Below are 41,093 nucleotides of genomic sequence, written 5' to 3'. Positions count from 1 at the left end.
CCCGCAAGGCGGCTGAGGGTTCGATCGGGGCAGGTGGGCCGGTTGCACGTGGTGCCGTTCCCCCGCGCGCAGTTCCTCGCGCCCCTGCGGGGCGCTTCCCATCCTGCGAAGCGTCCCGCAAGGCGGCTGAGGGTTCGATCGGGGCAGGTGGGCCGGTTGCACGTGGTGCCGTTCCCCCGCGCGCAGTTCCTCGCGCCCCTGCGGGGCGCCTCCCGCGAGCGCATCCTGCGAAGCGTCCCGCAAGGCCCGGAAACACGGTTTGCCCCACAGGCAAAAAGGTTGCCCGGAGGGCACGGAAGCGGTGGACTGGGTCCATGAACGCGGACCAGATCGAGGTCGACGGCCTCGGCGCCCGGCTGCGGGAGCACCGTTCGGCCGCCCGCCTCACCTTGGAGGCCGCCGCCGCCCGGGTCGGGCTCTCGCCAGCGTACCTGTCGAGGTTGGAGACCGGACAGCGGCAGCCCTCCCTCCCGGCCCTGCTCGGGCTGGCGCGGGAGTACGGGACGACCGTCTCCGGTCTGCTCGGCGAGCAGCAGGACGAGCCCGAGCCGGTGATCCGGGGCGGGGTGATCGAGCCCGGGCGGGCCGGTGGCTGGGGCTACCGGCGGGCCGGGGCGACCGGGCGGGCGATGCAGGCGCTGCACGTTCAGGTGCCGCCGGACATCCAGGACGCCGTGGTCCGGGTCCACCCGGGCGAGGAGTGGCTCTACGTGGTGAAGGGGCGGCTGCGGCTGACCCTGGCCGACCAGGACCACGTGCTGGAGCCGGGCGACTCCGCGCACTTCGACTCGCTCACCCCGCACTGCATCGCCGCCGACTCCCCGGCCGGCGTCGAACTCCTCTTCCTGCACACCCTGTTGCAGAGCCCGGGCAGCAGTCTCTGCCTGCCCGCTCCCCACTGAAAGGGACACCACCATGGCCAAGTCGACCACCGTCCCCGGCCGTCGTTTCGACCGCCGCGTCCTGTGGCGGGTGTTCATCTACATGGTCGCCACCCACGCGTTCCTGGGCTTCCTCGCCCTGCTCTTCGAGATCGGCTCCCGCAAGGGCTGACCGGACGGCCGACGGTCCGTCAGAGCCGCGCCAGCGTGCAGAGCGCGTCCAGCGCCCCGGCGAAGGCGTGCTCCGGCGGGGTCGCGTAGCCGATCACCAGGCCGGACGGCGTCCCCTCGGGCGCCGGTCCGGCGGAGAGCGTCCGGCAGCCGGTCAGGGTGTTCAGCGAGAGACCCAACCACCCTGCCTGGCGCAGCAGTTCGGCGTCGCTGAGGGAGCCGGCCGGCAGCCGCAGCACCGCGTGCAGCCCGGCCGCGATGCCGGTCACCGTCACCTCGGGGGCCCGTTCGGCCAGGGTCCGGACCACCTGGTCACGCCGCCGCCGGTAGTGCAGCCGGCAGCGCCGGACGTGCCGGTCGAAGCCGCCGGAGGTGATCAGCTCGGCCAGCGTGAGCTGGTCCATCGCGCCGGACTGCCCGTCGGCCAGCTCCTTCTGCCGGGCGACCGGTTCGACCAGTTCGGCGGGCAGCACCAGCCAGCCCAGCCGCAGGCCCGGGGCCAGGCTCTTGCTGGCGGTGCCCGCGTAGACCACCCGCTCCGGGTCCAACGCCTGCATGGCGCCGACCGGTTGGCGGTCGTAGCGGAACTCGCCGTCGTAGTCGTCCTCGATCACGAAGCCGCCGCTGCGCCGGGCCCAGGCCACCGCCGCCGCCCGCCGGGCCGGGCGCAGCGGCACGCCGGTCGGGTACTGGTGGGCGGAGGTGAGCACCACCGCGCCGGTCGCCGTGCCACCGGTCAGCCCGTCGAGCAGGTCGGTGCGGGCGCCGCCTTCGTCCAGCGGGACGGCGACGGTGCCGAGACCGTTGGCGGTGATCACCTCCTGCTGCGGCGGCAGGCCGTACTCCTCCACCGCCACCGAGCGGGCGCCGCGCTCGGCCAGCACCCGGCAGAGCAGGCCGAGGCCCTGCTGGTAGCCCGCGCAGACCAGGATGCGTCCGGGGTCGGTGCGCACGCCCCGGGCCCGGGCCAGGTAGTCGGCCAGCGCCCGGCGCAGTTCGATCCGGCCGCGTGGGTCGGTGTAGCCGAAGGCCTCGTGCGGGGCGGTGGCGAGCGCCCGGCGGCCGGCCGCCAGCCAGGCGGTGCGGGGGAAGAGGGCGAGGTCGGGGCGGCCGGGCATCAGGTCGTAGCGGGCCGCCGGTGGCCTCGGCGGGGTGGCGGGAGGGGCGGCCGGCGGGGCGGTGCCCCGGTCGGCGACCACCGTGCCGGAGCCCTGACGGGCGGTCAGCCAGCCCTCGGCGGTGAGCTGGGCGTACGCCTCGGCCACCGTGTTCCGGGCGATGCCGAGGTCGGCGGCCAGCGTCCGGGAGGAGGGCAGCCGGGTGCCGGCCGGCAGCCGGCCGCCGCGGGCGGCCTCGCGCAGCGCCTCCTCCAGGGCGGCCCGCAGGCCGAGTCCGCCGGCCCGGCCGGCGGTCAGGTCCAGGTGCAGGTCGCCGCCGAAAGTGGCCCAGGAATCCATGGCCCCAATGAACCACGGGAGCGGGCCGCCGCGCACCTACGGTCGAGGCATGAGCAACGAACCGAGCGAGTACGTGACCGCCCCCGAGCAGCGCTTCTCGATGCCGGAGCTGGCCCCCGAGTGGTACCGCGCGATGATCGGCATGGACCGGGAGTCGCGCACCCTGGTCGACCCGGTGCTGGCCGAGCTGGTCCGCACCCGGGCCTCGCAGCTGAACGGCTGCGCCTACTGCGTGGACATGCACGCCATTGACGCCCGCCGGGGCGGCGAGCAGGAGCACCGGCTGTACGCCCTGCCGGTCTGGCGGGAGACGCCCTACTTCACCGCCGCCGAGCGGGCCGCCCTGGCGCTGACCGAGGCCGTCACCCTGATCGCCGACGGACCGGTGCCGGACGAGGTGTACCAGGAGGCGGAGAAGCACTTCGCCCCGGCCGAACTGGCCCAGCTGGTCACCGTGATCATCGCGATCAACGCCTGGAACCGGATCGGCGTCACGGCCCGGATGAGCCCGGCGCCGAAGCGGAGTTGATCCCTCCGGAAAAGATTCCTCCGAAGGGCTGTCACATCCGTCCGGCGGGCCGTGTCGGTGGGGTGAGAGCAGCCGGAGCGGCGAGGACCGCACCGGCTCCCACCCCGCCACGAGGAGCCCGAGATGAACGTCACCACCACCGTCGTCACCGTGATCGCCGCCCTGATGTCGGGCTTCTCGGCCTACGCGCTGCTGTCGCGCCAGGTCTGGGTGGTCCAGCCGCTGGAGCAGTACGGCGTGCCGAAGGGCTGGTGGAACCTGCTGGGCGCGGCCAAGGCGGCCGGTGCGCTCGGCCTGCTGGCCGGGCTGGCGTTCGAGCCGCTGCACCTGGCCGCCGGGATCGGCCTGGTGGCCTACTACGGCGGGGCGGTGCTCACCGTGCTGCGGGCCAAGGCCTGGGGGCACGTGCCGTTCCCGATGGTCTACGCCGCCCCGGTGGTCGCCGCGCTGGTGCTGGCCGCCTGACCGGGTGCCCGCCCGGCCCGGCACCCGTCAGTCCGGCACCCGTCGGCCCGGCACCCGACAGTCCGGGACTCGTCAGCCCGGCTCCCGTCGGTCGGGGTGCCCGTCGCCGGGGGTCGAGTACGGGAATCCGCCGGTCGGCCCGGTACCGAGCTGAGAGGGTGGTGGGCATGACGATCGATCAGAACGCCCAGCGGGCCAAGGCCGAACTCCTGCACCGCCTGCACGTCCCGGGCACGCCCCTGGTGCTGGCCAACGTGTGGGACGCCGCGACCGCCCGCCTGGTGGAGGCGGCCGGGGCACCCGCCGTGGCCACCGCGAGCGCCAGCGTCTCCTGGACCCGGGGCGTACCGGACGGCGGCGGCCTCGACCTGGCCGGGGCGCTGGCCCAGACCGCCCTGGTGGTGCGGGCGGTGGAGGTCCCGGTGACCGCCGACCTGGAGGACGGGCTGGCAGCGGACCCGGCCGGGGTCGGCCGGGCCGTCACCGAGCTGCTGGCGGTCGGGGCGGTGGGGGTGAACCTGGAGGACGGCCTGCGACCGGTCGCCGAGGCGGCCGAGCGGATCGCGGCGGCCCGGGCGGCGGCCGAGGAGGCCGGCGTCCGGCTCTACCTGAACGCCCGCACCGACGTGTTCCTTCAGGGCGACCAGGACGTCACCGAAACGGTGGAGCGGGCCCGGGCCTACCTGGCGGCCGGGGCCAGCGGGATCTTCGTCCCCGGCGCCGGGGACCCGAAGGTGATCGCCGAGCTGGTGGCCGCGCTCCCCGGGGTGCCGCTGAACGTGATGGCGGGCCCCGGCGCCCCGACGGTCGCCGAGCTGGCGGCGCTCGGCGTGGCCCGGATCAGCCTGGGCCCCGGGCTGGCCAAGGTGGCCTACGCCGCCGCCCGCCGGGCCGCGGAGGAGCTCTACGCGCACGGCAGCTACGCGGCGCTCGAAGGCGGCCTGGAGTACGGCGAGTTGAACGCCCTGTTCACCGACTAGCCGCCCCGAGCCACACCCGGAGCCGCCCCGAGCCACACCCGGAGCTGCCCGGAGCCACCCCGAGCCGAGCGGCCCGGAGCCGAGCCGGCTACTTCGGGACGGCGGTGCCCGCGCTGCACAGCGGGGCGGCGGCCGAGGCGTTCTTCCCCAGCAGCGGAATGCCCCCGATCTGCTGGACGCAGGTCTCGGCGGCCGAGTTGGAGGCCGCGGCGGACTTGCCGGAGTCGAGCTTGCCGCCCATGTTGCTGCCCGCGTGGGCGGCCGGGGCGGCGAGGGAGAGACCGGCCATGGTGAGGGCGGCGAGCGCCGTGATCTTACGCATGGCCGGTCCAACGAGCGGGCCGCCCGGGCGGTTACCGGGCGGCGGCCCGATCAGCCCTGACGGACCAACCCCGGTCAGCCCTGACGGACCATCAGGGTCTTCACGCTGTTGCTGACGAACGAGGCGATCGGCTCCGGCGCCGGCCCGTCCGCCAGTCGCAGCCCGGGGAAGCGGTCGAACAGCAGCCGCAGCGCGGTCTCCGCCTCCAGCCGGGCCAGCCCGGCGCCCAGGCAGAAGTGCGGGCCGTGCCCGAGCGAGAGGTGCTTGGCCGGGGCCCGGCCCAGGTCGAAGCGGTCGGCGTCCGGGAAGTGCCCGGAGTCCCGGCCGGCCGCCGCGTAGGAGGCCAGGATCGCGTCACCCTGACGGATGGTCACCTCGCCGAGCTCGATGTCCTCGACCGCGTAGCGGAGCGGGAACTGTCCGACCGGGGAGTCGTAGCGCAGGGTCTCCTCGACCACCGCCGCCCAGGAGTGGGTGCCGTCCAGCACCGAGGCCAGCTGGTCCGGGGCGGCCAGCAGGGCCCGCACCGCGTTGGTGATCAGGTTGAGGGTGGTCTCGTGCCCGGCCACCAGCATCAGCAGCAGGGTGCCGACCACCTCCATCTCGGTCAGCCGGTCGTCGGCCTCCCGGGCGGCGATCAGGTCGGTGGTCAGGTCGTCGCCCGGCTCGGCCCGCTTGGCCGCCGCCAGCCCGCCCAGCAGGGCGAACAGGCCCTGCTGGGCGGCCACCGCCGCGCCCGGCTCGGCGGAGCTGCTGACCAGGGTGTTGGAGAGCTCGTGCAGCTCGTCCTGCTGCTTGGGCGGCAGGCCCAGCAGCTCGCCGATCACCTGCATCGGCAGCGGGTAGGCGAAGTGCTGCCGCAGGTCGAAGTCGCCCTCCAGCAGCGCGACCTCGTCCAGCAGCGCGGTGGCGCGGGCCTCGATCGCCGGGGCCAGCTCGGCGATCCGGCGCGGGGTGAAGGCCTGGGTGACCAGGCCGCGCAGCCGCCGGTGGTCCTCGCCGTCGGCGGTCACCATGCCGGGCACGGTGACGAAGTTCATCAGCGGCCAGCCCTCCGGCAGCCGGCCCTCCCGGAGGGTGGTCCACAGCTGCGGGTTCTTGCCCACCCTGGGGTCGTTGAGCAGACCCTGCAGGGTGTCGTGGTGCGTCACCGCCCAGACCACCACCCCGCCAGGGAGCTCCACCAGGACCGCAGGCCCGGCCGCCCGGAGCCCGGCGTTCTCGGTGTGCTGGTCGGCGCCGAAGGGGTCGAGTCGGACGGGCTGGGGGGAGAGGGCGGAGTCCATGCGGGCCTTTCCACGGCAGGGGTACGAGGGGGAGTGAAGGCGCTGTAGAGCACCGGCAGGGCGACCAGGGCGCGGGACCAGGGGGACGGGCGCCAGGCCAGCTCGTGCCCGGGGACGGCGAGTTGGAGGTCGGGCAGCCGGTGGAGCAGGGTCTCCACGGCGGTCTCCACGATCAGCCGGGCCGGGTGCTGGGCCGGGCAGACGTGCCGGCCGGCTCCCCAGGCCAGGTGGGCCCGGTTGCCGCCGAGGCCCTCGCCGGCCGGCTGCTGCACCGCCGGGTCGGCGTTGGCGGCGGCCAGGCCGAGCACCAGCATGTCGCCGGCCGAGATGTACTGGCCGCCCAGCACGGTGTCCGAAGTCGCCCACCGGCCGGGGAAGTTCTGGGTCGGCGGGTCCCGCCAGAGCACCTCCTCCAGGGCGTCCGCGACGGTCAGGCGGCCACCGGTGAGGGTGGCCCGGAAGCGGCGGTCGGTGAGCAGCAGGCGCAGCGTGTTGCCGGTCCAGTTGATGGTGGTCTCGTTGCCCGCCACCATCAGCACCACCAGGTGGTGCACCGCCTCCTCGTCGGACAGCGCGGCGGAGTGCGCCAGCAGCCAGGAGGTCAGGTCGGCGGCCGGCTCCTCCCGGCGGCGCCGCACCAGGTCCAGCAGGATCGCCTGGAACTCGGCGTTGGCCTTCACCGACTTCTCGCTGCTGTCCACGAAGTGGCTGATCAGCTCGACGATGTGCGGCCCGGCCTCGGCCGGCAGGCCGATCAGCTGGGTGAAGACCATCAGCGGCAGCCGCCGGGCGTACTGGGCGATCAGGTCGGCGGTGCCGTCCGGGCCCCAGCCGTCGATCAGCGTGTCGGCGGCCTGCTCGGTGGCCTGCCGCAGCTGCCGGTGGTCGACCTTGGCGAGCGTGTCGGCCACCGCCGCGCGCAGCCGGGCGTGCTCGGCGCCGTCCAGGTTGAGCAGGGTCGGTCGCCACGAGGTCATCGGCAGCAGCCGGGAGTCGGCCCGCAGCCGGCCCTCGGCCGGCACCCGCCAGCGGCGCGAGTCCTTGGAGAACAGCTGCTCGTTCCGGGTGAGTTCGAGCAGCTCCGGGTAGCCGAGCACCAGCCAGGCCTCCACCCCCGGCTCCAGCTCGATCGGGGCCACCGGGCCGTGCTGGGCGCGCAGCCGGGCGTACAGGCCGTGCGGGTCGTCGGCCACGGCGGCGCCGTAGAGGCCGGTTACCGGAGCGGCCGGCCGGGCCGGCCCTCCGGCGGGCTGGTGGGCGGGACAGCCGGGCGGCGGGCCGGCCGCCGCCTCCGGGGTGGGGCTGGTCATGGCTGGAGCTCCAGTACGGAGGTGGAGTGGAGGTGGTCCACGAAGTCGATCAGGACGTCGTAGGAGGCCCGGCGGTCCCGGGCGTCGCAGTGCAGGATCGGCACCTCGGGCAGCAGGTCGAGCGCGGCCCGGAGCTCGTCCTCGGGGTAACTCGGGGAGTCCGGGAAGGTGTTGACCGCGACCGCGAACGGGATGCGCTGCTCCTCCAGCTGCCCCAGCACGTCGAAGCTCTCCTCGATCCGCCGCGCGTCGACCAGGGCGATGGCGCCCAGCGCCCCGCGCGAGAGGTCCTCCCAGAGCGGCCAGAACCGCTGCTGGCCCGGGGTGCCGAACAGGTAGAGCGCCAGCCGGGAGTTGAGGGTGATCCGGCCGAAGTCCAGGGCGACCGTGGTGGTGGTCTTCTCCGGACGGCCCGTCAGGTCGTCGACGCCCACCCCGGCCGCGGTCAGGGTCTCCTCGGTGCGGAGCGGGTCGATCTCGCTCAGCGAGCCGACCAGGGTGGTCTTGCCGACCCCGAACGGGCCGGTGACCAGGATCTTCACCGCACCCTGGACGGAGTCCGGCAGGTACGACGGGTGGGTGTCGGAGCCGTGCGGCTCAACGGAGTTGGCGGAGGCCAACGAGTACCTCCTCGAGGAGGGCGGTGGGCAGGACGTCGGCCTGCGGCACGGGTGGGCGGACGTGGACGGCTCCGGCGTCCCAGAGGTCGCCGATCAGCACCCGGACCACGCCGAGCGGCAGCCGCAGGTGGGCGGCGATCTCGGCCACCGAGAGCAGCTCCCGGCAGAGCGTCATGATCCGCAGCTGCTCCCGGTTCAGGCCCGGGGCGGGCTCGGCGCCGGTGACCGCGACGAGGCTCTCCAGGGCCAGCGTGTTCCGGCTGGGCCGGCTCCGGCCGCCGGTGATCACGTACGGCCGGACCGGCCCGCCCGGGGCGCTCACCGACTGCTCCCGGCCGCCTGCTCCACCCGGGGCGGGCTGGTCAGGTGGGCTCCGATCCGCTCCACCAGCACCTGCATCTGGTACGCCACCAGCCCGGCGTCCACCGCCTCCCCGGTCACCACCGCGAGGTGCGCCCCGGCCCCGGCCGCCACCACGAACAGGTAGCCGCCGCCGTACTCCACCACGATCTGCCGGGTGGCGCTCTGCGGGCCGCCGAAGCCCTGTGCCACGCCCCGGGCCAGCGACTGCAGCCCGGAGCAGGCGGCGGCCAGCCGCTCGGCGTCGTCGCGGTGGATCCGCTCGCTGCGGCCGATCTCCAGGCCGTCGTTGGACACCACGATGGCGTGCTGCACCTCGGGCACGTTCACGATGTCGGCGAGCAGCCAGCCGAGGTCAGGATTGGGGGTCATGGAAGTCTCCGGGGCGCTTGGGGAGTTCGGGGGAGAGAGCTTGGGAGAAGCTGTCCTGCTGGCGTCCGGCGGCCGACCGGCCGCTGGTGGTGCCCGCCTGGAAGAGCGACATGAAGGCGCGCGCCTCCCGGGCGGAGCGAGGCGGCACGGGGGCGCCGCCGGTGGTGCTGGAGCGGGTGCCGCCGGAGGGGCCGAGGGGGTCGCCCCCGGGTGCGCCGGCTCCGGTGCCCTGGTCGCGGCCGGCGTCGCGGCCGGCCCGGGCCGCGGGCTCACCGCGGCGGTTGGCGCGGCGCGGGAGGCTGCTGCCGGAGACCGGCGGCGGTTCCACCGGCTCCGGCGGCGCGGTCCTGGCCGGCTGCGCCGCCGGGATCGTCAGCGGCTCGGTGAGCAGCGCGGACGGCAGCAGCACCACCACCCGCACTCCGCCGTACGGCGAGGGGGCCGAGCTGAGGGTGACCCGGAAGCCGTACTGCTCGGCGAGCCGGCCGACCGCGGCGAGGCCCAACTGCGGTACCTCGCCCAGCCGGGAGAGCTCCAGCGCGGAGCCCCCGGCCAGTGCCCCGGCCGCCTTCTCGACGGCGTGCTCGGCCATCCCGACCCCGCCGTCGTCGATCTCGATCACCGCGCCGTTGTGCACCGGCATCAGGGTGACGAAGACCTGGGTGCTGGGCGGCGAGTAGCGGGTCGCGTTGTCCAGCAGCTCGGCCACCGCGTGGATCAGGGCCTCGGCCGCCGCGCCGATCACGGCGGTCTCGATCCGGCTGCTCACCACCACCCGCTGGAACGGCAGGATGCGTGACTGCGCACCGCGCACCACGTCCTCCAGGGCCACCGGCTCGGGCCAGTGCCGCCCGGCCCGGGCGCCGCAGAGCACCGCCAGGGTCTGGGCCAGCCGGGCCTGTTGGGCCGCCGCGTGGTCGGCCCGCAGCAGGCCCTCCAGCAACTCCGGGTCGTCGTGGTTGCGTTCCATCTCGTCCAGCCCGGCCTGCTGGTCGTGCGCCATCACCAGGATGCGGCGGGCGACGCTCAGGAAGGCTCGCTGGGTGTTGGCGTTGAGCTCCTGCTCGCGCTGGACGGCGGCCGACTCGGTGGTCCGCCGGACGGCCTCCGCCCGGGACCGGGCGTGGAGTTCGGCGTTCTCGCGCTCCCGCTCGGCCAGTGCGGCCCGCAGGGTCCGGCCCACCGCGCGGTACCGGGCGGCGGTCAGGAAGGCGAGGACGGCGACGGCTCCGAGGGCCGCCGCGATCCACTGAGTCATCGTCACGCGGCGAATTCTAGGGTGGTCATCCTACGGATGTATGAACGGATCTGACGTTCAGTGACCTCATCGGACCGGATGCCGGGGCGTCGCCGACCGGCTCTGACGCATCGGTGCAGGTCGGCGGCGGTACACCGTCAATTTTCGGTACCCGCAGGTAATTTCAGTCGAGCACCGGTACCCGGTGCAGGAGCAGCAGCGCGACGTCGTCCGGCCGCGAGCTCCGCTCGGTCACGTTCAGCGTCAGCAGGTCCGCCAACCGCTCCAGCCCGGCCTGCGGGGTGGCCCTGGTCGGCCCGCCGGTCCGGCGGCTCCACAGCTCCAGCCCGTCCAGCATCCGCCGGACCGAGTGGTCGTAGTCCTCCGCCCGGTCCTCGACCAGACCGTCGGTGTACACCAGCAGCGTCTCGCCCACCCCGAGCCGACCCGTCGTCAGCGGGTACTCCCCGCCCGGCTGCACGCCCAGCGGCGGTCCGCCCGGCAGCTCCAGCTGGCTCGCCCGGTGGCCCGCCACCCGGGCCGGCTGCGGGTGCCCGGCCCGCGCCCCGGTCAGCTGCCCGGTGGCCGGGTCCAGCACCAGGTAGAGGCAGGTGGCGAACAGCTCGGTGTCCAGCTCCGCCAGCAGCCGGCTGGTCCGGGCCAGGGTGGCCGCCGGATCGTGCCCGTCGGTGGCGTACGCCCGCAGCCCGCTGCGCAGTTGGCCCATCACCGCGGTCGCCTCGGCGTTGTGCCCCTGCACGTCGCCTATCACCACGCCGACCTTGCCGTCCGCCAGCCGCAGCAGGTCGTACCAGTCCCCGCCGATCTGCATCCCCTCGGTGCTCGGCAGGTACCGGGCCGCCGCCACCACCCCGCGCACCGTCGGCAGGCTGCGCGGCAGCATCGCCCGCTGCAGCTCGGTCGCCCGGTGGTGGTGGGTGTCGTACAGCCGGGCCCGCTCCAGCGACTGCGCCAGGATCCCGGCGAAGGCCGAGTACATCGTCCGGTCCTCCCGGCTGAACACCCGCTCGGTGGCGAAGGTGATCAGGCAGGACCCGACCTGCCGCCCGGAGGCCACCAGCGGCAGCACCGCCCAGGCGGGCGGCGTCAGCGGCCCCTCCCGGCGCTGCCCGCCCGGCTCGCTGAACAGCGGCACCGACCTGGTCAGCGAGGACTGCATCACCCCCGCCGACAGGTCGTGCAGCCGGCTCAGCTCGCTCCGGTACGGCCCGCCGAACACCTCCTGCGAGATCGGCAGCAGCCGGCCCTCGTCCACCAGGTCCAGCACCAGCCCCGAGGCACCCAGCGCGGGGCGGGCGATGTCCGTCATCGCGGTGGTCACGTCCCGCACCGTCACCGCCCGGGACAGCGTCCCCGTCAGCGCCAGCAGCAGCGCCGACCGCGCCCCGGCCCCCGCCGGATCGGCCCCCGGGGCCCGCGGCGGTGCGGGCGCCCCGGCCCGCTGACGGTCCGTCATCAGCCCCGCCACCCGGACCGGGCGGCCGTGGCTGTCGAGCATCACCTCGCCGTCCTCCCGGACGTGCGTCACCCCGCCGTCCGGCCGGGCCACCCGGTACGCGAAGCGGTACGGGCCGCCCGCCGAGAGCGCCTCGGCCATCGCCGCCTGGAGGTCCGGCAGGTCCTCCGGGTGCACCAGCTCGGAGATCTGCGGGGCCGGCGCGGTCTCCGCCTCCGGCGGCGGCTCCAGGCCGAACAGCCGGTACGCCCGGGGGTCCCAGCTGGTCTCGCCGGTCACCAGGTCCCGCTCGAACGCGCCCGCCCCCGCCGCCCGGGCCGCCATCGCCAGCAGCGGTGGGCCGGCCGTCCCGGAGCCCGCCCGGACGCCCGGCGGTATCGGCCCGGCGGCGGCCCGGACGTGGCCGATCAGGTGCGAGATGCGGTGCGCGACCGCCTCCGCGAGGGTCTCCAGCACGTCCAGGTCGCGGCGCGGGACGGTGCCCCGGTGCGCCAGCGACAGCGCGAGCGAGCCGATCGCCGCCCCGTCCACCACCAGCGGCAGCACGGCCAGCGCGACCAGGCCGGTGCCCCGGCCGGCGTGCGTCTGCGGGTAGTCCGCGCTGGTCTGCTCCGGGCTCAGCAGCACCGTCTCGCGGCGCCTCAGCGCCAGCGCGGCGGGCAGGTCCGAGGCCGGGTCCACCACGTCGTACCGCTCGCGGGCCCAGTCCGGCAGTCCGTGCGAGGCGGCCAGCCGCAGGAGTCCGTCGTTGTCCGTCAGGTACAGCGCCGAACCCTCGCCGGTGATCCAGCCCGGGCCCTCCGACAGCACCGTGGCGAGCAGGTCGGCCGCGCCGTGCGAGCGCAGCAGCAGCCGCACGCAGCGCATCACCGTCCGGGGGCCCTGGGTGCGCGCGGCCCCCTCCTCGGCGGCCAGCCACGGCTCGGTCAGGTCCATCGGAAACGCCGGCCCTTCCGCGCGCGGGGTGGTGCGCCCATCCTATTTGCGGCCCCGCCCGTCCGGCGCCTCCACCGCACGTGCCGACCCCGCCCGGGCACCTCGCAAAAGGGACGTTCCAGCCCCGCCCCCGGTTCCCCGTCCGGCCCGGCTTCCCCCACCCGGACGGCACCGCCCGCCCGCTCGGGGGAAGCCCCGCAGCTGAGGGAGCGTCAGGAGCGGTCGCCGGGCGGCGGCGTGGTGGTCAGGCCAGGCGGCGGTGGACGACGACCACGGTGCGGTCGTCGGCGACGTCCGGGGCGACGGTGGCGAGCAGGTCGGCGGCGGGGTCCCCGGTGGCGGTGCGCAGCAGCGGGGCGGCGGCGGCCAGCAGGCGGCTGATGCCGTCGTCGATGTCCTCGCCGGGCACCTCGACCAGCCCGTCGCTGTAGAGCAGGAGCGAGTCGCCGTGGGTCAGCTCGCCGTGCACGGGCGGGTAGCGGGAGCCGGGCAGGATGCCCAGCGCCGGGCCGCCGCCGTCGGCGGCGAGCAGCCAACTGCCGCCGTCCGCCCGGTGGTAGTGGGCGGCGGGCGGATGCCCGGCGTTGAAGAGGCGGTAGCCGCCGTGCGAGGGGTGCAGGGCCAGGTGGACGGCGGTGGCGAACTCCTCCTCCCAGCCCAGCCGGCACAGGTAGTCGTTGGCGGTCGGCAGGAAGGCCTCCGGCGGCACCGACCCGAGCAGCGTCGCGAACGCCCCGGAGAGGTGCATCGACCGGGCGGCGGCCCGGCTGCCCTTGCCGGACACGTCCACCAGCACCACCTCCAGCAGGTCCTGCTCCGGCCGGTGCGCGGCGAGCAGGAAGTCCCCGGAGAAGAAGGTGCCGGAGACGGGGGACAGGGCCCGGTGGAAGCGCCAGTCCAGCAGGTGCTCCGGGAGGCGCCCGAGCGCGCCGGTCCGTTCGGCGAGCTCCAGCAGCATCGAGTCGCCCCGGGTGCCGCGCAGGCCGAGCCGGCTGCGGTGCCGGGAGGTCAGCAGCACCGTCGCGGAGGCCGCGATCACCACCCAGGCGGAGCCGGGCGTGAGGCCGAGCGGCTCGCGCCAGAGGAAGCAGGCGACCAGCCCGAGCAGGACCGGCACCATCAGGACGAGCTGACGGCGGGTGTGCAGCAGGAAGCCGCCGAGGATCACCGGCAGCACCAGCGCGGAGGGCGGGCAGCCGTCCGGGACGACGACGGCCAGCAGGGTGAACAGCAGGGTGAGCACCGAGAGCAGACCGAGCGCGGCCTTCTCGGCGGCGGCGTCGCCGTCCAGGAGCTGGCTGAACCAGCGCCCGCCGGGGCCGCGGCGCAGCCGGTCGGAGAGCTGCCGGGCCATCGTGGTGACTGCGGGCACCTGACCTCCGCCGTGGCTGACCTTCCGTCAGCCCACTGTAAGCAGCGGCCCGGCGCGGGGCCTCCCGGCTTGCGCCGACGGGCCTACGCCCGGGGCGGGTGCGGTGGGCTACTGCCCGTCGGACTCGCCGTAGGGCTCCTGCGGGCGGGCCGGGACGCTGCGCAGCGAGCGGATGCCGAGCGCGATCGCCAGCAGGCGGCGCGCGGGGGAGACCTGGGCGGTGGCCGGGGCGCGGCCGGGGCCGGTCTGCTGGGTGCGCTGCGCGGGCACCAGACCGGTGGCGGTCCGGGCGGCGGGCGTGGTCTGCGTCATGCGCACGTCCTTCGGGCTGGTGCGTCGGTCCGGGTACGTACCGGAAGGCTGCCAGTCTCACCCGGCCACGGCGACGGTTCGGTATCGAAAACCACCCGAACGGATACCGTTCCGGTGAACGCCCGTTCCGCCACGCGCTAACCCCCCGTCGGCCACCCTCGCAGCCCCCCGACCACTACCCCGATCAGACGTTCCCGAGTCACCGTCAGTTCCGCGCTCAGCCGGAACGCCCCGGCCGCGCTCAGCGAGGCGAAGCCGTGCGCGGTCGAACGGACCGCCCGGGCGGCGTGCACCGCCTCCTCGCCGGTGAGCCCGTAGCCGTCCAGCACGGTCAGGATCACCCCGACCAGCCGGCCGGCGGCGGCGGTCAGCTCGGGGTCCTCCTGCGGGGCCTGCGGCAGCGCGGCGTACCGGCGCGGGTACTGCTCGGCGTAGTCCAGGTAGGCCCCGAGCAGCGCGCCGGCGGCGGCGTCCCGGTGCAGCCCGTCGACCGCGAGGGCCAGCCGTTCGGCCAGCTCCTCGGTGACCCGGACGGCGACCAGCCGGCGCAGCTCGGCCAGGCCGCCGGGGACGTGCTTGTAGAGCGAGGGGGTGGCGACGCCCGCGCGGGCGGCGACCGAGGCGAGGGTGAGGGCCTCGGGCCCCTGACCGTCTATCAGCTCCACGGCGTGGGCCACCACGCCGGCGGGGGTGAGTCCGACCCTGGGCATCAGCCCACCTCGCGCAGGAAGGGCAGCAGGGCGTCGGCGGTGGCCTGCGGGTGGTCCGCCATCGGGTAGTGGCCGGCGCCGTCGATCATCACCTTGCGGGCCGTCAGGGCCGCCGCCTGGCGGTCGGCCACCGCCTCCGGGTCCGGGAAGTCCGGGTCCTGGTGGCCCATCAGGACCAGTGCGGGGCAGCGCACCCCGGCCGTCCAGCCGACCGGCGAGGAGTCGCCGGTGACGTAGGCCCGGGTGGCCCCCTTCCGGCCGGGCGTGCGCAGGGCGGCCACCGAGGCGGCCCGGTAGGCGGCGTAGTCGGCCGGCCGGGCGGCGGCCGGGTACGCCTTGTCCAGGTAGAGGCCCCAGGCGGCGGGGACGTGCACCAGGGCGAGGCCGAGCACCTTGAGCAGGGCGCGCTGGGCGGCGGTCGGGGGGAGGTTCTCCACGAAGGCGTCGATCAGGGCGATGCCGGCGATCCGCTCCGGGGCGTCGGCGGCGGCCTTCACCACGGTGGCCCCGGTGTAGGAGTTCCCGGCCAGCGCGGCGCGCTCGATGCCGAGGTGGTCGAGCAGCGCGAGCACGTCACCGGCCAGGGCGGCGGGGGAGTGGTCGGGCCAGCCGATCGAGGACTCGCCGAAGCCGCGCAGGTCCAGGGTGATCACCCGGTGGCCGGCCGCGGCCAGTAGCGGGCGCAGGTGGCGGTAGACGGTGCGGGAGTCGAGCATGCCGGGAAGCAGCACGACCGGCAGGCCGGTGCCCGGGGTGTCGTCGTAGGCCAGCCGGCCGCCGGGGAGGTCGAGGTAGCGGGTCGCGGGGTGCGTCGTGGTCGCCATGCTTCAAAAGCTAAGGCTAATAGCCTTAGCCGTCAAGCGGTGCGGCGGTGCTAGCGTGCGGACCGAAGCAGTCCGTGATCGTGGAAGGGGCGTCATGCCGTTCATCAACGTGAAGCAGCTGTCCGGCCGGAGCGAGGAGCAGCGGGCCGAGATCGCCCGCGAGCTCACCGCCACCTACGCGCGGATCACCGGGGTGAGCCCGGAGAACATCTGGGTGGCCATCGAGGAGATCCCGGCCGAGAACTGGTCCTCGGCCGGCGAGACCTTCGCCGCCAAGCGCGCCAAGGGCTGACGGCTCCTCAGGCCGGCGGGGCCGGGGGAGGTCGCGGGCTCGGGGGAGGTCAGGGGGTGTCCACCCGGAACGGGTCGTGCTCGGCGAGGAGCTTCTCCAGCCGGGCCTGGTCGACCCGGGTGGTGATCTCCCCCTCCTCCTGGCGGTCCCGGATCACCTTGGCCAGGGTGAACGCGGAACTGATCTCCCAGAGCAGTCCGACGGCCAGGAACCCCCGCATCCAGGCGTTCACCGGCAGGTAGATCACCCCGATGGCGAGGGAGGTGGAGGCCAGCGCGAAGGAGAGCACGGCCTGGGCGTAGTAGGCGTTGGTGGTCCGGGGCTGGGTCGCTGCGGTCATGTCCCCAGGATGGCCAACTCCCCTTCGCCGCACCTGAGTACGGATGCTCAACCGTGGCCCGTGCGGCACGCTGAGTACCGGCCCGACGGCCCCGGGTCACGGTCCGTCAGAAAGAGATGGACTGCACCACTCAAGCCGCTTGGAATCATGGGCTCCTAGGATTAACGTTTGATAACGCAGCGCGGTCGGCAACGCCGTACCCGAACGGCACCGTGCGCCGTCGCCTAATCCCACCGTTCGCCCCCACCGGGCGGACACGGGAGCCGGGGAACCACGTTCCTTGGGGTGAATCGACCGGGCCCCACCCGGTCGTAGGAGACCTTCCTGCTCCGAACCCGTCAGCTAACCCGGTAGGCGCGAAGGAAGGAAAGGAGCGCGCCTCCGTGGCGTCGACGCACACCCCGGCACACCCCCGGCACGACGGCAGTGGCAGCACCCAGCTGCTCGACCACCCGCTGCCGCCGGAGGCCGCCCGGCACCGGATGCCCCGTCAGTCCCGCGGCACCGGCCCGCTGATCGGCGTCACCGCGATGGCCGCCTCGCTCGGTGCCACCGGCTTCGCCGCCGCCGCCCCGGCCGCCGCCGCTCCCGCCGCCCCGCCGGCGGTGGCCGCCGCCGACCAGCCGGCCGAGGACGGCACCCCGGAGGACCGCGCCGCCGCCGAGCGCCCGCTCTCCGCCGACCCGGGCCTGGCACTCGCCGCCCGGATCCAGCAGCAGGCCGACGGCCAGCGGACCTCCGCCGAGGAGACCGCCCGCCTGGCCGCCGCCCAGGAGGCCGAGGACAGGCGCACCGCCCAGGCCCGGGAGCTGGCTGCCGCCGAGGCCGCTGCCGAAGCCGCCGCGCAGGCCGAAGCCGCCGCCGAGGCGGAGGCCGAGAAGGCCGAGCGGGCCGGCGCGTTCACCCTGCCGACCAGCGGCTACCACCTGACCGCGCACTACGGTCAGTCCGGCTCGTACTGGTCCCACCTGCACACCGGCCTGGACTTCGCCGCCGCCACCGGCACCCCGGTGACCGCCGTCAGCGGAGGCACCGTCAGCTCGGCCGGCTGGTCCGGCGCCTACGGCTACCGGGTGATCCAGACCCTGCCCGACGGCACCGAGGTCTGGTACTGCCACCTCTCCTCGATCACCGTCGCCTCCGGCCCGGTCGCCCCCGGCACCGTGCTCGGCAAGGTCGGCGCCACCGGCAACGTCACCGGTGCCCACCTCCACCTGGAGGTCCGCCCCGGCGGCGCCACCCCGGTCGACCCGCTGACCTGGCTCCGGGGTCACGGCCTCAACCCCTGACGCACCGTCGGACCCGTCGCCGCTCCGGGCGGCGGGTCCGCGTCCTACTCCTCGTCGGCCTGGTACCCCTGGGCCGTCAGGTACTCGTCGATCTCCTGGTGCCCCGGCTCCGGCGCCAGGTCCGGGTACTCGTGCACCAGCAGCGCCGCCAGCCCCGGCACCGTCCACTCGCCGCACAGCCGCAGCGCCTCCTCGGCCACCGCCGCCTCGAAGGCGTCGAAGTCCCCGGACAGCTCCTCCGGCATCGGCAGCCCGAGCGCGTTCAGCCCCGCCAGGTTCCGGTAGGAGCGCTGCATCAGCCGGTTCTCCAGCAGCATCCGGGCCCCGTCGGTGGCCATCCCGACCGAGATGGTCCGGGTCGGTCCCCAGCCGCCGTCCGAGTCCACCTCGTCCAGCCCGTCCAGACCCGCGAACGCCTCGGCCCGCTGCTGCTCCGTCAACTCCCGGAAGCCGTCCAGCCAGGCCCGCACCGCCGTCCCGTCCGCCGTGTCCACCCCGTCCGCCCGCAGCAGCAGCGCGTACAGCCGGGGCCAGGTCACCAGGTGCGGCTGGCGCAGCAGCCCGCAGAGCAGCTCGCCCTGCCACTCCGCCTCGGCGTGCAGCTTCTCCTGCCGCTTGGCGTTCAGCCGCTTGGTGGCCCGCTGGTGGTCGATCAGCAGCTCCACCGCCCTGCCGTACGCCTCCGGCTCGGACTCCGGCTGCACGTAGAGGTAGAGCCGCTCGTAGAGCAGCTGCTCCAGCACCGCCGAGGTCAACTCCGGGAAACCGTCGTGCATCCGGCCGTCGCCCAGCTCCAGCAGGGCGAGCACGGTGCGCACGGCCGGCTCGGGCACCGGCGGCCGGCCCTCGGCGGCGGCCCAGTCGAGCAGGTCGTCGGCGCGGGTGCGGGGGCTGAGCAGCAGGTCCTCGTGGTTCACCCTCGTACGGTATCCGGTGACGGACCGTCGGGAGGCTGCGGCACCGCCCGCGTAGGGTCGGGCCCATGATGCCCGTCCGGCTGACCGGCCCCCGGCTCGCCCTGCGCGAACACCACGGCACCCCCGAGGAGGCCGCCGCGCTGCACGCCGTCCACGGCGACCCGGCCGCCGCCCGGTACCTGGACTTCGGCCCGGCCGACCTCGACACCTGCGCCGACCAGTTGGCCCTCGCCCTCGACCTCGCCGAGGAGAGCCCCCGCACCGAGTACCGCCTCGCCGTCACCCTCCTCGCCGACGGCCCGCCCGAGCACGCCCCGCCGATCGGCACCGCCGCACTCACCGTCGAGCCCGGCCGGGCCGCCGCCATCGGCTACGCCCTGCGCCGCGACACCTGGGGCCGTGGCCACGGCACCGAGGTGGTCGCCCTGCTGCGGGCCCTCGCCTTCGAGGTCCTGGGCCTGACCCGCCTGACCGCCCGGGTCGACCCGGCCAACACCGCCTCCACCCGGCTGCTCCTCCGGGCCGGCTTCCACCTGGACCGCGCCACGGAGCGGTACGTGCTCTTGGCGCGGTAGGGCGCGCGTCCCGCGCCCTTGCCGTTGGTGCGGCGGGTCGTGTGCAGGTGGGGGTCCGTACCCGGCGGTCGGGTGGTGGTCTTCCGTTTCGCGCAGTTCCCCGCGCCCCTGTCTGCCCTGCGGGCAGCCGAGGGCAGCCGGGGGGTGGGGACAGCCCTACCTTCGGTCCACCGGGGGACCTCATTCCGGGGGACCGGCTCCGCTGGGATCGTAGGAGGGCGAGCCAGGAGGGCAGGCAGTGGACGAGGAGCCGGTGATGACCAGTCAGACCCACCACCACTACGCGGCGGTGCGCCACGGCGACCGGTCGGGGGACGCGGCCCGGCCGGGCTTGTGGCGGGCACCGATCAGCGCGGAGCCGTACCGGGAGCTGGGCTTCCTGCTCACCGCGCTGCCACTGGCGGTGGTCGGCTTCGCCGTGACGGTGGCGCTGTTCGCGGCCGGGGCCGGTCTGCTGGTCACCGTCCTGGGCCTGCCGGTGCTGGCGGCCCTGACCTCCTTCGGCCGGGGCTTCGCCGCGCTGGAGCGGCACCGCGCCCGCACCCTGCTGCACACCGAGGTCGGCGACCCGCAGCCGGTGCGGCGGAGCCGGCCCGGCGTCTGGGGCGGCGTCACCGCCCGGCTGGCGGACGGCCTGGGCTGGCGGGCGGCGCTGTACCAGGTGCTGATGCTGCCCTGGTCGATCGTCGCGTTCGTGCTCCCGGTGGTCACCCTGACGGTGGGTTGGGTGCTGGCGGCGTTCCCGGCCTACCAGTGGGTGTTCGCCCGCTACACCGACTGGCCGGGGTACCGGCTGTACGACTTCACCACCGACGCCGGTGTGCACCACGAGTACTACCTGACCTCCAACTGGCAGATCATCGGCGTCTGCCTGGTCGGCCTGGTCTTCCTGCTGCTCTCGCCGCCGCTGATCCGCGGCCTGACCAACGTCAACCGCCTCGCCATCCGGGCACTCTGCCGCTGACGCGGCCCCGGCCCCCGGCCCCCGGTTCCCGCCGAGCGCCACCCCGGGAGCCGTGCTCCGATGAGCGGGTGAGCACCACCTTGGTCACCTCCCGCCCGCTCGACGAGTACTGCGGCCTCTTCGACCTGACCCGAGCCGGCCTGGCCGCGCTCCCCGGCCCGGTCCTCGACTGCCCCGGCGGCGGTGCCGGTCTGGTGGCCGAGGCCCGGACGCTGGGCGTCACGGTGGTGGCCGCCGATCCGGTGTACGGCGCCGATCCGGCCGCCCTGGCCGCGCTGACGGCCGAGGCCCGGACCCGGATGGCCGTCCGGATGGCCGAGGCCCCGCACCTCTATCCCTCGGCCCGGGCCCGGCCGCCGGAGCGCTACCTGCGCAGCTGGGACCGGGCCCGGGCGCTGTTCGCCGCCGACCGGGCGGCCCACCCCGAGCGGTACGTGGCCGCCGCGCTGCCCCGGCTGCCGTTCGCGGACGGCACCTTCGCCCTCACCCTGAGCGGCTACCTGCTCTTCGCCTACCCCGAACTCTTCCCGCCGGAGCGGCAGTTGGCGGGCCTGCTGGAGCTGGTCCGGGTCACCGCGCCGGACGGCGAGGTCCGGGTCCACCCGCTGCACGACGGCTCGGCGGTGCCCTGCCCGCACCTGCCCGCGCTCCGGGCCCGGCTCGGTGACCACCAGGTGGCCAGCGAGGTGCGTCGGTTCGCCCGGCCGGAGGACGGCCGGACCCGCCGGGTGCTGGTGCTCCGCCGGGCCGACCACCGCCGACGCTCGGCCGTCAGCGCACGGGAGCGGTGACCTCGGGGCCGCCCCTGCTCTGCTCCGGCACCACCGCGAGGAGCTTGAGGATCTGACCGGCCACCACCCGGCGGCGCGAATCCGGTGGCACCGCCCGGTCGTTGCGCAGCTTGTTCTCCACCACGAAGCGCAGCTCCCGCCGCTGCTCCTCGCCGAGCCCGCCGTGCTCCACGGCCGCCCGGGCCGCCAGCAGTGCCTGGAGCAGCACGAACGGCGGCAGCTCGCTGCTCACCGCCCGCAGGATCAGGTGGTAGTTCTCCGGATCGGGGTCGCCCTGGAGCAGGGCCAGTGCCTGCACCTGGAGGCCCTCGGTCTGGGTGGCGAAGAGCTTCTCCACCTCGGCGGTGGAGAAGTTCAGCTCCCGGGCCCGGGCCACGGTCTGCCGGACGGAGTCGTCCAGGGTCTGCCGGTCGGCGGTGGACAGCGCCTTGGCCAGCCGGAGCCGGGTGAGCAGCCAGCCGCCGAGGAAGCCGATCACGGTGAAGTAGACCGTCAGCGCGGCGGCGAAGGCGGAGGCGCCGGGGCCGTTGCCCACCACGGGGGCCAGCGACCTGCCGAGGTCGCGGAGCAGGCCGGGCAGCGAGCCGATCTGGGTCAGTCCGGCGCCCAGCAGGATCTTGGTCAGCCAGTCGGAGACCTGTTCGAGGTTGGTGTTGGGCGAGTAGCTGCCCGTCGAGGTGGCGCTCAGGTCGTCCGGCCGGGCCGCCGCGCCGCTGGTCAGCAGCCGGGGGATGCCGAACAGGAAGCCCACTCCGGCCCCCGCCGCCGCGAAGGTCGCGGCCACCACCAGTCCGCCGCCGAGCGCGCCCGCCCAGTCGGCGCTGGTCGAGGCGTACAGCCCCAGTCCGAGCAGTCCGGCCCCGACCACCGAGCCCAGACCGACCTTCGCCGCACCGTCCTGCCGTAGGTCCACCGCGCCCACCCCTCCCCGAAGTCGCTGCGACTGTAGCCGACCGCTCACCGTCCGGGCAGGGCGTACACGCCGTTCGGCAGGACGGACGGGCCGGTCCGGGCACGCAGACGGCCCGTGGGCTGCTCCTCGGGCGGACCGTCCCCGGGTGGGGGCGGACCGTCGAGGCACCGGGGATGTACCGGTGAGCACCACGGGCCGGGTGACTGCTTGGGATTCGCCTGCCGCCGGAGGTCGTACGCCCTCGGGTCCTGCGCAGGCAGGGGCGGCTCTAGCGAGCAGCCACCTCACGCATCCTGAAAGAACTCAACTCAGGATCACCTCCTTTCAGTGTGCGCCCACTGTAGGCAGCGGCCGTCGGTGCGCACAACGGGTTTTTCCCGGGAGCTGTCTGACGGCCCGTCAGGCTGCTCCCGGGGGCTTCTCCGACGGTCGCCCCGCCGGCCGGTGCCGGGCAGGGGGCGGTCGTGCGGAGCCGGTGCGGAACGCGCTGGTGGATGCCCCGTCGGGGGAGGTGGGAGGCGGGCGGTCCGGGCACGACGAAGGGCCCGACGGATGATCCGTCAGGCCCTTCGGTGCTACTGAGTAGCGGGGACAGGATTTGAACCTGCGACCTCTGGGTTATGAGCCCAGCGAGCTACCGAGCTGCTCCACCCCGCGTCGGTGAACCCAACAGTACGGGAGAGCTGCCCGGAAGCAAAATCGGTCAGCCGGCACCGGCCGGCGGCTCCCGGTGCCGCAGCGACCTGGCCCGGCTGCGGGCCCAGAGCGCGAAGCAGACCAGCGCGGCGAAGCAGGGCACCATCAGCAGCCCGTAGACCAGCAGGAAGCCCCGGGTGCCCTCGCCGGCCGCCGCGTTCCAGGCGCCGTGCAGGGCCATCGAGAGCAGCAGGCCGGTCGGCGCCGCCAGCCGGGCCGCCCAGCGGCGGCCGGTGGTCAGCGCGATGGCGATGCCCAGGCCGGTCAGCGCGGTGAACAGCGGGTGGGCGAAGGGCGAGAGCAGCCCGCGGAGCACGAAGGTGTGCACGGTGGAGTCGAAGTCCCGCAGGCTCGGCCGGTCGCCCAGGCCGATGCTGTCCAGCCGGTCCTGCTGGTCGTCGGTGAAGGCCCGCCCCAGGTAGAGCGCGTTCTCGGTGAAGGCGAAGCCGCAGGCCGTCACCCCGCCCAGCACCACCCCGGCGGCCAGCGTGCGCGGGCTGGAGCGGGCCCGCCGGTGCGCCGGGGTCCGGGCCGGCCGGCGGAAGTACGCGGGCCGGACCCGGGGCCGGAAGTCCGGCCGCCGGTACGGGCGCAGCACCCGGGTGATCCGCCGGGCCGGCAGGTGGGCCCGCCGGGCCAGCACCGCGCAGGTGCGTTCCACGTGGCAGCGCAGCCGACGGCGGACCGGCAGCAGCAGCATCGCCAGCGCCGCGCCCTTGGCCGCCTCCTCGATCAGCGGGGTGGCCACGTCGGCCAGCAGGGTCTCGCCCCGGACGCTGCCCTGACGGGCGATCAGGAAGTCCCCGGCCCAGCCGTTCGCCAGGATCGCCACCGTGGTGGCCGCGCAGGCGCCCCAGGCCAGGCAGAACAGCGTGTGCCGCAGCGGCACCCGGGCCGTCTGGTTCAGCCAGGCCAGTGCCCCCAGCACGAACGGCAGCGGCAGCAGGGCCAGCCCCAGCCCGACCAGCAGCCCGGTGGTGCCGGTCTGCCGGTGCACCAGTTTCAGGATCAGCACCCCGCACCCGGCGAGCGCGAAGGCGGCCAGTGCCGAGGAGAGCGCCGGGTAGCGCAGTGACCGGGCCCGTCGCAGCAGGTGCTCCACCCGGACGTACGGGTGCCAGGGCAGTGACCGGCCCGCCCGCCGCACCCGGGGCCCCGGGATCGTCGGGGCTCCGGCCGTGGGCGGGAGCGGATCGGCGGTGGCGTCGCGACCCCCGGCCGCGGCCGTGGGGAGGGGCGGGCCGCCACGGGGCGGGCTGCTCACCCGGCACAGGGTAGGGGAACCACCCGTTGCTGCGGGAGGGCTCCGGACAAACCCGGCACCTGACCGGAAGCGCTGTGATACGGCGTCGGATCCGGTGGGCGGGGCGGGCGGCCGGACGGCGGCCGGGAGGGTCAGCGGCGGCGGAACAGCAGGTCGTGCACGACGTGCCCCTTGGCGATCCCGGCCCGCTCGAACTTGGTGACCGGCCGCCAGTCCGGGCGCGGGGCGTAGCCCGGCACCGAACCCTCGGGGTGCTCGGACGGCTCCAGCCAGCCGGTGCCGTCACCCTCCGGGTGGAGGTTCTCCAGCTCGGCGGAGGCCGACAGCACGGTGAGCATCTGCTCGGCGTAGGGCTCCCAGTCGGTGGCGCAGTGCACCAGCGCGCCGGGCGCCAGCCGGGGCAGCACCAGGTCGAGGAAGGACTGCTGCACCAGACGGCGCTTGTGGTGCTTCGGCTTCGGCCACGGGTCGGCGAAGTAGACCCGCAGACCGGCCAGCGAGGCGTCCGGCAGCATGTCGCGGAGCAGGATCACCGCGTCGCCGGCCGCCAGGCGGACGTTCTCCGAGCCGTTGCGCTCCAGCAGTTGGAGCAGGTTGCCGTGGCCCGGGGTGTGCACGTCGGCCGCCAGGATGCCGGTGGCCGGGTCGGCGGCGGCCATCGCGGCGGTGGTCTCGCCCATCCCGAAGCCGATCTCCAGGGTCACCGGCAGTCCGCCGAACAGCGCCGGCAGGTCCAGCGGGGTCCCGTCGATCGCCAACCCGTACCGCTCCCAGCCCCGGTCCAGCGCCCCGGCCTGCGCCGGGGTCATCCGGCCCCGGCGGGGCTGGAAGCTGCGGATGCGGTGCTCGCGGTGCTGCTCCTCGGTGGCCCGGTGCGGGTACATCGGCGCGGGGTAGCCGGCCGGGGCGGCCGACAGGCGCGCGGACGGGGAGCTCTGGGGTGCGGGGGCGGTGGCAGTCACAATCACCCGAGTCTAGGACACCGGCCGCCGGACCGGTCCGGTCGTGCCGGTGGGCGTGGGGCCCGGCCACCCGGCTGCCCCGTCCGCGCCGCCCGCCGTCCGTGCCGTCCGCCGTGCGGCCGTGCATCCGTGCCGCCGCTCGCCTCAGCCGAGGGCCGAGAGCGCGCGGGAGGCGATCTCGCGGCCGATCGGGAGCGAGGCGGTCGCGGCGGGGGAGGGGGCGTTCAGGACGTGCACGGTGCGGCCGGTGCCGGCGAAGGCGAAGTCGTCGAGCAGGGTGCCGTCCGGGGCGACGGCCTGGGCGCGGACGCCGGCCGTGGCGGGGGTCAGGTCGGCGGCGGTCACGGCGGGCAGCAGGCGCTGGACGGCGGTGGTGAAGGCCCGCTTGGAGAGCGAGCGGTGCAGCTCGCCGAGCTCGTAGCGCCAGTGCCGGCGGGCGATCTTCCAGGTGCCGGGGAAGCGGGCGGTCTCGGCCAGGTCGGGGAGACTGACGGTGCGCCAGTCGTAGCCCTCGCGGGCCAGCGCGGGCACCGCGTTCGGGCCGACGTGCACGTCGCCGTGGATGCCCCGGGTGAGGTGGACGCCGAGGAACGGGAAGGCCGGGTCCGGTACGGGGTAGACCAGGCCCCGGACCAACGACCGGCGCTGCTCGACCAGTTCGTAGTACTCGCCGCGGAACGGGACGATCCGCACGCCCGGGTCGTCCCCGGCCAGCCGGGCGATCCGGTCGCTGTGCAGGCCGGCGCAGTTGACCAGCACCTCGCAGTGCAGCTCGCGGGAGCCCGCGTGCAGGGTCAGCCCGTCGGCCCGGCGGTGCACCAGGGTGAGCGGGGTCGAGGTGAGCAGCTCGACGCCGCCCTTCGCGGCCAGCTCGGCGTAGCGGCGGGCCACCGCCGGGAAGTCGCAGATGCCGGTGGTGCCGAGGTGCAGCCCGGCCACGCCGGTGACCTCGGGCTCGTGCTCGGTGATACCGGCCGGGCCGAGCTCGGTGACCGGGATGCCGTTGGCCCGGCCGCGCTCGGTCAGCGCGGCCAGCCGGGGGAGTTCGTCGGCCCGGGTGGCCACGATCAGCTTGCCGGTGACCTCGTGCGCGATGCCCTGCTCGCGGCAGAACTCCACCATCGCGCTCGCGCCCTCGGTGGCGTACTTCGCCTTCAGCGAGCCGGGCTTGTAGTAGACGCCGCTGTGGATCACGCCGCTGTTGCGCCCGGTCTGGTGGGCGGCGAACTCCGGCTCCTTCTCCAGCAGCGCGACCCGCACCCCCGGCCGGGCCAGGGTCAGCGCGTACGCGGTGGAGAGCCCGACGATGCCTCCGCCCACCACCACGACGTCGTACTTCTCGCTCATGAACCCGCCCCTCGGTCCCGGCCCGTTGCCGACGAGCAGTCAACCTACTCCCAGGGCCAGCCGCTGTCCCGGCCTTGCTCCAGGAGCGGGATCAGCCGGAAGGCGGCGTCGCTGAGACCGCCGAAGACGTGCCGGGCGGCGCCGCCGGACGGGCCGTGGCCGGTGGCGTGGCCGGCCAGGTTCCAGGTGTAGACCGGCACTTCGGCCGGGACGGCGGCGAGGGCGTCGCCCGGGGCGGCCTGCTCGTCGGTGACGATCACCACCCGGTCGTGGCCGCGGTAGGTGGCCCGGACGGCCGCCGCCGTCTCGGTGCCGCCGAGGTCGGTGAAGCGCTCCAGGACCTGCAGCACGCCCTCGCCCCGGGCGTACTCGACCCGGTGGTGGGAGGCGCCGAACTGCACCAGGTCGGCTTGCTCGGCGCGGAGCGCCAGCGCGGTGCCGAACAGCGCGGCCGAGTCCGCCCAGCTCAGGTCGGTCCCGCTGCTGAGGCTCCAGAACATCGAGCCCGAGCGGTCGACCAGTACCAGGGTGCGGCCCGGCAGTTCGGGCACGTTGGCCAGCGAGTGGCCGAGCGCGGTCTCCAGCGTGGCGCCCCAGCGGAGCTTCGAGGCGTTGCGGTACGCCGCCAGGTAGCGGAACGGGAACTGCTTCGAGCGCCGCACCTCCACCGGATCGGAGATCCGCCGGGCCACCTCGGCGGCGGCCCGCTCGCCGATGCCGGCCCGGTCGAAGTTGCGCAGGTTGCGGACCAGCGCCATCGGGCCCATCGACGGGATGACCGCCTCCCAGACCGCCGCGTCCAGCGGCCCCTGCAGCCAGCCGGCCAGTGCCTCCCAGGTCATCCCGGCGGCGGCCAGCCGCTCGGCGCCGCCGGGGTCGGTCACCAGGGCGCGCCGCTGCTCGACCGGGACGCGGGTCAACTCGTCATGTGCGCACAGGAGTTCGATGTCGGCCGGTGGCTCGGCGGTCTCCGGGTGGTGCCGGCGGTCCAGCGCGAAGCGGAACAGCGCGGACTGCTCCGGCCGGGCCGGATCGGGGGCGGGGTGGGTCAGCTCCAGTACGTCGCCGAAGCGGAAGCCCTTGCCGGCGGTGTCGTACTTGAGCAGCGCCGGGGCCGTGTAGAGCCGGCGGACGGCGTCGGCCACGCCGCGCTTCAGCGGCTTGGGCAGGGCCCGGCCGTAGCGGGCGGTCCAGTAGGCCAGCAGCTCGCCCGGCTCGTCGGCCCGGCGCAGCACGGTCTCCACCACCTGCCGGGAGAAGCCGGGCGCCCCGGCGTCGAGGCGGGCCCGGGTGAACTCGGCCGCGCCGACCAGGGCGGCGGTGCGCAGCCCGGCGCCGTAGCGGAGCCAGCGCAGCAGGGCCAGGGTCCACTCCGGGTCGCCGACCGCCAGCTGACGGACCAGCAGGGAGTAGCGGTCGTCCCGGTCGGCGGCCTCCTCGTAGAAGGAGCGCTGCCCGACCAGGTTGGCCACCGCCAGCAGGAAGAGCTCGGAGCGGGCGTCGCGGAGGTGGCCGGTGCCGCCGTTGTGATTGGCCGTCAGCAGCCCGGTGGTGGTCACCGGCGAGGCCGGACCACGGGTCGGCGGTGCGGACCGCCGCTGGTTGAACCGGGACATGCCGGACTTCCTTCGCTCGGGTGGTGACGGAAACGCCTCGGGGTGCCCGGTGAGGGCACCCCGAGGTGACGAGAACGTCCAGAGAACCGGAGCGGCGGAGGTTTTGCTGTTGCTCTGCCAATTGAGCTACACCCGCCCGAAGCGGGGACGGGACTCGAACCCGCAACCCACAGATTAAGAAGTAGCCCCCACCTGCGCACCTGGACGAGAGACAGGCTAGCCGGACGGCCGAGGCGGGGGCACGCGGTTTTCTAGGCGGGGGCCACCAGCATCAGCCGGGCCCGCTCGGTGAGTTCGCGGACCCTCCGTTCCTCCTGGTGTGGCTCCAGCCGGCGGAGCAGTTCGAGGACGTACTCCCGGCTGCGCTGCGAGGAGATCCGGCCGGCCACCTCCACCGCCCGCTCGCCGGCCGCCACCGCCGCGTCCAGGTCCCCGGCCTCGGCCTCGGCCATCGCCGAGACGATCAGGCGTAAGCCGTGCGAGCGGACGAACCCCTCGGTCGGCCGGGCCAGTGCCTCTCGGGTGAACTGACGGACCTTCGACAGCTCGCCGAGGTCGCGGAAGCACTCGGCGGCGTCGGCGGCCAGCCGGTCGTAGGCGTAGAAGTCGATCCAGGCCGGATCGGAGTCGCCCGCCCGCGCGCGCTCCAGGGCGCTCTCGGCGGCGGAGAGCGCCCCGGCGCAGGCGGCGGCGTTCCCGTTCCGGGCGTGCGCGCGGGCCTCCACCAAGTGGAAGAAGCTCATGGTGCGGGTGGTGGCCAGGCCCCGGTTGCGCTCCAGCGCGGCCTGCGCGAGGTCGACCGCCTCCTCGGCGAAGCCCCGGTAGCAGGCCTGGAGGCTCATCGAGGCCAGCACGTAGCCGCCGAGCGGGACGTCGGCGGCGGCCCGGGCCAGCCGGAGCGCCTGGATGTAGTAGCGCTGGGCCGCCTCGTGCTGGCCGGTGTCGAAGGCCATCCACCCGGCCAGCCGGGTCAGTTCGGCCGTCGCGCCGAACAGGGCCCGGCCCACCGCGTCGCTGTACGAGCCGAGCAGCAGGGGTGCCGCCTCCACCCGCAGGCACTCCGGGACCATCGAGGAACGCCAGTCCCCGCCGCCGTACTTGGAATCCCAGCGCCGAGCCTCCTGGGCCGCCTCGCGCAGCTTGGCCGCGTCCGAGTGGCCGACCCGGTAGCCGGAGGGATCGGCCACCCCGGCCTCCCGGGCCACCGAACCGTCGGCCGGCGTGATCAGCCAGCGGGAGACCGGCGTCGCGTACGCCGAGACCGAGAAGGTCCCGGCCAGGCTGTCGCTCCACCGCCCGCCGCCGGGCCCCCGGCGCAGCTCCAGGTCCACCCGCCACAGGTCGGTGGCCGAGCGCACCGCCTCCGGCACGTCGCGCGGGAACGCCAGGCCGAGCTCCGGGGCCGGGTCGGTGTCGCCCAGGCCGATCTCGTCCAGCGGCACCGGGCGGCCCAGCTTGGAGCCGATCGCGGTGGCGATCAGGTGCGGCACCGGCCCCTGCGGGATCATGCCCTTGCTGACCCAGCGGGCCACCGAGGTCTTGTCGTAACGGAGCGTCAGGCCCCGCTGCGCGCCCAGGTCGTTGACCCTGCGGGCCAGGCCGGCGTTGCTGATCTGGGCCACGGTGAGGAGCGTCCCGAGTCGCTCGTTCGGCCCTCGTGAAGTGGCGGTCATGGTGGCTGCGGCACCCCCTGGCGCGGTGCTGCGGGTCTGCGGAAACTGCGCGCGCCCGGGCACGGTGGCTTGATCGTGAACGGCGCGGTGGCCGTGGGTGGGTGGCGGATGGGGTGGCGTGCCCGCCGACGGCGTCCGGCGCGAGCCACTGCTTGCACCACCTAGCGTAGTCGTACGGGTTCCGAGGGTTAAGAGTCCGGATTCCGGATGGCGGGATCGCGTGCCGCTCCAGGGGTCGTGCCCGGGGGTGGCGCGCGGGTGCCGTGGCCCCTCCGGGGTCGTGCCGGACGGGCGTGCTCCGGTCGGGTGCAGACGTGCGCCCGGCCGTGCCCCCTGGCCCGATGGGCTGGTCGGCGATTCGCTGGAGGCTGTGGGTCGGCCCGCCGACGAGGACCCGGCGGGCCGGGGGACACCTCCGCCGACATCCCCGCGGGCGGGGGTGGGGTCCGGGAGGGCATGCGGATGCCCTCCCGGGCCGGGTGACGCATTTCAGCCATTATGCGATGCCCATGCCAATGCACCTCCGGGCGGACGGGCCGGGCCCCGGAGGGGAGGGCCCGGCCCGCTCCGCGTCGGCCGCGCAGCGCGCCCGGGCGCGGGGGTCCGTGCGAACCGCGAGGTGGCCCGGGTCTGTCCGTCGGCGGGGCGGATGAGGGTGGCGTCGCTGTCCTGCCCGTCCGTCCCGGTGCCGCTCTCGGCAGAGTTCCGGGCCCTGGTGGCCGCCTCCTCGGCGATCCGCTCTGCAGGGCCGTCTTCCTGACGGACCGTCTACTGCGGTAAGTCCCGTGAGCCCCGGGGGAGATGGTGGCACGATGGCCTCCGGAGGGCTCGGGCGGAGCGGGAGGCGCGATGCGGTGGCTCACGGGTTGGTGCGGGAGCTCGCCCGGGGCCGGGCCGGGCGAGGTGCGTCCGATCGCCGCCACCGTGCTCTGGCACGGCGTCAGCCCGCTCTGGGCGGTGGGTGACTGGCGCCCCGACGAGATCCGCCTGGTGACGCTGCGCCCCGGGGCGCCCGCCGTGGTCACCACCGGTCCGCCGTCCGCCGACACCGACCCCGCCTCGGCCCCTGCCGCCGCCGAGCCGCCCGGGACCGTCCGGCTCGCCGTACTGGGCCGCTGCGGCGCCTCCGACGCCGAGCTCGCGGCCGGCCTGGCCACCGCCCGGGGCGGCGCCGTCCGCCACCTCACCACCTGGCCCGGCAGTTACACGGCGGTGCTCCGCACCGGCCCCCGGTCCACCGTGCTGCTCACCGACCTGGCCGGTGTGCTGCCGGTCTTCCACACCCCGTACGAGGGCGGCACCGCCTACGCCACCGCCGCCCTCCCGCTCGCCGACCTGGTGGGTGCACCGCTGGACACCGGGCACCTGGCGGCCCGGCTGGCCTGCCCCGAATCGCCCGAGGCGCTCGGCGAGTCCACGCCCTACCTGGGGGTTCGCCGGGTGCCGCCCGGCCACCTGCTCGGCATCCGCAACGGGAGGGCGCACGTCACCGGCTACGAGCCGGAGCAGAGCGGCGCGCCGACCCCGCGTGAGGAGGCGCCCGCCGTCCGGGAGTTGACCCGGGCGCTGCTGGAGTCGGTCCGCTGCCGGGTCCGGGCCTCCCGCCCCGGTGCCGGCCGGCCCCGGCTCGGGGCGGACCTCTCGTACGGGACCGGGTCGGCGACGGTGGCCCTGCTGGCCGCCGCCGTGCCGATCGCCCCGGCGCCGGCGGCCCCGGTACCCCCGGTGGCCCCGGCGGAGAGCCCGCAGCCCGCTCCGAGGAGCGGCGCGGTGAAGGGCTCCTGGGCCCGCCCGGCCGACCGGGCGGACTCCGCCCCATCCGCCCCGGCCACCCCCGAGCGGCTCACCGCCGTCACCCTCCCGGAGGAGGGGCCGCCCGGTACGGAGCTCGAACTCCCGCCGCTGCGGCAGCTGTTGGTGCCCTCGCCACTGCCGTACGCCGAACTGGCCGGGCTGGCGGGCCCCGAGGGCCCCGGCGCGGTGCCGCCCGGACCGCTGACCGACGAGCCCGGCACCGCCCTGGTCGCGGCAGCCCGGCTCGGCCACCGCTTCGAGGCGGGCGGGGCCGACCACCTCACCGGCTACGGTGCGCGCCAGGTGCTGGACGGCCATCCGGCCCGGCTGGCGGACCTGGTCCGAGCGGGCCGGGCCCGGCGGCTGGCCGGCCCGGTCACGGCGTTGGCCGGCGCCGAGCGGGCGGCGGCCACCAGCGCGTTCGGTACCGTGCGCACGCCCCTCACGGTCTGGCGCGCCGCCCATCGGCTGGCCCGCGCCCGGTACGCGGAGGCACTGGACGACGCGGCGGTCCGGCTGACGGTCCGCCACCGGACCGGCGGGGGAAGCCCCGGAGACCGTTCGGTGGCCGAACTGGCCTGGTGCGTCCCCGGCCCCGCCGCCCGCTGGCTCTCCGACGACGCCCTCTCCGCCGTCGCCCTCCGCCTCCGGCTGGCCGCCCGGGCCCCCGCCCCCGCCGAACCGCCCGGCGCCCGCCGGGCCCGGCAGGCGCTGCACCGGCACGCCGCCGAGTACCGCACCCTGCTGCACGCCGCCGAACAGCAGGGCCAGCGCCTGCACGCCCCCTTCCTGGACAACCAGGTGGTCCGGGCCGCCCGGCTGCTCCCCGACGAGACCCGGCTCCAGCCCGGTGCCCGGCACGCCCTGCTCCGCGCCGTGCTGGCCGGCGCCACCCGGACCGACCTGCCGCCCGGCTGGGGTCCCCGCCCCGGCCGCGACGCCGCCGACCGGGCCGGCCTGCACCGGGCGGCGGACGGGCTCGCCGAGCTGTTCCGCGCCCCGCTGCTCGCCGAAGCCGGCCTGATCGACCTCCCCGCCGTCCGCACCGCCCTGGCCACCCTCCGCTCCACCGACCCCTCACCCGACACCGTGGCCGGCCTCGCCGAACTGGTCTCCACCGAACTCTGGCTCCGCCGCATCCACGCCCGCCGCCACGGCACCTCCTGGACCGGCCTCCCCACCCCACCCCGCCAAGCCCTCGCCCGCCCGGCCTGAGGCCGCTCGGCCCGAGGCCGGTAGTCGGTGGCTTCGGGGGCGCGGGGAACTGCGCGGGTGCGGAAGGCGATCGAGCGTGGGGTCGGGGCAGTCGGGTCACTTGCACGTGGTTCCGGTCCTTGGCGTCCCCGGACCACTGGCCGGTGGCTTGGGGGGCGCGGGGAACTGCGCGGGTGCGGAAGGCGATCGAGCGTGGGGTCGGGGCAGTCGGGTCACTTGCACGTGGTTCCGGTCCTTGGCGTACCCGGACCACTGGCCAGAGGCCCCGGGGTACGGCGGAAGCAACCACGCGCGAGGTCGGCGCAGTCGCGGCACCTGCACGTGCTCCCGTTCCCCCGCGCGCAGACCCCTCGCGTCGCGCCCCGGTTCCGGTAGCTGACGGTCCATCATGGGGGAGTGTCGAGCACGGAGAAGATCGCGGCCCCCGAGAGCCTGCCGGTGTCCGGGGAGGTGCCCGTGGGCGGCCCGCCCGGGGTGCTGGCGGCGTGCGACGGTTCGGACGGCTCGCTCTGGGCCCTCGACCGGGCGATGAGCGAGGCGGAGCTGTTCGGCCTGCCGCTCTACGTGCTGGCCGTGGTGAACCCGTCCCCGACCGGCTACCCGCCGGGGATGATCGAGCTCGTGCAGGAGAGCATCGAGCGCCTGTCGGCCAGCATGGCCGACGGCCTCCGCCGCGCCGTGGCCACCGTCCAGACCACCCGGGGCCGCCCCTTCCAGGGCGCGATCGCCCTGCACGTGGTGCTCGGCAACGTCATCGAGGTGCTGCTCCGCTGCACCCGGGGCCAGCACACCCTGGTCGTCGGCACCCGGGGCAACGGCGGTTTCAGCCGCCTGCTGCTCGGTTCGGTCAGCACCGCCGCCGTCCACCACGCCGCCTGCCCGGTCCTGGTCGTCCCGGCCCCGCCCGCCGTCTAGAACAGCCGACCCGCCCGCCGTCCGAGCCGTCGGCCCTGCCCGCCCCGGTGACCGCCGTCACAGCCCGCCCGTCCGGGAATCAGGACAGCTTGGTTGATAGTTCACCTTTCCGTCCCCCGAACGCCCGGAGCAGCAGGAGAGTCATGAAGGTCGAGATCTGGTCGGACATCGCGTGCCCCTGGTGCTTCGTCGGCAAGCGCCGGTTCGAGCAGGCGCTGGACCGCTTCGAGGGCAAGGACGGCGTGGAGGTCGTCTTCCGGCCGTACCAGCTGGTGCCGGACGCCCCCGAGACCGCCTCGCCGCACCGCGCGTGGCTGGCCGAGCGGTACGGCCCGCAGTCGGTGGCGATGGACGCCCGGGTGACGGAGCTCGGCCGTACCGAGGGGATCACCTTCGACTTCGACACCGCCCTGCACGCCAACACCCTGCTCGGGCACCGGCTCCTGCACCTGGCCGAGGCCGAGTACGGCCCGCAGGTGCAGGCCGTGCTCAAGGAGAAGCTGCTGACCGCGCACTTCAGCGAGGGCGTGGACGTCGGTGACCGGGCCGCGCTGACCGACCTCGCGGTGGCCGCCGGGCTGGACCGCGACCGGGTCGCGGGCTACCTGGCCGGCGACGAGGGGCTGGCCGAGGTCCGGGCGCAGATCGCGGAGGGCCGGGAGCTCGGCATCACCGCCGTGCCGACCTTCGTCTTCGAGGGCAAGTGGGCCGTCCAGGGCGGGCAGGAGGCCGACACCTTCCTGCGTGTGCTGGAGCAGGTGGCCGCCGAGACCGCCGGCACGGACACCCCGGCCGGCGGCACCGACGCGGCCGGCGCCTGCGACGACGGCAGCTGCGCGGTCTGACGACCCCTCAGCGGATCGGTCCACCCGCCGCCCCGAACGCTCGCCCCCCGAACGCCCGGATCAGGTACAGCTGATCCGGGCGTTCGCCCAGTCGGCCAGGTCGAGCAGGCCGAGGCCGCCCGCGTCCTGCCGGGCGACCAGGCGGAACGAGCGCTGACCGGTGAGGTCGACGGTCACCGGCACGGCCGGGTCGCCCGGCCCGAGCGGGCCGGAGCGCCAGAGCACGGTGCCGTCCCCGCCCTCGACCGAGAGCCGGACGGTGCCGAACCGCAGACCGCCGTCCTCCAGCCCGGCCACCGCGCGGAAGGACGTGCAACTGGTCCGGTTGAGGTCCACGGTGATCTGCGCGGGCACCCGGGTGCTCAGCCCGCGCTGGTAGCGGGTGCCGTCGATCCACAGGCCGGTGCGCTGCCAGAGCCAGCCGCCGCCGCGCCGGATGGTCGGGGTCGGCGGGGTGTCCCGGTGGCCGCCGGGCGGACCGAACGGCAGGTCGTCGGCCCAGAAGTCGAAGACCTGCGGCCGGGTCGGCGTCGGGGACGGGACCGGCGGGGTCGGTGTGGGCGGGACGGGCACCGACGGGCTGGGGGCCGGTGGCGGGGTGACCACCGGAGGCGCCGGCGGGCTCGGGCTGGGTGCGGGCGGCGGAGCGGGCTGCTCCGGCGTCGGCGTGGGAGCCGGGGTCGGCGTCGGGCTCGGCGCGGCCGGTGCCGGCGTGGAGGCAGCCGGGGTCGGCGTCGGGCTGGGCGCGGGCGGCGGGACGACCGGGCGGACCGGCGTGGGGGTGGGGCTGGGCGCAGCCGGCGTCGGCGTCGGCCGGGCCGGGACCGGCTTGGGAACGGCCGGTGCGGGCGCGGCCGGTGACGGTGCGACGGGTACGGCCGGTGCGGAGACGGCCGGTGCGGCCGTCGGCCGGGCCGGTTCGGAGGAGCCGGTGAAGGCGTACGCGGCCACGGCCGCCGCGACCACGGCGATCCCGGCCGCGATCCCGGCCTTGGCGGCCGTGCCGAGGCCCTCCCCGGCCAGGGCGGCCCCACCGCCGGAGCCACCGGCGCCGGCCGACCCGGCCGCGCCACCCGCTGCGGCGCCGCCTGCGGCCGCACCGCCCGCCGTCGTGCCGCCCGCCGCGGTGCCGGTCGCCGTGGCGCCGACCACCGCCCCGGCCCCGACCGCGCCGAGACCGACCGCAGCGGCGGCGGCCGTGAAGTACCCGGCCCCGACCCAGACCAGCACCCCGCCGGGCAGGACCGCCCGCAGGCCGGTGTTGATCTCGGTCAGCTCCAGGTAGGCCGCCGTGCAGCGGTCGCACTCCTGGACGTGCCGGCCGACCTCGGCCGAGGCCCGCTTGCGCAGCGAGCCGCGCGCGTAGGCGCCGAGCCGGTTGGCGTACGCCTCGCAGTCCCGGGCCTGACTGCCCGACACGTGGGCCTGGAGGAAGGCGGCGGCCAGCCGGTCCCGGGCCCGGTGGGCCTGGACGGCGGTGGCGTTGGCGGTCTTGCCGAGCATCACCGCGACGGTCTTCGGCGACTCCCGCTCGACCTCGGTGTGCCAGAGCACCACCCGGTCGTCCTCGGGGAGTTCGGCGTACGCCTGCATCACCATCCGCTGGTCGGCCATCGCCATCGCCCAGGCGTCGGCCCCGGGGTCGGCGAGGTCCAGGTCGATGGTGGCGGCCGAGGTCTGGGCGAAGGTGCTGAAGTCGTCGACCAGTTGCTCGCGGCGCTCGCTGCGGGCCCAGGCGGCGGCGACGTTGCGCACCGCCGTCAGCAGGTAGGCGCGGACCGCGAACTCCGGCCCCTTGCCCGCCCGCAGGGCCTGCAGGGTACGGGCGAACACCTCACCGGCCAGGTCCTCGGCGGTGAAGCTGTCCCGGCAGCAGGTCCGGGCGTAGCGGCGCACCGAGTCGGCGTGCCGCCGGTAGATCTCCTCGTAGGCGGTGTCGTCACCGGCCCGCACCATCGCGGTCAACTCGGCGTCGGAGGGCGGGCGTTCACCGTCCACCGGATCGGCGGGAGCGGGCACCACCGGGCGGGCGGCAGGCTCACCCGGCGGGCTGACGAACGCCTCCGGGCTCACCCCGCCCTGGCCGGCCGCCGCCTGTCCGGGCACCCGGCCCGGCGGCACCGGTGCGGTCCGGCCGCCGGGCAGCGACTCGCGGATCGGGGCGCTCGCCTGGTCCGGGACCTGGCCGGGCGCGTCCAGCCCGTGGCCGGGGTCGTTCTGCTCCTCGGCGCTCACGATGCCTCCCGGCGGGTGCGGTCGGGCCGGTGCCCCGCCCCGGCCCGGAGCCCGGCTCCGGCACGGGGCGCGGCCTCGGCCGGGCGAACGGCACGCAACGGGACAATGGCTCCAAGCACGGCCAAAGAATGGCATAGCGGAGCGGGCACGGGAAGCCGCACCGGTCCGGACCCACCCGTACGGGCACCGTCGGCGGGCCAGGTCCGAGAGGTGCACCGGGCCCGGCACCGCCGACGGAACGCCTGCTCAGCGCAGGTGGAAGCGGCTCAGCGGGCCCGCAGTCCGTGCAGCAGGAGCTGCAACAGCCGCTCGGCCGGGGCGTCCTGGAGTTGACCCTCCTCCTCGTCCTCGCGCGGGGGCCGGGCGTGCACCGGCACGGCGGCGGTCAGCACCAGCACCACGTCCGCGACGGTCACCCCCGGCCGCAGCTCCCCGGCCGCACCGGCCCGCGCCACCAAGGCGGCCAGCAGGTGCAGCAGCTGACGCGGATCCGCGTCCCCGGCCGGTTCCACCGCGCGCTGCCCGGACGGCTGCCCGGGCCCGGACTGCGGTACGGCCCCGACGGGCTCGGCGTCCTCGGTGCGGCGCAACTGCTCCGGCACCTGCGGCCCGTCCGCGTCCCGGAAGGTGGCCAGCTCCTCGGCGTAGCGGAAGGCGGAGGGCGGCAGCAGCCGCCCGGCCCCCGAGCCGACCGCCCGGGACAGGTACCCGGCCAGCGCCTCCCAGGGGCCGGAGCTGCCGTACAGCGACTCCTTGGCCTGCGCGGTCAGCCAGGCCACCTCCTCGGCGGCGATCCGCTGGACCAGCACCTCCTTGCTCGGGAAGCGCCGGTAGACGGTGCCGACGCCGACCCCGGCCCGCCGGGCGACCTCCTCCATCGGTGCGCCGTAGCCGAGCTCGCCGAAGACCTGGCGGGCCGCGCGCAGCACGCTCTCCAGGTTCCGACGGGCATCCACCCTCAGCCGCGCGGCGCCTGACGGTTCGTCAGTCACGGTGTAGCTCTCCCTGGCACCCGGTCCGCGCTGCTCCGGCACCACTCCGGCCGGGCCGCGGCCGGCCGACGGTGGCACGGGCAGCCCCAGCAGTTGTTCCTGATCAGTCATAACCAACCTCCCCCGAAGGCGCCCGGGCGGGCGCCACACAGTCCGGCCGCTCGGCACCCCCCAGGTGCCCGGCGGTGCCCGCTCAGGACGGTGCCACCCCGGATCGGGCGGACGTCCGCGCCCACCTTCCCCGGTCGGGCCCACTGCAGTCGGACAGCTTCGCGGGCCGGACACCGTCCGGCCCAGCGCACAATCCGACCATAGTTCAAGGAAGTTCGCGGCAGAAGTGGACCTAAAGGCCCGGACAGTGGCGAATCCGAGCCACCCTGCGGGCCATCCCGAGGTCACCCTCCGGCCGGATTCCACCACCCGATCCGGTACGGCCTGTGGACAAGACCCCACCCGACAGGGCGTCATGGAGGACGCGGCCGGGCGGGCCCCGGCCGTCCACCACGCGCTCACCCCGGAAAGAGGTGGCCCCATCAGGATCCTGATCGTCGGCGGCGGTTGCGCCGGTACCGCCACCGCCCTCCGTCTGCAACAGCTGCTCAAGGCCGAACTCCGGGACGGCCGCACCGAGATCACCCTGGTCGAGCCCCGGCCCTACCTCACCTACCAGCCGCTGCTGGCCGAGGTCGCGGCCGGTTCGGTCGACCCGCGCCACGTGGTGGTGCCGCTGCGCCGGCTGCTCCCCGAGTGCCGGGTGCTGACCGCCCGGGTGGTCCGGATCGAGCACGCCGAGCGCCGGGTCACGCTCACCCCGGTGGACCGGGACGGCGCCGTCGAGCTGACCGAACTGCCGTACGACGTCCTGGTGGTGGCTCCCGGTTCGGTCTCCCGCACCGCGCCGGTGCCCGGCTTGGCCGAGCACGGCCTCGGCTTCGCCACCGTCGGGGAGGCGGTCGCCCTGCGCAACCACGTGCTGGAGCAGCTCGACCTGGCCTCCACCACCCGGGACCCGGAGCTGCGGCAGGCCGCCCTGACCTTCGTCTTCGTCGGCGCCGGCTACGCCGGGGTCGGCGCGCTGGCCGAACTGGAGGACATGGCCCGGTACGCGGCCAAGGGCTACCACAACCTCCAGCCCGAGGACCTGCGCTGGGTGCTGGTCGAGGCCCGGGACCGCATCCTCCCCGAGGAGCCGCCCGAGCTGGCCGACCACACCCTGGCCGAGCTCCGCGAGCGCTCCATCGACGTCCGGCTCTCCACCACCCTGGAATCCGCCGCCGACCGCCGGATGGCCCTCTCCGACGGCTCCTGCTTCGCCGCCCGCACCCTGGTCTGGACGGCCGGTGTCCGCCCCGCCCCGCTGCTGCGCGACTCCGACCTGCCGCTCGACCGGCACGGCCGGGTGCGCTGCCTGCCCACCCTCCAGGCGGCCGGACCTGACGGAGTCGCGGTGACCGGCCTCTGGTCCGCCGGCGACTGCGCCGCCGTCCCCGACCCGACCGCCCCCGAGCGGCTCGGCCACCCCGCCGACTGCGCCCCCAACGCCCAGCACGCGGTGGCCCAGGCCACCCTGCTGGCCGAGAACCTGGCCGCCGCCCTGACGGACCGTCCCCTGACGCCCTACCAGCCGGGCCGACTCAGCTGCTCCACCTCACTGGGCCTGCGCCGGGCGGTCGCCCACACCAGCCGGGGCGGCCGGCTCACCGGCCGCCGGGCCTGGTGGCTGCACCGGGCCCGGCACCTGCGCGGGCTGCCCAGCAGGGAGCGCCGGATCAGGGTGCTCACCGGCTGGCTGCTCGGGGGTCTGTTCCACCGCGAGGTGGTCTCGCTCGGTGCGGTCGAACACCCGCGTTCGGAGTTCCAGGCGGGCTTCAAACCGTGACCGGGGCCGGGGCGACCGAGGTGCCGGTGGGTACGGCGTGTCCCACAGGATGGGACGAAACGCCCCGCAACGGTCGTACGACTTCCGGAATACCGCCCCGGCCTGACAGGATCAGCCCATTCGGACCGTCACGCCGAGTGGCTTGTCAAGCACACGATGTGATGATCCGTCAGAAACTCGCTCGGGTACCCCCGGACCCGTCGAGCTGGTCCCCCGACGGAACGGCCCTCGCTTGAACCTCATGCGCTGGAGCGCCAGGCTCACCGGAGCACCCTGGCGCCCCGCTCCGCCCCCCGCGCCCGGCGAGCCGGTCAACCTGCCCGCCCCGCGCGAACCCGGCGTGCCCGGCGCCCTGCTCGACCTGCGCGAGATCCACGAGCTCTACGACCTGCGGAACGTCCTCGGCCGCCTCCCCGCCCCGGTCGCCGTCACCTACGGCCCGCTGCACCAGCTCGGCTACGCCAACCGCGCCTACCGGGCCCTGTTCGGCGACCGTCCGCCCGGACTGCCGGCCATCGAGGCCCTCCCCGAGCTGGCCGGCCTCGGCGTGCTCCCCCTGATGGACCAGGCGCTGCGCAGCGGCCGGGCCCGCAGCGTCAAGGCCCGCCGGATCATCGGCCTGGACGGCAGCCGCTACTACAACGTCTCCTGCGTGCCGCTGGGCAGCGAGGGCGGCACCGACCCGGCCGCGGCAGCCGCCGCCGCGTCGGCCGCCCTGCTGGTCGGCTCGGGGCCCGCCACCGTCGGCGAGGGCTTCGGCACCGCCGACGACACCGTCCGCCACCCCGTCGGCGTCCTGGTCTACGCGGCCGAGGTGACCGACCAGGTGCACGCCGCCACCCGCCTGCGCGAAGCCGAGAGCCGCCAGCGCGAAGCCGCCGTCACCCTCCAGCGCAGCCTGCTCCCGCAGAAGCTCGACCAGCCCGACGGCCTCACCGTGGCCGCCACCTACCAACCGGGCGGAGCCGAGGCCGCCGTCGGCGGAGACTGGTACGACGTCATCGGACTCGGCGGCGGCCGGACCGCCCTGGTGATCGGCGACGTGATGGGCCGGGGCCTGCGCGCCGCCGCCGTGATGGGCCAGCTCCGCACCGCCGTCCGCGCCTACGCCCGGCTCGACCTCCCCCCGCACGAGGTGATGACCCTCCTCGACGGCCTCGCCATGGAGATCGACGCCAACCAGATCGCCACCTGCACCTACGCCGTCTGGGATCCGGCGCCCGCCACCCTGGTCTACGCCTCGGCCGGCCACCTCCCCCTCCTGCTCCGTGCCCCCGACGGCACCGTCCTGAGGGGAGAGGAGCAGAACGGCCCCCCGCTCGGCACCGGCAGCGGCACCCACATCTCCCACACCCTCCGCCTCCTCCCCGGCACCAGCGGCGTCCTCTATACGGACGGCCTGGTCGAACGCCGCGACGAGGACATCGACCACGGCATCGACCAGCTCGCCCACACCCTGGCCGGCGCCATCGGCACCCCCGAGGTGGTCTGCGCCCGGCTGCTCCGCACGATGGGCGTCACCACCGATCACGACGACGACGTCGCGGTACTGGCCTTCCAGGTGCGGGTGGATGCCCGCCCGGCCTCGGGTTGACGCGGCTCCCGAAGAGGTCTAGTGTTCTTCGAGCTGCCTGACAGGGAGAACCGGACGCGCGCTCTGCACGGACGGTCCCGGGGTAGCCGATCTCTTGAAACACCACTTCTCATTCGAGCTGGGTCGCGCCTTGTCGCGTTCCAGTGCGAATTGCTGTGCGCAAATTCAGGAGATCGGGCCGGATTCGCTTTTCGGAGCGGGGATCGGCTAAGGTTTGAAACGTCGGACAGGCCGTCAGGTCGCAGAAGACGCAAGCGAGTTGGATGAAGGAAGCGCCGGAAACGGAGCGGAAAACATCTGGTAAGCTAAGAACACGAAAGAACGAAGCGCCCGGAGGGCCTGCCGGAAGGCAGACCGAAGGAAG

Annotated in this window: 37 protein-coding genes, 1 tRNA gene, 1 pseudogene and 1 riboswitch; of the genes and pseudogenes, 15 read left to right on the top strand and 24 right to left on the bottom strand. The window is 75.4% G+C overall.

Annotation, left to right across the window (positions count from 1 at the left end; all coding sequences use genetic code 11):
* Window positions 1-314: 314 nt before the first annotated feature.
* Window positions 315-902 (top strand): helix-turn-helix domain-containing protein, encoded by a 588-nt coding sequence (locus tag ACIRBX_RS05675; RefSeq protein WP_402293935.1) that lies wholly within the window; start codon window positions 315-317, stop codon window positions 900-902.
* Between the two features lie 13 nt (window positions 903-915).
* Window positions 916-1,053, top strand: a complete 138-nt coding sequence (locus tag ACIRBX_RS05670; protein WP_402293934.1) for a DUF6126 family protein — start codon at window positions 916-918, stop codon at window positions 1,051-1,053.
* 19 nt (window positions 1,054-1,072) lie between these two features.
* On the opposite strand, the gene ACIRBX_RS05665 is transcribed toward ACIRBX_RS05670, so the two are convergent.
* A complete protein-coding gene (locus tag ACIRBX_RS05665; RefSeq protein WP_402293933.1) occupies window positions 1,073-2,509 on the bottom strand; it encodes a PLP-dependent aminotransferase family protein in 1,437 nt (478 codons plus the stop codon).
* Window positions 2,510-2,558: 49 nt separating this feature from the next.
* Between ACIRBX_RS05665 and ACIRBX_RS05660 the strand changes: the two genes are divergently transcribed.
* From ACIRBX_RS05660 to ACIRBX_RS05650, 3 genes are all read left to right on the top strand, one after another.
* Window positions 2,559-3,038 (top strand): carboxymuconolactone decarboxylase family protein, encoded by a 480-nt coding sequence (locus tag ACIRBX_RS05660; RefSeq protein WP_402293932.1) that lies wholly within the window; start codon window positions 2,559-2,561, stop codon window positions 3,036-3,038.
* 123 nt (window positions 3,039-3,161) lie between these two features.
* Window positions 3,162-3,503 carry a DoxX family protein gene (locus tag ACIRBX_RS05655; RefSeq protein ID WP_402293931.1) on the top strand — a complete coding sequence of 114 codons (342 nt, stop codon included), beginning with the start codon at window positions 3,162-3,164 and terminating at the stop codon, window positions 3,501-3,503.
* 167 nt (window positions 3,504-3,670) lie between these two features.
* Window positions 3,671-4,483, top strand: coding sequence for an isocitrate lyase/phosphoenolpyruvate mutase family protein (locus ACIRBX_RS05650; protein ID WP_402293930.1), 813 nt, complete (start codon window positions 3,671-3,673; stop codon window positions 4,481-4,483).
* 88 nt (window positions 4,484-4,571) lie between these two features.
* Here the strand turns inward: ACIRBX_RS05650 and ACIRBX_RS05645 are convergent, their stop codons facing one another.
* The 12 genes from ACIRBX_RS05645 to ACIRBX_RS05590 form a co-directional block, all read right to left on the bottom strand.
* The gene (locus ACIRBX_RS05645; RefSeq protein ID WP_402293929.1) at window positions 4,572-4,805 is read right to left on the bottom strand and encodes a hypothetical protein; all 234 of its coding nucleotides are present in this window, start codon (window positions 4,803-4,805) and stop codon (window positions 4,572-4,574) included.
* Between the two features lie 74 nt (window positions 4,806-4,879).
* On the bottom strand, window positions 4,880-5,956 hold the full coding sequence (locus tag ACIRBX_RS05640; protein ID WP_402293928.1) for a cytochrome P450: 1,077 nt from the start codon (window positions 5,954-5,956) through the stop codon (window positions 4,880-4,882).
* Entirely contained in the window at window positions 5,953-7,401 is a 1,449-nt protein-coding gene (locus ACIRBX_RS05635) for a cytochrome P450 (RefSeq protein ID WP_402293927.1), read from the bottom strand. Before ACIRBX_RS05635 ends, ACIRBX_RS05640 begins: the two co-directional genes overlap by 4 nt.
* Complete coding sequence (locus tag ACIRBX_RS05630) at window positions 7,398-8,021, bottom strand: GTP-binding protein (RefSeq protein ID WP_402293926.1); 624 nt, start codon at window positions 8,019-8,021, stop codon at window positions 7,398-7,400. The genes ACIRBX_RS05635 and ACIRBX_RS05630 overlap by 4 nt, the downstream gene beginning before the upstream one ends.
* On the bottom strand, window positions 7,999-8,343 hold the full coding sequence (locus tag ACIRBX_RS05625) for a DUF742 domain-containing protein (protein WP_402293925.1): 345 nt from the start codon (window positions 8,341-8,343) through the stop codon (window positions 7,999-8,001). Before ACIRBX_RS05625 ends, ACIRBX_RS05630 begins: the two co-directional genes overlap by 23 nt.
* Complete coding sequence (locus tag ACIRBX_RS05620) at window positions 8,340-8,753, bottom strand: roadblock/LC7 domain-containing protein (RefSeq protein WP_402293924.1); 414 nt, start codon at window positions 8,751-8,753, stop codon at window positions 8,340-8,342. The genes ACIRBX_RS05625 and ACIRBX_RS05620 overlap by 4 nt, the downstream gene beginning before the upstream one ends.
* On the bottom strand, window positions 8,737-10,011 hold the full coding sequence (locus ACIRBX_RS05615; RefSeq protein ID WP_402295246.1) for a sensor histidine kinase: 1,275 nt from the start codon (window positions 10,009-10,011) through the stop codon (window positions 8,737-8,739). The genes ACIRBX_RS05620 and ACIRBX_RS05615 overlap by 17 nt, the downstream gene beginning before the upstream one ends.
* 163 nt (window positions 10,012-10,174) lie before the next feature.
* Complete coding sequence (locus ACIRBX_RS05610; protein ID WP_402293923.1) at window positions 10,175-12,403, bottom strand: SpoIIE family protein phosphatase; 2,229 nt, start codon at window positions 12,401-12,403, stop codon at window positions 10,175-10,177.
* Between the two features lie 244 nt (window positions 12,404-12,647).
* The gene (locus ACIRBX_RS05605) at window positions 12,648-13,775 is read right to left on the bottom strand and encodes a PP2C family protein-serine/threonine phosphatase (protein ID WP_402293922.1); all 1,128 of its coding nucleotides are present in this window, start codon (window positions 13,773-13,775) and stop codon (window positions 12,648-12,650) included.
* 108 nt (window positions 13,776-13,883) lie between these two features.
* Window positions 13,884-14,087: a hypothetical protein gene (locus ACIRBX_RS05600; protein ID WP_402293921.1), complete on the bottom strand. Its 204-nt coding sequence runs from the start codon at window positions 14,085-14,087 to the stop codon at window positions 13,884-13,886.
* Between the two features lie 137 nt (window positions 14,088-14,224).
* Window positions 14,225-14,797, bottom strand: a complete 573-nt coding sequence (locus ACIRBX_RS05595; RefSeq protein ID WP_402293920.1) for a TetR/AcrR family transcriptional regulator — start codon at window positions 14,795-14,797, stop codon at window positions 14,225-14,227.
* Complete coding sequence (locus ACIRBX_RS05590; RefSeq protein WP_402293919.1) at window positions 14,797-15,621, bottom strand: alpha/beta fold hydrolase; 825 nt, start codon at window positions 15,619-15,621, stop codon at window positions 14,797-14,799. The genes ACIRBX_RS05595 and ACIRBX_RS05590 overlap by 1 nt, the downstream gene beginning before the upstream one ends.
* Before the next feature lie 94 nt (window positions 15,622-15,715).
* Between ACIRBX_RS05590 and ACIRBX_RS05585 the strand changes: the two genes are divergently transcribed.
* Window positions 15,716-15,913 (top strand): 4-oxalocrotonate tautomerase family protein, encoded by a 198-nt coding sequence (locus ACIRBX_RS05585; RefSeq protein ID WP_402293918.1) that lies wholly within the window; start codon window positions 15,716-15,718, stop codon window positions 15,911-15,913.
* Window positions 15,914-15,962: 49 nt separating this feature from the next.
* Here ACIRBX_RS05585 and ACIRBX_RS05580 read toward each other — a convergent pair whose 3' ends face one another.
* Entirely contained in the window at window positions 15,963-16,253 is a 291-nt protein-coding gene (locus ACIRBX_RS05580; RefSeq protein ID WP_402293917.1) for a YiaA/YiaB family inner membrane protein, read from the bottom strand.
* A 211-nt stretch (window positions 16,254-16,464) separates the two neighbouring features.
* Window positions 16,465-16,624: riboswitch (cyclic di-AMP (ydaO/yuaA leader) on the top strand.
* Window positions 16,625-16,636: 12 nt separating this feature from the next.
* Between ACIRBX_RS05580 and ACIRBX_RS05575 the strand changes: the two genes are divergently transcribed.
* On the top strand, window positions 16,637-17,542 hold the full coding sequence (locus tag ACIRBX_RS05575) for a M23 family metallopeptidase (RefSeq protein ID WP_402293916.1): 906 nt from the start codon (window positions 16,637-16,639) through the stop codon (window positions 17,540-17,542).
* A 44-nt stretch (window positions 17,543-17,586) separates the two neighbouring features.
* Here ACIRBX_RS05575 and ACIRBX_RS05570 read toward each other — a convergent pair whose 3' ends face one another.
* The gene (locus tag ACIRBX_RS05570; protein WP_402293915.1) at window positions 17,587-18,459 is read right to left on the bottom strand and encodes a hypothetical protein; all 873 of its coding nucleotides are present in this window, start codon (window positions 18,457-18,459) and stop codon (window positions 17,587-17,589) included.
* A gap of 65 nt (window positions 18,460-18,524) precedes the next feature.
* Here ACIRBX_RS05570 and ACIRBX_RS05565 point away from each other — a divergent pair, with 65 nt between their 5' ends.
* The 3 genes from ACIRBX_RS05565 to ACIRBX_RS05555 all read left to right on the top strand — a co-directional run bounded on the left by ACIRBX_RS05565 (window position 18,525) and on the right by ACIRBX_RS05555 (window position 20,789).
* Window positions 18,525-19,034: a GNAT family N-acetyltransferase gene (locus ACIRBX_RS05565; RefSeq protein ID WP_402293914.1), complete on the top strand. Its 510-nt coding sequence runs from the start codon at window positions 18,525-18,527 to the stop codon at window positions 19,032-19,034.
* 256 nt (window positions 19,035-19,290) lie between these two features.
* Window positions 19,291-19,998, top strand: coding sequence for a sensor domain-containing protein (locus ACIRBX_RS05560; RefSeq protein ID WP_402293913.1), 708 nt, complete (start codon window positions 19,291-19,293; stop codon window positions 19,996-19,998).
* Window positions 19,999-20,066: 68 nt separating this feature from the next.
* Complete coding sequence (locus ACIRBX_RS05555; protein ID WP_402293912.1) at window positions 20,067-20,789, top strand: class I SAM-dependent methyltransferase; 723 nt, start codon at window positions 20,067-20,069, stop codon at window positions 20,787-20,789.
* On the opposite strand, the gene ACIRBX_RS05550 is transcribed toward ACIRBX_RS05555, so the two are convergent.
* The 7 genes from ACIRBX_RS05550 to ACIRBX_RS05520 all read right to left on the bottom strand — a co-directional run bounded on the left by ACIRBX_RS05550 (window position 20,770) and on the right by ACIRBX_RS05520 (window position 29,260).
* Entirely contained in the window at window positions 20,770-21,702 is a 933-nt protein-coding gene (locus tag ACIRBX_RS05550; RefSeq protein WP_402293911.1) for a hypothetical protein, read from the bottom strand. The two genes, ACIRBX_RS05555 and ACIRBX_RS05550, sit on opposite strands and share 20 nt — an antisense overlap.
* A gap of 583 nt (window positions 21,703-22,285) precedes the next feature.
* Window positions 22,286-22,359 (bottom strand) — tRNA-Met (locus ACIRBX_RS05545).
* Window positions 22,360-22,405: 46 nt separating this feature from the next.
* Window positions 22,406-23,662 carry a PrsW family intramembrane metalloprotease gene (locus ACIRBX_RS05540; RefSeq protein WP_402293910.1) on the bottom strand — a complete coding sequence of 419 codons (1,257 nt, stop codon included), beginning with the start codon at window positions 23,660-23,662 and terminating at the stop codon, window positions 22,406-22,408.
* Between the two features lie 131 nt (window positions 23,663-23,793).
* The gene (gene trmB, locus ACIRBX_RS05535; RefSeq protein WP_402293909.1) at window positions 23,794-24,624 is read right to left on the bottom strand and encodes a tRNA (guanosine(46)-N7)-methyltransferase TrmB; all 831 of its coding nucleotides are present in this window, start codon (window positions 24,622-24,624) and stop codon (window positions 23,794-23,796) included.
* A 144-nt stretch (window positions 24,625-24,768) separates the two neighbouring features.
* Complete coding sequence (gene lhgO / locus ACIRBX_RS05530; protein WP_402293908.1) at window positions 24,769-25,971, bottom strand: L-2-hydroxyglutarate oxidase; 1,203 nt, start codon at window positions 25,969-25,971, stop codon at window positions 24,769-24,771.
* Window positions 25,972-26,015: 44 nt separating this feature from the next.
* Window positions 26,016-27,587, bottom strand: coding sequence for a TROVE domain-containing protein (locus ACIRBX_RS05525; protein ID WP_402293907.1), 1,572 nt, complete (start codon window positions 27,585-27,587; stop codon window positions 26,016-26,018).
* A 251-nt stretch (window positions 27,588-27,838) separates the two neighbouring features.
* Window positions 27,839-29,260 (bottom strand): MFS transporter, encoded by a 1,422-nt coding sequence (locus ACIRBX_RS05520; protein WP_402293906.1) that lies wholly within the window; start codon window positions 29,258-29,260, stop codon window positions 27,839-27,841.
* 849 nt (window positions 29,261-30,109) lie between these two features.
* On the opposite strand from ACIRBX_RS05520, the gene ACIRBX_RS05515 reads away from it, so the two are divergent.
* From ACIRBX_RS05515 to ACIRBX_RS05505, 3 genes are all read left to right on the top strand, one after another.
* Window positions 30,110-32,269, top strand: a complete 2,160-nt coding sequence (locus ACIRBX_RS05515; RefSeq protein ID WP_402293905.1) for an asparagine synthase-related protein — start codon at window positions 30,110-30,112, stop codon at window positions 32,267-32,269.
* A gap of 396 nt (window positions 32,270-32,665) precedes the next feature.
* Entirely contained in the window at window positions 32,666-33,184 is a 519-nt protein-coding gene (locus ACIRBX_RS05510; RefSeq protein WP_402293904.1) for a universal stress protein, read from the top strand.
* Between the two features lie 143 nt (window positions 33,185-33,327).
* Complete coding sequence (locus ACIRBX_RS05505; RefSeq protein ID WP_402293903.1) at window positions 33,328-34,029, top strand: DsbA family oxidoreductase; 702 nt, start codon at window positions 33,328-33,330, stop codon at window positions 34,027-34,029.
* A 60-nt stretch (window positions 34,030-34,089) separates the two neighbouring features.
* Here the strand turns inward: ACIRBX_RS05505 and ACIRBX_RS05500 are convergent, their stop codons facing one another.
* Both ACIRBX_RS05500 and ACIRBX_RS05495 read right to left on the bottom strand, forming a co-directional pair.
* The gene (locus tag ACIRBX_RS05500) at window positions 34,090-36,264 is read right to left on the bottom strand and encodes a sigma-70 family RNA polymerase sigma factor (RefSeq protein ID WP_402293902.1); all 2,175 of its coding nucleotides are present in this window, start codon (window positions 36,262-36,264) and stop codon (window positions 34,090-34,092) included.
* A 266-nt stretch (window positions 36,265-36,530) separates the two neighbouring features.
* Window positions 36,531-37,367, bottom strand: coding sequence for a TetR/AcrR family transcriptional regulator (locus ACIRBX_RS05495; protein WP_402293901.1), 837 nt, complete (start codon window positions 37,365-37,367; stop codon window positions 36,531-36,533).
* A gap of 355 nt (window positions 37,368-37,722) precedes the next feature.
* Between ACIRBX_RS05495 and ACIRBX_RS05490 the strand changes: the two genes are divergently transcribed.
* Together ACIRBX_RS05490 and ACIRBX_RS05485 are read left to right on the top strand one after the other, a co-directional pair.
* Window positions 37,723-39,135 carry an NAD(P)/FAD-dependent oxidoreductase gene (locus ACIRBX_RS05490; protein WP_402293900.1) on the top strand — a complete coding sequence of 471 codons (1,413 nt, stop codon included), beginning with the start codon at window positions 37,723-37,725 and terminating at the stop codon, window positions 39,133-39,135.
* A gap of 232 nt (window positions 39,136-39,367) precedes the next feature.
* Window positions 39,368-40,696 (top strand): annotated as a pseudogene (locus ACIRBX_RS05485) (PP2C family protein-serine/threonine phosphatase); the annotation flags it as partial.
* Between the last annotated feature and the right edge of the window lie 397 nt (window positions 40,697-41,093).

This window comes from Kitasatospora sp. NPDC096147 (assembly GCF_044763225.1).
GTDB lineage: Bacteria > Actinomycetota > Actinomycetes > Streptomycetales > Streptomycetaceae > Kitasatospora.
This window is presented reverse-complemented; position numbering and strand designations above follow the sequence as displayed.

Bases quoted from the DNA above. Each gene is read 5' to 3' on its own strand.
- ACIRBX_RS05525 (WP_402293907.1), bottom strand. From the start codon at position 27,587: ATGTCCCGGTTCAACCAGCGGCGGTCCGCACCGCCGACCCGTGGTCCG.
- ACIRBX_RS05665 (WP_402293933.1), bottom strand. From the start codon at position 2,509: ATGGATTCCTGGGCCACTTTCGGCGGCGACCTGCACCTGGACCTGACC.
- ACIRBX_RS05635 (WP_402293927.1), bottom strand. From the start codon at position 7,401: ATGACCAGCCCCACCCCGGAGGCGGCGGCCGGCCCGCCGCCCGGCTGT.
- ACIRBX_RS05615 (WP_402295246.1), bottom strand. From the start codon at position 10,011: ATGACTCAGTGGATCGCGGCGGCCCTCGGAGCCGTCGCCGTCCTCGCC.
- ACIRBX_RS05520 (WP_402293906.1), bottom strand. From the start codon at position 29,260: ATGACCGCCACTTCACGAGGGCCGAACGAGCGACTCGGGACGCTCCTC.
- ACIRBX_RS05650 (WP_402293930.1), top strand. From the start codon at position 3,671: ATGACGATCGATCAGAACGCCCAGCGGGCCAAGGCCGAACTCCTGCAC.
- ACIRBX_RS05505 (WP_402293903.1), top strand. From the start codon at position 33,328: ATGAAGGTCGAGATCTGGTCGGACATCGCGTGCCCCTGGTGCTTCGTC.
- ACIRBX_RS05645 (WP_402293929.1), bottom strand. From the start codon at position 4,805: ATGCGTAAGATCACGGCGCTCGCCGCCCTCACCATGGCCGGTCTCTCC.
- ACIRBX_RS05660 (WP_402293932.1), top strand. From the start codon at position 2,559: ATGAGCAACGAACCGAGCGAGTACGTGACCGCCCCCGAGCAGCGCTTC.
- ACIRBX_RS05490 (WP_402293900.1), top strand. From the start codon at position 37,723: ATGGAGGACGCGGCCGGGCGGGCCCCGGCCGTCCACCACGCGCTCACC.
- ACIRBX_RS05675 (WP_402293935.1), top strand. From the start codon at position 315: ATGAACGCGGACCAGATCGAGGTCGACGGCCTCGGCGCCCGGCTGCGG.
- ACIRBX_RS05600 (WP_402293921.1), bottom strand. From the start codon at position 14,087: ATGACGCAGACCACGCCCGCCGCCCGGACCGCCACCGGTCTGGTGCCC.
- ACIRBX_RS05655 (WP_402293931.1), top strand. From the start codon at position 3,162: ATGAACGTCACCACCACCGTCGTCACCGTGATCGCCGCCCTGATGTCG.
- ACIRBX_RS05620 (WP_402293924.1), bottom strand. From the start codon at position 8,753: ATGACCCCCAATCCTGACCTCGGCTGGCTGCTCGCCGACATCGTGAAC.
- ACIRBX_RS05670 (WP_402293934.1), top strand. From the start codon at position 916: ATGGCCAAGTCGACCACCGTCCCCGGCCGTCGTTTCGACCGCCGCGTC.
- ACIRBX_RS05560 (WP_402293913.1), top strand. From the start codon at position 19,291: ATGACCAGTCAGACCCACCACCACTACGCGGCGGTGCGCCACGGCGAC.
- ACIRBX_RS05580 (WP_402293917.1), bottom strand. From the start codon at position 16,253: ATGACCGCAGCGACCCAGCCCCGGACCACCAACGCCTACTACGCCCAG.
- ACIRBX_RS05590 (WP_402293919.1), bottom strand. From the start codon at position 15,621: ATGGCGACCACGACGCACCCCGCGACCCGCTACCTCGACCTCCCCGGC.
- ACIRBX_RS05515 (WP_402293905.1), top strand. From the start codon at position 30,110: ATGCGGTGGCTCACGGGTTGGTGCGGGAGCTCGCCCGGGGCCGGGCCG.
- ACIRBX_RS05610 (WP_402293923.1), bottom strand. From the start codon at position 12,403: ATGGACCTGACCGAGCCGTGGCTGGCCGCCGAGGAGGGGGCCGCGCGC.
- ACIRBX_RS05585 (WP_402293918.1), top strand. From the start codon at position 15,716: ATGCCGTTCATCAACGTGAAGCAGCTGTCCGGCCGGAGCGAGGAGCAG.
- ACIRBX_RS05565 (WP_402293914.1), top strand. From the start codon at position 18,525: ATGATGCCCGTCCGGCTGACCGGCCCCCGGCTCGCCCTGCGCGAACAC.
- lhgO (WP_402293908.1), bottom strand. From the start codon at position 25,971: ATGAGCGAGAAGTACGACGTCGTGGTGGTGGGCGGAGGCATCGTCGGG.
- ACIRBX_RS05595 (WP_402293920.1), bottom strand. From the start codon at position 14,797: ATGCCCAGGGTCGGACTCACCCCCGCCGGCGTGGTGGCCCACGCCGTG.
- ACIRBX_RS05495 (WP_402293901.1), bottom strand. From the start codon at position 37,367: ATGACTGATCAGGAACAACTGCTGGGGCTGCCCGTGCCACCGTCGGCC.